This window comes from Halobacillus sp. HZG1 (assembly GCF_035818575.1).
Classification (GTDB): Bacteria; Bacillota; Bacilli; order Bacillales; family Halobacillaceae; genus Halobacillus; species Halobacillus litoralis.
In genome coordinates this window covers 1-45,623 of the sequence record NZ_JAYLVQ010000011.1, presented here as the reverse complement: position 1 = coordinate 45,623, position 45,623 = coordinate 1, and the positions used below count along the sequence as shown (strand labels likewise).

General features: G+C 43.3%; 46 protein-coding genes and 2 tRNA genes. 28 read left to right on the top strand and 20 right to left on the bottom strand.

The window, feature by feature from the left end:
- Window positions 1-554 precede the first annotated feature (554 nt).
- Window positions 555-1,334, top strand: a complete 780-nt coding sequence (fabI, locus tag VKA52_RS00945; RefSeq protein ID WP_160912045.1) for an enoyl-ACP reductase FabI — start codon at window positions 555-557, stop codon at window positions 1,332-1,334.
- A gap of 56 nt (window positions 1,335-1,390) precedes the next feature.
- Here the strand turns inward: fabI and VKA52_RS00940 are convergent, their stop codons facing one another.
- On the bottom strand, window positions 1,391-2,401 hold the full coding sequence (locus VKA52_RS00940) for an EAL domain-containing protein (RefSeq protein ID WP_326313873.1): 1,011 nt from the start codon (window positions 2,399-2,401) through the stop codon (window positions 1,391-1,393).
- A 182-nt stretch (window positions 2,402-2,583) separates the two neighbouring features.
- Between VKA52_RS00940 and VKA52_RS00935 the strand changes: the two genes are divergently transcribed.
- Window positions 2,584-3,126 (top strand): CotO family spore coat protein, encoded by a 543-nt coding sequence (locus tag VKA52_RS00935; RefSeq protein WP_326313872.1) that lies wholly within the window; start codon window positions 2,584-2,586, stop codon window positions 3,124-3,126.
- Between the two features lie 45 nt (window positions 3,127-3,171).
- On the opposite strand, the gene VKA52_RS00930 is transcribed toward VKA52_RS00935, so the two are convergent.
- A complete protein-coding gene (locus tag VKA52_RS00930) occupies window positions 3,172-3,669 on the bottom strand; it encodes a CotY/CotZ family spore coat protein (RefSeq protein WP_160912051.1) in 498 nt (165 codons plus the stop codon).
- A 191-nt stretch (window positions 3,670-3,860) separates the two neighbouring features.
- Between VKA52_RS00930 and VKA52_RS00925 the strand changes: the two genes are divergently transcribed.
- The 5 genes from VKA52_RS00925 to VKA52_RS00905 all read left to right on the top strand — a co-directional run bounded on the left by VKA52_RS00925 (window position 3,861) and on the right by VKA52_RS00905 (window position 5,953).
- Entirely contained in the window at window positions 3,861-4,091 is a 231-nt protein-coding gene (locus tag VKA52_RS00925; protein ID WP_160912052.1) for a hypothetical protein, read from the top strand.
- 63 nt (window positions 4,092-4,154) lie between these two features.
- Window positions 4,155-4,484, top strand: coding sequence for a DUF1360 domain-containing protein (locus VKA52_RS00920; protein ID WP_326313871.1), 330 nt, complete (start codon window positions 4,155-4,157; stop codon window positions 4,482-4,484).
- On the top strand, window positions 4,481-4,696 hold the full coding sequence (locus VKA52_RS00915; protein ID WP_160912054.1) for a hypothetical protein: 216 nt from the start codon (window positions 4,481-4,483) through the stop codon (window positions 4,694-4,696). The genes VKA52_RS00920 and VKA52_RS00915 overlap by 4 nt, the downstream gene beginning before the upstream one ends.
- A 35-nt stretch (window positions 4,697-4,731) precedes the next feature.
- Window positions 4,732-5,031 (top strand): hypothetical protein, encoded by a 300-nt coding sequence (locus VKA52_RS00910; RefSeq protein ID WP_160912056.1) that lies wholly within the window; start codon window positions 4,732-4,734, stop codon window positions 5,029-5,031.
- 22 nt (window positions 5,032-5,053) lie between these two features.
- Entirely contained in the window at window positions 5,054-5,953 is a 900-nt protein-coding gene (locus VKA52_RS00905) for an MBL fold metallo-hydrolase (protein WP_160912058.1), read from the top strand.
- Here VKA52_RS00905 and VKA52_RS00900 read toward each other — a convergent pair.
- From VKA52_RS00900 to VKA52_RS00885, 4 genes are all read right to left on the bottom strand, one after another.
- A complete protein-coding gene (locus VKA52_RS00900; protein ID WP_160912060.1) occupies window positions 5,940-6,617 on the bottom strand; it encodes a DUF421 domain-containing protein in 678 nt (225 codons plus the stop codon). The genes VKA52_RS00905 and VKA52_RS00900 overlap by 14 nt on opposite strands.
- Before the next feature lie 107 nt (window positions 6,618-6,724).
- Complete coding sequence (locus VKA52_RS00895) at window positions 6,725-7,138, bottom strand: GNAT family N-acetyltransferase (protein WP_442788799.1); 414 nt, start codon at window positions 7,136-7,138, stop codon at window positions 6,725-6,727.
- A gap of 15 nt (window positions 7,139-7,153) precedes the next feature.
- A complete protein-coding gene (locus VKA52_RS00890; protein ID WP_160912063.1) occupies window positions 7,154-7,669 on the bottom strand; it encodes a 2'-5' RNA ligase family protein in 516 nt (171 codons plus the stop codon).
- A gap of 31 nt (window positions 7,670-7,700) precedes the next feature.
- The gene (locus VKA52_RS00885) at window positions 7,701-8,429 is read right to left on the bottom strand and encodes an alpha/beta hydrolase (protein ID WP_160912065.1); all 729 of its coding nucleotides are present in this window, start codon (window positions 8,427-8,429) and stop codon (window positions 7,701-7,703) included.
- Window positions 8,430-8,967: 538 nt separating this feature from the next.
- Here VKA52_RS00885 and VKA52_RS00880 point away from each other — a divergent pair.
- Window positions 8,968-9,040 (top strand) — tRNA-Val (locus VKA52_RS00880).
- Between the two features lie 129 nt (window positions 9,041-9,169).
- Here VKA52_RS00880 and VKA52_RS00875 read toward each other — a convergent pair.
- Window positions 9,170-10,489 carry a DUF2254 domain-containing protein gene (locus VKA52_RS00875; protein ID WP_326313869.1) on the bottom strand — a complete coding sequence of 440 codons (1,320 nt, stop codon included), beginning with the start codon at window positions 10,487-10,489 and terminating at the stop codon, window positions 9,170-9,172.
- Window positions 10,490-10,661: 172 nt separating this feature from the next.
- On the opposite strand from VKA52_RS00875, the gene VKA52_RS00870 reads away from it, so the two are divergent.
- Window positions 10,662-10,734 (top strand) — tRNA-Val (locus VKA52_RS00870).
- Window positions 10,735-10,872: 138 nt separating this feature from the next.
- On the opposite strand, the gene VKA52_RS00865 is transcribed toward VKA52_RS00870, so the two are convergent.
- Both VKA52_RS00865 and VKA52_RS00860 read right to left on the bottom strand, forming a co-directional pair.
- Window positions 10,873-11,535, bottom strand: a complete 663-nt coding sequence (locus tag VKA52_RS00865; RefSeq protein WP_326313868.1) for a DUF3889 domain-containing protein — start codon at window positions 11,533-11,535, stop codon at window positions 10,873-10,875.
- Between the two features lie 115 nt (window positions 11,536-11,650).
- Window positions 11,651-12,139, bottom strand: coding sequence for a hypothetical protein (locus VKA52_RS00860; RefSeq protein ID WP_326313867.1), 489 nt, complete (start codon window positions 12,137-12,139; stop codon window positions 11,651-11,653).
- A 220-nt stretch (window positions 12,140-12,359) separates the two neighbouring features.
- Here VKA52_RS00860 and VKA52_RS00855 point away from each other — a divergent pair, with 220 nt between their 5' ends.
- Together VKA52_RS00855 and VKA52_RS00850 are read left to right on the top strand one after the other, a co-directional pair.
- On the top strand, window positions 12,360-13,727 hold the full coding sequence (locus VKA52_RS00855) for an alkaline phosphatase (RefSeq protein WP_326313876.1): 1,368 nt from the start codon (window positions 12,360-12,362) through the stop codon (window positions 13,725-13,727).
- Between the two features lie 55 nt (window positions 13,728-13,782).
- On the top strand, window positions 13,783-14,463 hold the full coding sequence (locus tag VKA52_RS00850) for a hypothetical protein (RefSeq protein WP_326313866.1): 681 nt from the start codon (window positions 13,783-13,785) through the stop codon (window positions 14,461-14,463).
- Window positions 14,464-14,534: 71 nt separating this feature from the next.
- Here the strand turns inward: VKA52_RS00850 and VKA52_RS00845 are convergent, their stop codons facing one another.
- On the bottom strand, window positions 14,535-15,398 hold the full coding sequence (locus VKA52_RS00845; protein ID WP_442788797.1) for an SDR family oxidoreductase: 864 nt from the start codon (window positions 15,396-15,398) through the stop codon (window positions 14,535-14,537).
- Between the two features lie 225 nt (window positions 15,399-15,623).
- On the opposite strand from VKA52_RS00845, the gene VKA52_RS00840 reads away from it, so the two are divergent.
- From VKA52_RS00840 to VKA52_RS00790, 11 genes are all read left to right on the top strand, one after another.
- A complete protein-coding gene (locus VKA52_RS00840) occupies window positions 15,624-17,096 on the top strand; it encodes a CoA-acylating methylmalonate-semialdehyde dehydrogenase (RefSeq protein ID WP_326313864.1) in 1,473 nt (490 codons plus the stop codon).
- A 288-nt stretch (window positions 17,097-17,384) separates the two neighbouring features.
- On the top strand, window positions 17,385-18,275 hold the full coding sequence (locus VKA52_RS00835; RefSeq protein ID WP_160912079.1) for a nitrilase-related carbon-nitrogen hydrolase: 891 nt from the start codon (window positions 17,385-17,387) through the stop codon (window positions 18,273-18,275).
- Between the two features lie 130 nt (window positions 18,276-18,405).
- On the top strand, window positions 18,406-19,815 hold the full coding sequence (locus VKA52_RS00830) for an NAD(P)-dependent oxidoreductase (protein ID WP_326313863.1): 1,410 nt from the start codon (window positions 18,406-18,408) through the stop codon (window positions 19,813-19,815).
- Window positions 19,803-21,089: an NAD-dependent dihydropyrimidine dehydrogenase subunit PreA gene (gene preA, locus VKA52_RS00825; RefSeq protein WP_160912082.1), complete on the top strand. Its 1,287-nt coding sequence runs from the start codon at window positions 19,803-19,805 to the stop codon at window positions 21,087-21,089. The genes VKA52_RS00830 and preA overlap by 13 nt, the downstream gene beginning before the upstream one ends.
- A 19-nt stretch (window positions 21,090-21,108) precedes the next feature.
- Entirely contained in the window at window positions 21,109-22,524 is a 1,416-nt protein-coding gene (gene hydA, locus VKA52_RS00820) for a dihydropyrimidinase (RefSeq protein WP_326313862.1), read from the top strand.
- Window positions 22,525-22,617: 93 nt separating this feature from the next.
- Window positions 22,618-24,111 (top strand): NCS1 family transporter, encoded by a 1,494-nt coding sequence (locus VKA52_RS00815; RefSeq protein ID WP_160912086.1) that lies wholly within the window; start codon window positions 22,618-22,620, stop codon window positions 24,109-24,111.
- 15 nt (window positions 24,112-24,126) lie between these two features.
- Window positions 24,127-24,363, top strand: a complete 237-nt coding sequence (locus VKA52_RS00810; protein WP_160912088.1) for a hypothetical protein — start codon at window positions 24,127-24,129, stop codon at window positions 24,361-24,363.
- Window positions 24,364-25,092: 729 nt separating this feature from the next.
- Window positions 25,093-26,679 (top strand): PucR family transcriptional regulator, encoded by a 1,587-nt coding sequence (locus VKA52_RS00805; protein ID WP_160912090.1) that lies wholly within the window; start codon window positions 25,093-25,095, stop codon window positions 26,677-26,679.
- 274 nt (window positions 26,680-26,953) lie between these two features.
- On the top strand, window positions 26,954-28,294 hold the full coding sequence (locus VKA52_RS00800) for an aspartate aminotransferase family protein (RefSeq protein WP_326313861.1): 1,341 nt from the start codon (window positions 26,954-26,956) through the stop codon (window positions 28,292-28,294).
- Window positions 28,295-28,315: 21 nt separating this feature from the next.
- Complete coding sequence (ald, locus tag VKA52_RS00795; protein ID WP_326313860.1) at window positions 28,316-29,449, top strand: alanine dehydrogenase; 1,134 nt, start codon at window positions 28,316-28,318, stop codon at window positions 29,447-29,449.
- Window positions 29,450-29,569: 120 nt separating this feature from the next.
- Window positions 29,570-29,824, top strand: coding sequence for a phage holin family protein (locus VKA52_RS00790; RefSeq protein WP_160912096.1), 255 nt, complete (start codon window positions 29,570-29,572; stop codon window positions 29,822-29,824).
- A gap of 26 nt (window positions 29,825-29,850) precedes the next feature.
- Here the strand turns inward: VKA52_RS00790 and VKA52_RS00785 are convergent, their stop codons facing one another.
- The 3 genes from VKA52_RS00785 to VKA52_RS00775 all read right to left on the bottom strand — a co-directional run bounded on the left by VKA52_RS00785 (window position 29,851) and on the right by VKA52_RS00775 (window position 31,519).
- The gene (locus VKA52_RS00785; protein ID WP_326313859.1) at window positions 29,851-30,663 is read right to left on the bottom strand and encodes an undecaprenyl-diphosphate phosphatase; all 813 of its coding nucleotides are present in this window, start codon (window positions 30,661-30,663) and stop codon (window positions 29,851-29,853) included.
- On the bottom strand, window positions 30,654-31,271 hold the full coding sequence (locus VKA52_RS00780) for a DedA family protein (RefSeq protein ID WP_326313858.1): 618 nt from the start codon (window positions 31,269-31,271) through the stop codon (window positions 30,654-30,656). Before VKA52_RS00780 ends, VKA52_RS00785 begins: the two co-directional genes overlap by 10 nt.
- Before the next feature lie 65 nt (window positions 31,272-31,336).
- On the bottom strand, window positions 31,337-31,519 hold the full coding sequence (locus tag VKA52_RS00775; protein WP_326313857.1) for a hypothetical protein: 183 nt from the start codon (window positions 31,517-31,519) through the stop codon (window positions 31,337-31,339).
- A 262-nt stretch (window positions 31,520-31,781) separates the two neighbouring features.
- Between VKA52_RS00775 and ccmA the strand changes: the two genes are divergently transcribed.
- The 3 genes from ccmA to VKA52_RS00760 are packed head-to-tail and all read left to right on the top strand — an operon-like array spanning window position 31,782 to window position 34,195.
- Entirely contained in the window at window positions 31,782-32,495 is a 714-nt protein-coding gene (ccmA, locus tag VKA52_RS00770; protein ID WP_326313875.1) for a heme ABC exporter ATP-binding protein CcmA, read from the top strand.
- On the top strand, window positions 32,492-33,502 hold the full coding sequence (locus tag VKA52_RS00765) for an ABC transporter permease (protein WP_326313856.1): 1,011 nt from the start codon (window positions 32,492-32,494) through the stop codon (window positions 33,500-33,502). Before ccmA ends, VKA52_RS00765 begins: the two co-directional genes overlap by 4 nt.
- A gap of 33 nt (window positions 33,503-33,535) precedes the next feature.
- Window positions 33,536-34,195, top strand: coding sequence for a TetR/AcrR family transcriptional regulator (locus VKA52_RS00760; protein ID WP_326313855.1), 660 nt, complete (start codon window positions 33,536-33,538; stop codon window positions 34,193-34,195).
- A gap of 252 nt (window positions 34,196-34,447) precedes the next feature.
- Here VKA52_RS00760 and VKA52_RS00755 read toward each other — a convergent pair whose 3' ends face one another.
- Entirely contained in the window at window positions 34,448-34,876 is a 429-nt protein-coding gene (locus VKA52_RS00755) for an excalibur calcium-binding domain-containing protein (RefSeq protein ID WP_326313854.1), read from the bottom strand.
- Between the two features lie 213 nt (window positions 34,877-35,089).
- Window positions 35,090-36,175, bottom strand: coding sequence for a 23S rRNA (adenine(2503)-C(2))-methyltransferase RlmN (rlmN, locus tag VKA52_RS00750; RefSeq protein ID WP_326313853.1), 1,086 nt, complete (start codon window positions 36,173-36,175; stop codon window positions 35,090-35,092).
- Window positions 36,176-36,484: 309 nt separating this feature from the next.
- Here rlmN and VKA52_RS00745 point away from each other — a divergent pair, with 309 nt between their 5' ends.
- Window positions 36,485-36,964, top strand: coding sequence for a site-2 protease family protein (locus tag VKA52_RS00745; RefSeq protein ID WP_326313852.1), 480 nt, complete (start codon window positions 36,485-36,487; stop codon window positions 36,962-36,964).
- A gap of 43 nt (window positions 36,965-37,007) precedes the next feature.
- Here the strand turns inward: VKA52_RS00745 and VKA52_RS00740 are convergent, their stop codons facing one another.
- Together VKA52_RS00740 and VKA52_RS00735 are read right to left on the bottom strand one after the other, a co-directional pair.
- A complete protein-coding gene (locus VKA52_RS00740; protein WP_326313851.1) occupies window positions 37,008-37,226 on the bottom strand; it encodes a hypothetical protein in 219 nt (72 codons plus the stop codon).
- Between the two features lie 268 nt (window positions 37,227-37,494).
- Window positions 37,495-39,177 carry a serine hydrolase gene (locus VKA52_RS00735; RefSeq protein WP_442788793.1) on the bottom strand — a complete coding sequence of 561 codons (1,683 nt, stop codon included), beginning with the start codon at window positions 39,175-39,177 and terminating at the stop codon, window positions 37,495-37,497.
- Window positions 39,178-39,714: 537 nt separating this feature from the next.
- Here VKA52_RS00735 and VKA52_RS00730 point away from each other — a divergent pair.
- Window positions 39,715-40,623, top strand: a complete 909-nt coding sequence (locus VKA52_RS00730) for an EamA family transporter (protein ID WP_326313850.1) — start codon at window positions 39,715-39,717, stop codon at window positions 40,621-40,623.
- A 15-nt stretch (window positions 40,624-40,638) separates the two neighbouring features.
- Here VKA52_RS00730 and VKA52_RS00725 read toward each other — a convergent pair whose 3' ends face one another.
- From VKA52_RS00725 to VKA52_RS00715, 3 genes are all read right to left on the bottom strand, one after another.
- On the bottom strand, window positions 40,639-42,609 hold the full coding sequence (locus tag VKA52_RS00725; protein WP_160912116.1) for a TRAP transporter permease: 1,971 nt from the start codon (window positions 42,607-42,609) through the stop codon (window positions 40,639-40,641).
- Window positions 42,610-42,672: 63 nt separating this feature from the next.
- On the bottom strand, window positions 42,673-43,686 hold the full coding sequence (locus VKA52_RS00720) for a TAXI family TRAP transporter solute-binding subunit (RefSeq protein ID WP_326313849.1): 1,014 nt from the start codon (window positions 43,684-43,686) through the stop codon (window positions 42,673-42,675).
- Between the two features lie 241 nt (window positions 43,687-43,927).
- Complete coding sequence (locus VKA52_RS00715) at window positions 43,928-44,782, bottom strand: thermonuclease family protein (RefSeq protein ID WP_326313848.1); 855 nt, start codon at window positions 44,780-44,782, stop codon at window positions 43,928-43,930.
- A gap of 291 nt (window positions 44,783-45,073) precedes the next feature.
- On the opposite strand from VKA52_RS00715, the gene VKA52_RS00710 reads away from it, so the two are divergent.
- The gene (locus tag VKA52_RS00710; protein ID WP_160912123.1) at window positions 45,074-45,313 is read left to right on the top strand and encodes an indolepyruvate ferredoxin oxidoreductase subunit alpha; all 240 of its coding nucleotides are present in this window, start codon (window positions 45,074-45,076) and stop codon (window positions 45,311-45,313) included.
- Window positions 45,314-45,623 lie beyond the last annotated feature (310 nt).

Below are 45,623 nucleotides of genomic sequence, written 5' to 3'. Positions count from 1 at the left end.
GCTTCCCAACCACCCCATTTCATATGAGGGAGAAACGAACCCCCTATACCGAGATGGAGTGTCCCCCACTCTCCCATCTAGAGTGGGGATAAGCTTCTGTATCAAGGTTTCACTTTCTGAATGCCCACTGGGCAGAATTAATATTATCCTTTCCCAAAACCATACAAGCTGAGTTTTAAGTAGTGGTTTCGAGAACCTTCCTTGGTTAAGGGGCGGAGGGGAATGGCGAGACTCCTGCGGGAAAAGAGTGCTAGGTGAGACCCCGCAAGGCGTCAGCCTGAGGAGGCTCATCGCGCTCCCGCGGAAAGCGAGTTATTCCCCGTAGTCCAATCCACTCAACAAACGTCTCGAAACTGAGTCTTCAAGAAACCTGCCAGTTTATTGAATAACATCATTTGTGTTCCTGTTTTTGGATAGGGAGTGGGCTTATGTGAGTGGAAATAGGGAATGGATAAAGGGAGGTTTGTTTTTCGAAAGTTTATGGTTTAAAATAGGAGCAGGTACTAATAACAAATACTAATTCTTATACTACTACCTCAAGGAGGGTGTTCAATATGAACTTTTCACTAGAAGGACGCACGTATGTCGTCATGGGAGTGGCGAACAAACGAAGCATTGCCTGGGGAATTGCCCGCTCGCTTCACTCTGCTGGAGCACGTTTAATTTTTACAGTTGCATCAGAGCGTTTCAAAAAGTCGGTCCAGGATCTTGCTGACACTTTGGAAGGTGGCGAGGAGTCACTCGTCTATGAATGCGATGTAACAGACGATGAAGCGATCATCCAGACGTTTGAACAGATCAGCAAAGATGTAGGGACGATTCACGGCCTTGCGCACTGTATCGCATTCGCGAATCGTGAAGAATTAAAAGATGAGTTCTTAAACACAAGCCGGGACGGTTTTCTTACTGCCCACAACATCAGTTCTTACTCTCTCACTGCCGTCGCTCGTGCGGCTCAACCGTTAATGGCGGATGGAGGAAGTATCGTAACCCTTACTTATCTTGGTGGAGAACAAGTTGTGAAAAACTATAACGTCATGGGTGTAGCGAAAGCGAGCCTGGATGCCAGCGTCAAATACTTAGCGAACGACCTCGGTAAACATAACATTCGGGTGAATGCTATTTCCGCCGGTCCAATCCGTACCCTTTCCGCTAAGGGAGTCGGAGATTTCAATCAAATTCTTAAAGTGATTGAGGAACGGGCACCATTGGGACGTCCTGTTACCCAAGAAGAAGTCGGTGACACCGGTTATTATTTAATGAGTGATTTATCCCGAGGTGTGACCGGAGAAGTAATTCACGTAGATTCCGGATTCAGCATTGTAGCCTATTGATTCAATTCCAAAACCCCGTTTCTACCTAGTGTAGAAACGGGGTTTTTTTATGAGAATCAGAATCGAAGATGCGGCCATATCTTTCCTTCCATTTTATTATCACAGGAGGCAACCAACCGCACCACTTCCGTTATGGGAAGCACTTTATTTCCATTAGATCCTTGGATGAGGGCGAAGTGGTTATCATAATTTCCATGATAAGAAGAGATCCATGTCAATATCTCAGAGTATGTAGTCCACTTATCAATTTTCAAAGGAAACTTTTTACTGTTTCTTTCTTGCTTCAATTGTTCAGAAATGGATCTTGGCAACGGGGGAGGGGGATAACCTGGCTTTGCAAAATAATATCCTTGCATATAAGAGATTCCCATTTGAATTAAACGAAGACATTCGCCTTCTCTTTCCACTCCTTCTGCGATAATCCCTGCGCCTAACTTCTTTCCGATGTGTTGTAATGCCTCCACCATGTATTGTTTTTCCCGAAATTGATCGATATCGGTAATTAGAGACCGGTCAATTTTTAAATAATCCGGTTTTAATTCAGATATCATTTGCAGTGAGGAATACCCTGCACCCACGTCATCAATCGCTATTTTAAATCCTTGTTTCCTATAATGTTCAAGAAGCTTTCGGAAGCCTTGAAAATCAGAAATGGCGGAGTGTTCCGTAACTTCAAAAACGATCTGGTCTGCGGTGACCCCTGTATTTTTTAATACGGTATGTGTGAAACCTGGAGTGAAAGACTGGTCATGAATGACATTCGGAGTTAAATTCACCCACAATTGCTGTTCCTCATGCAGATGGTGGGCAATTGAATCGATGGCAAGCTCTCGTGTATGTTTTTCGAGTTGAAATAATCGGTTCGTTTGATCGGCAAACTGGAAAAGTTCGACGGGGTTTTTAAAGGAAGCGTTCGGAGGGAATCTTGTCAGCGCTTCGTAACCGATCACACATTCTTTATGTATATCGACGAGGGGTTGATAATGCATGAAAAGCTTGTCTTCCTTCATATATGTAGCAAATACATCTTCTGATGACATATGCTCTCGATGTTGAGCAAGGCTCATGAAAACACTCCTAATCTGTGGTCTACATTTACTTTATCAATCGTAAGATAAAACAATAATAGGGTTCTGTTAAATTAGTGTGAAATTTTGAGAGGTTTTGTCAAATGAGGACAGAAGTGAACATGGTCTGCAACTTGGGCATATATATACAATGATGAACGAATGGAAAAGGAGAGATCTTGATGGCAGAAGAAAAGAGACTTGCTAAGCAGCCGATGCTTTATATTGTCCAGCCTAAAGGCTTAAAACCAGCGGAAGTTCCGATGCAAACAAGCTTTCGAAGCCAACGGCCTTCTAAAACAGAAGAGAAGACAGAGCAGCCGCAGGCAGAAGCTCCATCGACTGAGCATGAAATACGGATGCGCAGACAGAACTCCCCCCACCGTCAAGAGCTGGCCAAATTGAACAGATCCGATGAGTTGGAGACAAGTGGTAAAGAAAAGGGAGGTGACCCTTCCTCTGTAAGTACAGAAGAAAAGGATGCACCTCGCGACCGCAGGCAGCGCTTCCATGACATGACGCTTGAGGAAAAAGTTTTATATTTCTTCAATCTTTCCCCTCACGTACCGAAAATGAAGTGTGAAGTTTCTACAGAGGATGAAAGCTACCGAGGGTATATTACGGACTATGTAGATGGAGTCGTGCATATGAAGGTTTTCCAACGCCCATTTCAGCGGGAGGTAGTGTTTGAAGAAATTAAAGATATTAGGCTTCTAGGGTTTTAATGAATGATAAAAAACCGCGCATTTGTGCGCGGTTTTTTGTGAATCTTAAAGAGTTGCTGCTGCCGGTAGACATGTTACGTGGCAGAAGCAATTCAAGTCTACTGTGATACAGATTCCTGAAGCACGAAGGTTTCTGCAGCTTTGGTCAGCTGGTGATTTTGGATCGAAACCTCTGTGATGTCTGGATCCTTCCACGTCGTCATCGTCGTCATCATGCCAGCGGTCAGCAAAAAGAAGTTCAAGGATGGCGCAACCATCGTCATCTACAGATTTAACCCTGAAGAAGAAGCTTCCTTTCACTTCACAGTCGTCGCCACTTCGTTTTGAACCGTACCCTTTAAAAGGTGTGCATCCATCTTTGCAGTAAAGAATGACAGGAACCGTATCAAACCCGGAACCTCCACCAGTGTCACCTAAAAGGTCTGCGATTGAACGCTCACAGCTTGTTGTGCAATCGTGCATGACGTCATTCTGTGCATCGACGATATCTTTAAGAATATCAATCACACATGAACCTGAATCGTATTTTTTTCCACAGCTCATTTTCTAATTTCCCCTTTCCATACGCATTGACGTATTGTCTTTACTAGAATATGAATTGTGTCCGTGTCGGTGTGGGCATTTGTCTCTTTTCTCTTCATCCGGACTTTTTTTGTCTTTCATGGGCAGGAGACTATACCCAACAGGGGCAAACGCCATAGAGTAGAAGTGAATTCGAATAAGGAGTGAATGGAATGTCTGATAAAAAGAAGGTCATCCATGTGAAAGACCTTGTCATTAAAGCGGATAATGTCGTCATCGAGCCTCAGCGTCATGACCGTCATGACCGTGACGACCGTGTCGATCCATTTTTCGGCGGACCGAAACGACGTAGAGAAGAAGATGTAAGAGATGAAAGCAGTTCAAGTAAACGTCGCCATGAAGATGAATCTTCCGACCGCCGTGGGGGATTCCGTTGGTTCTAAGTAAATAAAGAATGGGCCACTACAAGGAACGTAGTGGCTTTTTCTTCATGGGAGAGAGGGAAAATGATGTTAAGTGTGATGGAAATCGTATTGCTGGCACTGGCCACTTTTCGTCTGACACGTCTCATTGTCAGAGATTACATCATGGAATGGGTACGCCGACCTTTTATGGACGTGAAGGTCATCCAGAATGAGCACGGCATTGAAGAAGAATGGGTGGAACCAAAAGGATTTGTCGGTGAAGGACTCAGTTGTCAATGGTGTGTGGGTGTGTGGTCTGCTTTCATAATGCTTTTCTTCTATATAATAATTCCGTATGGAGAGTGGCTGGTGCTATTACTCGCTCTGGCTGGTTTGCAATCCATCATTTATACGTGGGTCGACCGACAGTGACGGATAAAAAAGAAAAGTCTTTGTTTGAAGTATTAAAGGAAATTGATATGGAAACGTCGAAAATGAATGGAATCATTAAACATCCTGAAAAGAAATTCAACGGATGGGAAAAGGACTTTCAGGCTTGGGATCGTCGCTTCTCGAAGCGGATGACGGATATGGAAAAGTTTCTAAACAAACAAATGGGAAAGATGGAACGTTTCTTTGAGTAGGAAAAAAGGTATAGATAATCAAAGGAGGCGTCGGGATGGGATATATTCTGCCTGTCAATCACTATCAGTACCAGGATTATCAAATCAGAACGACCCAGCATGAGCGCTCACCTTTTGTCCTTGAAAGAATTCTCAAAGCCACGTTGGATAACAAGATGAAACACAATCAAACTCGTGAACAGGACCCTTTGGGTAACCAGCGGAGGAGTTCAATCCACATACCCGCGAATACCCATGCAGTAAACGGCTTTTACCCTTCATTTCAGAGAAGTGGGACAGAGAAGATTCTTTCTCGTATGACAGGAAAAGGGCGTCACTTTAGCGAAACTGTATGAAAAAGCTAAAGGAGTCGTGGTTATGTCTTTTCAGCAGTTGAATGAATGGTGTTATTATTATCAGAGTTCCGTTAATATTGGATACGTACATGATGGGGAGGATGGGTTACTCATCGATGCAGGAATCGATGCTTCATCCGTGAAAAAGGTGCTCAAGGAACTTGAGAAAAGGAATCTTCCTTTGACGCACCTTTTTATTACCCATGCCCACGCAGATCATTATGGAGGAGCCCGCTTTGTTCAGGAAAATTATAATGTACATACCGTCGCTCCTGTATTTGAAGAAGCTATTTTAAGAAATCCAAGCATGGAACCTCTTTATTTATTCGGAGGGAATGACCCGCTTCCGGAGTTACATAATAAATTTTTGGAAGGTCCGGCGGTTCGGGTGGATGAAGTCGTGGGGGAAGGGAAAGTAGGGTTTGGTTCGCTAACAGCGGAAGCTTACCATCTTCCTGGTCATAGTTATCATCAGTTGGCCTTAAAAGTCCATGAAATTCTCTATGCGGCTGACTGCTATTTTAGTGTAGATACGCTGAAGAAGCACAAAATTCCTTTTTTGACGGATGTCAGTTTGACACTGGACAGTTTAGACCGTGTCTCTCAAATTCCATGCAGTGGGGCGGTTCCTGGTCATGGGAAGTTTGAAGCCAATCCTATGCTGACGATACAAAACAACATGGATTACCATGAACAGCTGTCTGCCTGGCTGCATCAATACCTTGCTGAAGAGGGACTGGTTGCACACGAAGTCATCGTCAGGGCGATGTGTAACCAATACAATGTCGAAGCCCAGGGTTTATCCCAATGGCTGTTATTCAGAACGGCGGTCACTGCCTATTTGATTGGATTAAAAAAAGCGGGCCTCGTAGAGGACCGCATCATGAACAATACGTGGAGTTTTTCTATCACAGACCAATAACGTATAAATCCGGCTCGCCTTCTTTGTGTTCCGCGTACATGATTTCAGCAGGATCGTTGAAGTTCTGTGCTCTCAGTTGATCTTTCAGCCACTTCTCATCCAAACCTGCTTCTTTGAGATTATCCCATACGACTTCTCCATCACTAATGATCGTACGAGGGAGAGGAACGGGTTGAGGGGCTAAGTTCATATCATCACGAGTGACATTTTGGTACTGGGATGATTTCAACACAGAAATTGTACCATCTGTTTCAAGGACAGCATATTGAACTTCCTGTATAGAAAAAACATCCTTAGAGCGCAGCAAATGCTGGAGTTGATTAAGGTCCAGCTTATTCTTCTTCAACTGATCACGATCGATTTTTCCTTTATATATGACGAGGGAAGGGCTTCCTTCCAATATCTTACGTGTTCCTTTGAATTTTTGGGTGATCACTTCCGTGGTTAAGATGAGAATAGTCCACAACAGGATGGCAAAGCCGACATCAAGAATTCCGACTTCTTCATCGTATAAAGCATTACCGACCAGTTCTCCAAGGACGAGAGCAGAAATGAAGTCAAATGCCGTAATTTGGGTGATCTGTGTTTTTCCAAGCAATTTTGTCATAATAAATAGTGCAGTAAAACCAAAAAGTGTTTCCAAAGTAATTTGTAAGTATTCCATACTTCTCACGACCCTTATCTGTAGCCTATACGCATCATTTTAGACAAAAGGGTCTGAGGATAAACGAAAAAAACTCCGGAATCCCGGAGTTTTTTTCGTTTATCATTTTATAATTTTTTCACCATCGTTACGTGAGGGATGCCGGCATCCATGAATGTGTCTGAAATGGTCACATATCCAAGAGATTCATAGAATGACTCTGCTTGCGTTTGAGCGTTCAATTTGGCTTTATCATAAGCATAATCACGGATGACTTCTTCCATAGAAGCAATCATTTGTTTACCTAACGATCGGCCCCGGTAATCCTTTAGGACACAAATTCGTTCAAGTTTTCCAAACCCATGAACAAAACGTAGTCGTGATGCAGAGACCGGCTGTTTTCCCTCATACCCTACAAAATGGATGGCGGAATCATCAAACTCATCGATTTCTATTTCCAAAGGAACCTGTTGTTCCTCTACAAAGACAACGCGTCTCACATAGAAAGCGTCGTCTTTCTGTTGTTTATTCTTAACTTTCATGATATCCAAGGAGCATCACCCTTTGCCGAGACGGAAGGTTTCGTACACACTCCATGCTCCGTTTTCGAGTTGATAAAGCAACTGGAAGCGGTCCACTTTATCATTCAAGTCGAACTTCAGCATGCGCAGGCTGCCATATACATCAGAAAACTCTTCATCCGAAAGTTTTTGTGCAATTGTAATATGTGGGACAAACGCGAAATCTTTTTCCTCGGGAAGTTCACCAGCGTGCAATTTGTCATTCAGTTCAAAGATCTCATCGGACGGTTCAATTTTTAAGTAAATCGTATTTGTAACGGGAGAGAAAGAGCTCACCTTGTACACGCCATACGAAAAAGGCTGTGTGTTTTTAGCAATTTCACTCAATTCAGGAATGATTCTATTTTCAATTTCTTCTTCTTCTGCTTCAAAAGCTTCTTTCATCGTGATATGTGGGGGAATCAATGCATAGTGGGGATCGTACCGCTTGCGGTATGAATTCGCCACATCCTGTACTTTTTTTGATGGAAAAACTGCTATTCCGTATCTCATTGGACTAACCCTCCTGTTTCCTTCTATATCGCTATTCCTTACCAAACATCTTCAATAAAGCACGTTCAAAATCCTTCTGCCAAGTGCCCCAAGTATGGTCACCGTCTAATTCATGATACGTGTAGGCGAGTGGCTGGCGATTTAAAAAATCGCGCAGTTCACGGTTAGGTACAAGAAAATTCTTTCTTGCTCCTTCAGTCGTTTCAACATCTGTTTCATCCAACCCAATGGTATGATAAATGGTCAAGGAAGAAAAGTCTTTGGTGGATTGCACGACCTCTTTTACATGTTCATCGACATAAGGACTCTGCATGATGACATTACCGAATATGTTCGGGAACTTCACCGCTGTCATCAACGCGAGCGTTCCTGCTAAAGAGTCACCGACAAGCGTGCGTCCTCTGCCCATGCAGTAACCAGGCAATTCTTCATCTAAGAAAGGGACAACTTCGCGAATGAGAAAATTCACGTAATCGCTTTGTTTCTTTCCGTCTGGATGGTATTTGTCCTGGCGGTCATATTTGTCATTATAATGGATACCGATGAAAATAGTGTTCTCAATTTCTTGTTCTTTATGGAGCTTGTCACTCAATGTGGCCGCGCGTCCCATCGAGTAATAATCGTTTCCATCCTGCATGATACAGAAATGGTATTTGTATAATGGAGAGAAATTCTTCGGGGTGTACACCCTTAGTGTCATTGTCTCCTCTAAGTATTGACTATCTATGGTATATTCTGTCATGGATCCGTCTCTACCCATTTTCCGACCACCTCCTTACAGCATGGAAAGTTCCTTTAGGCATTCCCATAAAATTTTTCGTATAAACGTTCCACTATTCATTTTATCATATAATTGTCGAAAAAGTTGAAAAGATGATAGTTGGATTTTCAGGTAAAATGTTCTTATGTAATTTAATCATGTTTCGTTAACTAGAAGGTTTGTGGAAAACTGGATTTCGAGACTTTTACGGGTGTTAGGGACTCCGGAAAACGGTGCGCTTTCCATGGACGAGTGATGAGCCTCCTCGAGCTATGTATTAACCCCTTATCAATGGCCAGGAACCATTCATTATTTAAACGAGACATGGATTCCTTTGAGGATCCGGGGGAAGCGCTCCTGCGGAAAGCGATTCATTCTATCGATCCCCATCCGCCCAACAACATCGTCTCTAAACGGATTCTTCCACAATCCGGAGCTTCAGTGAAGGAATGGGCCTGCTATTTAGCACGAGCTAGTTGACATGGTTCGCATTTCGTAGTATATTATTTCTTGTCAGCAAGTTAAACTTCTTACATACGATTCCGTAGCTCAGCTGGGAGAGCGCCACCTTGACAGGGTGGAGGTCGTTGGTTCGAGCCCAATCGGAATCACTAATAAAAAAGAGAGCATTCATATGAATGCTCTCTTTTTTTGTGCCTTTTAAAATGATGGAGATTAAAGTGGAAACGAATTAGTCTATGGGTTACTGTCAGGCTCGGGACGTCCCGAGCCTTGTTTAACTATGACTTTTGTAAACGGAAGTTTTTATTACAGGCTTCTGCTAATTTTTCCACTTCATGATTAAACCTCTTGAAGTCGAGGTTATCCAATTCCTCTACTTTTACAGCATTGATAATTGTTTTTCCGAAGATCCAAACATCCTCCTGAATGGCCTGATCGTGCATGGCGGCGATTTTGTACAAAGATTCGACGACACTATTCATAACAGATATGTCATGATAGCCATATATTTTGATTTGGTAGAAACTCTTATACAAATACTCTTCAAAGGATTTCGGTTGTGCTATTAAGCGAAGTTTCTCATCACTATCAATGTAGTAGCGGATCGGCTCATAAACAGAGGCGAGCTCTATAAGAAGAGAACCAATACGGTTTATGCAGTTGGTCGCTGTATGAGGATCGTTCAGACTTGGAGAGATGGCTCTGACTGCAATCTCCACAAGTTTTTGGATAGAGAACTCGACATCCTGTGTATCAATCCGCTCATTGCCGATTAAGACATAGGCTGCGCATGACCCAGGGTTTTCAAGATCTCGATCTGAATCTTTCCAATAATAAAAAAGGGGCATTCCTTTTTGGATATAGTCTCCCATTAAAAAGCTTGTTTCGAGAATGAGAGAGTGGTTTTTGGCCCACTTAATAAGGGCGCCGTACTGAACATTCTGAATATAACCTGATTTCTCAGCCGGAATCACTTGGGCTTTTGATTGGTCCAGCGCTTTTAGTTCGTTGTCATCCCATTCGGTGGCTGTATGATAATTTTTTTCTTCAAATGTTTTTTCAATAAGGGCAGAGGTGCTTTTTCTTATGGAGCCAATTAAGTTATTCACTTTTAGGAACCGAGAAGAATGGTGAATGAACAATATAAAAAACGCTAAACAAATAATAGAGACGATAACCGTAAAGAGGGGACTGACCAAACCTAGGCCCGGTTCTTTTCCCAATAGAAACAGGTTGATGAGAGAAAAAATAAAGCCAAAAGAAAAGACACCTAACACATGTTGAGTGACACGACTCTTCATGAAGTCTTGTAAGGTGCGTGGTGAAAACTGAGTAGTGTACGTTGTCAGTACCACCATGATGGTCGAAAAACTAATCGTGGTCATCGTTAAGATAGAGGTCACCATCGAACCATATAACGTTTGGGCAACCGATGACTTCGTCAAAAAGAGAGAAGGGATGTTGTTCTTATATTCTGAAATGATCCATTGATCAATCAGAGCGGTTATCGCCACAGCAATGATTGAAAGGATACTGTATATCGTAGGGAGAAACCAAAAACTGTCTCTAATATTTATCCAAACCTTACCTTTGTTCATTGAAAAACCTACTTCCTCGTATAGTGTATGTTTCTTAGTATGACCGAATTTAGCCGGGATAAAAAGATGCATTTACGTAAACTTAAAAAACTCTTAAAATTTTATTGACACTTTATTTGTTCCGTAGTATATTATTATTTGTCAGCAAAACAGCCGACAAATTTCTACATACGATTCCGTAGCTCAGCTGGGAGAGCGCCACCTTGACAGGGTGGAGGTCGTTGGTTCGAGCCCAATCGGAATCATCCATACTAAGTGCCGGAATGGCGTAGTTTCTCATCCAGGGAGAGGCTGCGTCATTTCTTTTTTTTAGGATGAAATATCTCTTTACTCTCAAAAGAAAAGAGACAGATCTGTACTGTCTCTGAAATACTTCAAAACTTTTATACTTCCTTGAAGTTGATTGATATGATTCGGTCTGTCGATGGGTTATAGATGACCGTCCCTTCGATACTCATTGTTTCCTGAGGGGATTCCATAACAAACTTGTAAACTTCCTTCACGTTACCGTTCTGCTGGGTTTGGCTCACTTTACTGTAATCGGTAGCATTGTAATTCGGGTAGGCCGATTGAGCAATCTCTAAAAGATATTTGCCCCATTTTTCTTCTTCTAATTGAGGGTTCGGTGTGATTTCTACATTGATGACACCAAGCTCTACACCTGCACCTAGGGCTTCAAAGGCTTTTCTGTGAAGGTTGATTTTATTTTCCGGGTAGTTAGGGACCTGGTCTACCACCGTGACTAACACGACTCTTTGATTGGTGACATTCTTCACTTTGATTGTCTGGCCGCATTGGTAAGGTGAATTCTGACCGACAGCCGCTGTCATGTATCGGTTATTCGACCATGGAATGCCACATTTGGTTACTTCTCCGCCTTCTGTCCAGCTAGCCTGGCCGCGCACCGGTTGTCTTACACTATAGCCATAGGAGTATGCTGGGTTTCTGTAGGCTTGAGGATAGGCATAGCGAGAATAAGCCTGATAGGGATTTGCCCCATAAGGATAGCCATAACCATATGGGCCATGATTAAAATTGGCGTACATTCATTTTCCCCCTGTCATTACTTTAGATCCTCAATAGCCTATGTCATTTTTGGTTTTTGTGTGAACATTCAATATGTACTCCGGTTTTCCGTTGAAACAACATATGTAAAGCAGGTTAATCTATGAGTACTACCCAGTGATCATCTTTTAATGCAGCAGGTGGATATTTAAAGATGCTCTTATATACAGCCTTCATTTCATCGTACAGTTTTTTTGAATGGATGGTCCTTAAGTACTTGTTTGGATTGGCTTCAAATGATTGAAGCTTATCTAAATCAAGTCCTATCTTATAGGAGTAGAAGCGTTCAGGAGATCGCAGAAAAGATTTTTCTGTTGGCTCCGCATCACCCTGGGCAAGAGGTTTTTTGCTGTGAACCCTTATTCTTCTTGACGTCTTGTTATCCTCCTCAAGTTCCTCACAAACGTCGTAAAATTTCATGAAGGGTGCTGCCGAATCGCGATCGATATAACTGGTACGAAAACTGAACTCTACAGCTCCATGCTCACCAGATACGACACAAAAAGCCAGATATGTAACCTGATCTTTGATTCCTTGATCAATTTCTTCCTTGTTACTAAAGCAGTGACAAAAGCTTTTCCTCATGATTACACACCCTCTTTAATAGATTTTGACCTATTATATCACGCCTAACCTATCATTCGGTGATAATTAACTTCCAAACCATGTACCTATTCCAATTGTCTTAATTTGTTAATTAACTCTAGATTTACAGTTTTTTAACCATTGTTTCATATTCTCCAAGTAATATGCGTATTGCATCGACATATAACGAGGAGGAATACATTTGTTTAGTAAAAAGTATATGAAAAAATTATTGCCTGTGGCTCTATCCACATCTTTGATTCTTGGAGGGGCTGCTTTTACCTTTAACGATGAAGTTCTTGCAAAACCTAATAAAGATAAAGGAAAGGTAGAGAATATTATTTTTCTAATTGGGGATGGTATGGGGCCTAACTACACATCCGCTTACCGTTACTTCAAGGATGATCCTGCTACTCCTTATACAGAAAACACGGCATTTGATGAACATTTAATTGGTATGCAGGAGACTTATTCCTGGGATCCGGAAGAGAGTATTACAGATTCCGCTGCTGCTGCAACTTCAATGGCAGCCGGAATTAAAACTTACAACAATGCAATCGCGGTGGACATGCAGAAGAATGAAGTGAAAACTGCTCTTGAACTGGCGAAGGAAAAAGGAAAAGCAACAGGTCTTGTAGCTACATCTCAAGTCAATCATGCTACACCTGCATCATTCGGTGCTCACGATGAATCCCGCCATAATTATAATGATATCGCCGATGATTACTTTGATGAAAAAGTGAATGGTGAACATAAAATTGATGTATTGCTTGGGGGAGGTACTTCTTATTTCGAAAGGGAGGACCGCGATCTGACCAATGACTTCCAGAAAGATGGATACAGCTACGTGGAATCTCGTGAGGAACTAATGGAAGATTCCAATGAACAAATCGTCGGTTTGTTTGCACCTAAAGGGATGGACAAAATGATCGACCGTTCTTCAGATGCTCCTTCTTTGGAGGAAATGACTTCTACCGCCCTGGAAAGGCTGAGTAAAGACAAAGATGGGTTCTTCCTCATGGTTGAAGGCAGTCAGATTGACTGGGCTGGTCATGATAATGATGTAGTAGCGGCTATGAGTGATATGCAGGATTTTGAAGCTGCCTACGAAGAAGCTATTGAGTTTGCAAAGAACAATAAGAATACTTTGGTTGTTACGACAGCTGACCACTCAACAGGCGGAATGACCATGGGTCGTGATGGAGAATATCAGTGGAATCCTGAACCTTTAAAAGCTGCAGAACGTACACCTGACTTTATGGCTTCTGAGATTGCAGAAGGTGCTGGGGTTGAGGAAACGTTAGAGCAGTATATCGATCTTGAATTAACAGACGATGAAGTCCAATCCGTCAAAGATGCAGCAGAAAATGGATCAGTCACGGAGATTGATAATGCCATTGAGCACATTTTTGATATTCGCTCCGGTACCGGTTGGACTACTGGCGGCCACACAGGAGAAGATGTAATTGTTTACGGCTTTGGACCTCAGTCTCAACAATTCGCAGGATTGCATGATAACCATGAAGTTGGACAAAAGGTCATGAACTTGATTGAGAATGGAAAGATGAAAAAGCAGGCACATAAATAAAAGAAAAAGCTTCCCTTCCAAAGGGAGGCTTTTTTAGAAAAAGGAGAGAAACCCGTTGAAACATTTGTTGCTATTATTGAGTTTAACTATTTCCATTATCCTCACTGGTTGTTCAAACCAGGTGGCTGGAGAAGGGAATGAGTCGGAGAATCAAGCTCCATTATTTGAAATCCCGGAACAAACGAAGTATAAAAATAATCCCCAAGCCCCTGATGATCAGGGGCTAAAGGAAGTAGGGGACCAGGCGGAGGATATGGATGGGCAGATAGCCCTTAAATCTATTAAAGAGATGGAGAAGTATGTAGAAGTGGGAGCGGTCCAAATGGTGGTAAAGGATGTGAAAGTGCTAAATTACTCTCCATCGCCTGACTTGGTGGATTATTTCCATGCCTTTACTCACAATGAAACCAATTTTAATTATATAAAGTTCACCGTCGCTATAAAGAATACGGGAGATCAGAAAGTGAATGTAGCGCCCGTGGAAGTCTTGAAGACGAATACCGGGGAGAAGCTGGGATTCAATGACGACTTTTATTTGGAAAAGCTGAAAGGAGAGTACGAACCGGGTGAAACACGAGTAGGGCAAATGGGATTCGTCCTCGAACAGGATTGGGAAGAATTAGAGACTGTGATCATAGAGACCAGTGATGTTTTGGATGACGAAGGTAATACTGTGGCAGAGGGAGAAAAAATAGAAGTAGAATGGGAAAAAACATTTAAGTTTGGCAAACAATAGAATAGAAGAAACAAGCGGTCCTCCATCTTCTTAAGGTGGAGGGGCCGCTTATTTTTGTTGTTCATCATAGGTTACCCATTTACCGGTATGCCACCATTCACGTGGATCATTTGACCTGTCACGTAACTGGAATCATTGCTTGCTAAATAGACATAAGCAGGAGCGAGCTCATACGGTTGTCCTGGGCGGCCCATGGGGTTTGTGGAACCGAATTCCGCCACTTTTTGTTTATCAAAACTGGCAGGGATTAATGGTGTCCAAATAGGTCCAGGGGCGACGCCGTTCACACGGATGCCTTTACTTACTAATGACTTGGCTAGAGAACGCGTAAATGTCGTAATGGCTCCCTTGGTTGAAGAGTAATCAATCAATTGTTCATTGCCTTCATAGGCAGTAACTGATGATGTGTTAATGATCGTGCTTCCTTTTTGTAAGTGAGGGAGAACAGCTTTAGCCATATAGACATAGGAGAAGAAATTCACGCGAAAGGTCTTTTCAAGCTGCTGATTCGTAATAGCCATGAGGTCTTTTTGTGGTAATTGCATCGCTGCATTGTTTACAAGCACATCAATCTTTCTGAAGTCTGATTTGATCCGTTGGACGGTTTCCTCACAGAACGCTGCACTTCCAATATCTCCATTATATAGGTGACACGTGCGACCTTCCGATTCAATCAGCTGTTTGGTTTTATCAGCATCTTCCTGTTCGTTGAGGTATAACACAGCAACATCTGCGCCTTCCTTAGCGAAATAAAGGCTTACTGCCCGTCCAATTCCACTATCTCCTCCAGTAATCACCGCCACTTTTCCTTTTAATTTTCCACTTCCTTTATAGTTTGGATCCACATATTCCGGATGCGGCTTCATTTCATGTTCAAAACCTGGCTGCCGATCCTGATGCTGCTTAGGCTGAATTTCCTTCTTTTGCTTGCTCATCATACTCCTCCTGTATGTAAAATACTGGATGACCTGGTCACCCAATATTAGGATGCCCAGGTCATCCAGTTTTACCTAAATCGTAAATATCCCTTACCAAAAGGTCATTGTGTCAAAATGGGAGGTTTTTGATTTGACACTTCGTCCATTGATGTAGGAATTTTCTGAATTTATAATATATTTGAAGGGTGTAAAGGAACAGAATCTACGAGTAGAGGTGAAAAAATGGAGACAACTTTCTCGAAAAAGAACCAGGTAACGATTCAGAACTTCATTGGTGGCGAGTGGGTTTCGTCGGAAAGCGGGCAAGTGGAGGACGTACCCAATCCTGCAACAGGAGAGATCATTGCCCAAGTTCCCATTTCATCAAAAGAGGATGTAGATAAAGCGGTCCAATCAGCAAGAGAGGCATTCAAGACTTGGAAAAAGGTGCCGGTTCCGAAGCGGGCCAGAGTGATGTTCAAGTACCATCAGTTGTTGGTAGAAAATCGTGAAGAGCTTGCGAAAGCCCTCACACAGGAAAATGGAAAGACCATGAAAGATGCGACAGGGGAAGTGCAGCGAGGCATTGAATGTGTCGAATTCGCAGCCGGCGCCCCAAGTCTTATGATGGGCGACGTTCTTCCTGATATTGCGGAAGGCATTGACTCTGGAATGTATCGCTATCCCGTTGGGATTGTGGGTGGAATCACACCATTTAACTTCCCGATGATGGTGCCATTGTGGATGTTCCCACTCGCGATCGTGTGTGGAAATACATTTGTATTGAAGCCATCCGAACGTACTCCGATTCTTGCAAAAATGCTTGTAAAGCTCATTCATGAAGCGGGTCTTCCAAAGGGCGTTCTCAACGTTGTGAATGGTGCGCATGACGTCGTGAACGGATTGCTTGAGCATGACGAAGTCGACGCGATTTCCTTCGTCGGTTCCCAGCCTGTAGCCGAATATGTGTACAAAACAGCGGCCAACCACGGCAAGCGTGTTCAAGCACTAGCTGGAGCGAAAAACCACTCTATTGTTCTTCCGGACTGTAACTTAGATAAGTCGGTAGAAGGGATCATTAATGCCGCTTTCGGAAGCGCGGGCGAGCGTTGCATGGCTTGTTCTGTAGTTGTAGCCGTCGGCGATGTAGCTGATGATCTTGTCGCTAAATTAAAAGAAGCCGCTGATCAATTGAATGTAGGAAATGGGTTAGATGAGGAAACAAACCTCGGACCGTTGATCCGTGACTCCCACCGCGAGCGTGTTCTAAGCTATATCGAAGCCGGGGAGCAGGATAATGCGAAGCTTGTCCGTGATGGTCGAGTAGAACTTCGAGAGAATGAGTCCGGCTATTTCCTTGGTGCAACGATTTTTGACTACGTCACTGATGAGATGAAGATCTGGAAAGATGAGATTTTTGCTCCTGTTCTTAGTATTGTTCGTGCTGATACACTTGATGAAGCGATCGAAACGTCCAACAAATCTGAGTTCGCTAACGGTGCTGTTATTTACACATCAAGCGGAAAAGCTGTACAACAATTCAGAGAAGAGATGGATGCCGGAATGCTTGGTGTCAATGTCAACGTTCCTGCCCCAATGGCGTTCTTCCCGTTCTCTGGAAATAAAAAGTCCTTCTATGGCGATCTCCATGCCAATGGTAAGGATGGGTTGAATTTCTATACGAAGCGTAAAATGCTGACTCAACGCTGGTACTGATGATCTGGTGCGCGGACTTTTTTGAACATTCCGCGCACCTTCCACTTAACATCCACAAATTTCCTGCCAATCTTACAAAAAATCTAAACAAAGCATGCAACATTTAACATTATGTATAATGGAATTTTTCAATTTTTCATGTAAAGTGAAAATAGTTATTTAAAAATTCAGTAAATAAAGAAAATTCAATTATAGGAGGTGAGTCTGAATTTAAGAAATCACAATCTTGGGGGATTTGATTTCAAGATGAATGGACAACAAAACAGGATTACATAAGGAGGAATTATAGTGTCTGATAAAGTCCAAATAGGTTTGATCCAGGCATCTCATGATGTGGATGGAAGTGAGCCTGTAGAAGTTCACAAACAACATTCCATAGAGAAGCATATCAAACTAGTGAAAGAAGCAGCGGAAAAAGGGGCGCAGATCATCTGTCTTCAGGAAATCTTCTATGGTCCATATTTTTGCTCGGAGCAAAACCCGAAGTGGTACGATTCCGCGGAAGAAATTCCAAATGGTCCAACGACGATACGTTTCCAGGAGCTTGCGAAGGAGTTAGGCGTTGTCATTGTTCTTCCTATCTATGAAAAAGAGGGGATTTCAACGTACTACAATACAGCTGCGGTCATCGATGCGGATGGATCTTATTTAGGAAAATACCGTAAGCACCATATTCCACAAGTAGCTGTAGGGGACAAAGGGCACGGATTTTGGGAGAAATATTACTTCAAGCCAGGAAACCTTGGCTATCCTGTATTCGACACGGCCTTTGCCAAAGTTGGAGTCTATATCTGTTATGACCGCCACTTCCCAGAGGGGGCTCGATTACTAGGATTAAACGGAGCTGAAGTAGTCTTTAACCCATCAGCGACTGTAGCCGGACTTTCTGAATACTTATGGAAGCTTGAGCAGCCTGCTCATGCGGTAGCCAATGGGTATTACCTTGGTGCCATCAACCGTGTCGGTTATGAAGGACCGTGGAATATGGGTGAATTTTATGGACAGTCTTATCTTGTCGACCCGCGCGGAAACTTCGTTGAAACGGCCAGCCGTGATCAAGATGAAGTCCTTATTGCAGAAATGGACAAGAAGTTTATCCGTGAAGTACGTGATACATGGCAGTTCTATCGCGACCGTCGTCCGGAAACTTACGAAAACATGGTTGAGCTTCTCCCTTAAAACCTATCCATCAGACACAAAGTAGAAGTTCTGCATAGAGCAAAAGAAAATGAACCATTTTCTCTATGTGGAACTTTTTTATTAAGAGGCCTATCCAAAAGCCTCTCTTTTATTAAAGGAGGGAAACATCTTGACCCAGTTAAAGAGCAAAGGAATTTCATTAGAAAATCTGAAGGTGAACTTCGAGGAAGTCCATGACGGACTGAATGCTCAGGAAGCGATGGAAGAATCGAACCGATGTCTATATTGTTACGACGCACCTTGTATCCAGGCTTGTCCGACAGGGATCGATATCCCGAAATTCATTAAAAAGATTGCCTCTGGCAACTTAAAAGGATCGGCGACAACCATCATGTCTTCCAACCCTGTCGGAGCGACCTGCGCCCGTGTTTGTCCGACGGAAGAGTTATGCGAAGGCGCTTGTGTATTGAACCATTCCACTGAACCGATTTTAATTGGAGATTTACAACGATTTGCGACAGACTGGGCGATCAAAAACGAACAATTATTGTTCAAGCCTGGCAAGAAGAACGGGAAAAAAGTTGCGGTTGTGGGAGGAGGCCCTGCGGGGTTAGCGGCAGCCAGAGAACTTGCCAGGTTTGGTTATGACGTGACAATTTTTGAAGCCGAAGCTGAAGCAGGCGGTCTTGACACCTACGGAATTGTTTCTTTCCGGCTTCCACAAGATATATCCCGCTGGGAAGTCGACCAAGTCGAGAAGCTTGATGTCGAAATCCGCACCAATACTCGTGTAGGCACAGATGTTGCTTTTGAAGAGCTGACCAATGATTATGATTCGATCGTTTTGACAATCGGAATGGGAAATGTTCCGATGCTCGGTATTGATGGAGAGGATCTGGAGGGTGTGCACGACGCGATAGATTTCGTGAAAAGTACGAAATCGGGTCCAATCACCGACGAGCTCCTTGGGAAAAATGTCGTCGTTGTCGGAGCTGGTAACACAGCTATTGATGCAGCGACCTGCGCCGCTCGAAAAGGTGCTGGCGATGTAAAGATCGTCTACCGCCGGACGAGGAATGAAATGACCGCATATGAGTTCGAATATGATTTTGCCAAGCAGGACGATGTCGAATTCAACTGGCTCACTCAACCTGTTGAAATTATCGGCGATGAAAACGGAAAAGTCACACACCTGAAATGTGTGAAGATGGCCCTGGGTGAACCGGATGCAGATGGGAGACGACGACCTTCTCCTGTTGAAAACTCTGAATTTGTCATGAAAGTGGATGCTGTTATCAAAGCGATTGGTCAAAGCCGTTATACCGATCTTATTGAAGGGTTCGGGCTGGATCATGAAGGTGGCGTGGTCACAGTAAATCCAGAAACAATGCAGACATCGAACCCGAAAGTTTTTTCAGCGGGTGATGTCATCTTTGCCAAAGGGCAGGGAGAAGCGATGGTGGTAACCGCCGCTCAACAAGGAAAAGAAGCAGCGATGGCGATTCACAAACAACTGGCACCTGAACCGACGAACGCCTATAAATCTTTCAACAAGGAGGAACATACATGGCTGACTTAAGTTTGAATCTTGCAGGAATTAAATCACCGAATCCATACTGGCTCGCGTCTGCGCCTCCCACAAACTCAGGCTATCAGGTCCAGCGCGCCTTTGAAGCAGGGTGGGGTGGTGCTGTTTGGAAAACGTTAGGTGAACCGATCTTGAACGTATCCTCCCGTTTTGCTGCCGTAGGGTTTAACGGAAAACAGGTGGCTGGTTTCAATAATATCGAGCTGATTACAGACCGTCCATTAGAAGTGAACTTGAAAGAAATTTACGAAACGAAAAAAAGGTTCCCGGATCATGCGATCATTGCTTCATTGATGGTGGAACCGACACAGGAGAAATGGCATGAAATTGTCAAACGTGTCGAAGATGTCGGCGTGGATGGATTGGAGTTGAACTTCGGGTGTCCACACGGGATGGCGGAGCGCGGCATGGGTGCAGCGTCCGGGCAGGTTCCTGAACTCGTTGAAAAGCAGACAATGTGGGCGAAAGAAGTCGCGCAAACGCCTGTCATCGTAAAGCTTACCCCGAACATTACAGATATTACTTTTACAGCGGAAGCAGCCGTTAATGGCGGCGCGGATGCGGTCAGTATGATTAACACAATCAACAGTCTAGCTGGGGTCGATATCGATTCATGGGATACGATTCCGAACGTAGCTGGAAAAGGAGCCCACGGAGGATATTGTGGTCCTGCCGTTAAGCCGATTGCATTAAACATGGTAGCTGAATGTGCTCGTCATCCGAAAATCAATGTTCCAATTTCCGGAATGGGCGGCGTATCGAGCTGGAGAGAAGCGGTCGAGTTCATGCTGATGGGCGCAACAGGTGTCCAGGTCTGTACAGCTGCGATGCATCACGGTTTCAGCATCATTGAGGATATGGTCGATGGGCTCGACAATTATCTCGATGAAAAAGGCATTGATTCCGTCATGGATCTTGTCGGGAAGTCAGTTGAGAAGTACAGCGACTGGGGCAATTTGGATCTTAATCATCAGGTCGTTGCACAAATCAATAACGATGTGTGCATCAACTGTAATAAGTGCCACATTGCTTGTGAGGACACGTCCCACCAGTGTATCGATATGTTAAAAGATGCTGATGGGAATGACATTTTGAAAGTGCGTGAAGAGGATTGTGTCGGCTGTAACCTCTGCAGCATTGTTTGTCCTGTTGATGGCGCGATAGACATGGTCGAGTATGCGAACGGCAAGCCACCGATGACATGGAATGAAAGACAAGCAGCCATCGGTGCCGCCTCTTCATGTGATGTGAATTTAATAAAATAAAACATAACGGAGGGATAAGATGAAGAAAATCATCAAAAATGGAACGATTGTGACAGCTGCTGATACGTATAAAGCAGATATTCTTATCGAAAATGAAAAGATTGCCTTAATCGGTCAAGATTTGAACGATTCAGCCGCGGAAGTAGTAGATGCGGATGGAAACTACATATTCCCTGGTGGAATAGATCCGCATACGCACCTTGAAATGCCATTTGGAGGAACAGTCAGTAAGGATGATTTTGAAACGGGTACTATTGCGGCTGCGCACGGGGGCACGACCACAGTCATCGACTTCTGTCTGACAGACAAAGGAAAACCTCTACAAAATTCTATTGATCAGTGGCACGCGAAATCAAAGGATAAATCTGTCATCGATTACAGTTTCCATTTAATGATTGGTGAAATGAACGATGATGTTCTCGAGCAGCTCCCAAGTGTCATAGAAGATGAAGGGATTACCTCATTCAAGGTTTTCATGGCCTATAAAAACGTGTTCCAGGCGGATGATGGCACCCTTTTCCGTACATTAGAACAAGCAAAAAAACTAGGCGCCTTAGTCATGGTCCATGCTGAAAACGGTGATGTGATTGATCATTTGGTCAATAAGGCATTGGAAGCAGGGCAAACCGACCCGATTTATCATGCACTGACTCGTCCGCCGGAAGTGGAAGGGGAAGCGACAGGACGTGCTGCAGAATTAACGGGTCTCGCTGACTCCCAACTCTATGTGGTTCACGTCACGTGCGAAGAAGCGGTGGAGGCCATCGCGAAAGCACGTAAAAAAGGGTATAACGTTATGGGTGAAACGTGCCCGCAATACCTGGTCCTCGATCAAAGTTACTTAGAAAAACCGGATTTCGAAGGCGCGAAGTATGTATGGTCTCCGCCTCTTCGTGAAAAGCACCACCAGGAAGTGTTATGGAAGGCGCTTAAAACAGGAGATCTGCAAACGCTTGGTTCCGACCAGTGCTCCTTCGACTTTAAGGGTCAGAAAGACTTAGGAAAAGGCGACTTCACAAAGATTCCGAACGGTGGACCGATCATTGAGGATCGTGTCAGCATCCTTTTCTCTGAAGGGGTGAAAAAAGGAAGAATTTCTCTAAACGAGTTTGTAGACATTACGTCAACGAAAATTGCAAAGACATTCGGTCTTTTCCCACAAAAAGGTACGATTTCAGTCGGTGCAGATGCGGACATCGTCATTTTCGATCCGAATGTGGAACGCACAATCTCTGTAGAAACGAGTCACATGGCTGCGGATTACAATCCTTTTGAAGGAATGAAAGTGACTGGGCAGCCGGTCAGTGTCCTGTCCCGTGGTGACTATGTCATTAAGAACAAAGAATTTGTAGGGAAACTAGGGAAAGGAAATTACTTGAAACGTTCCCGTTACGGGGAACTGACATCCTCCAAAGAAGAACTTTATCAGAAGTAACCTGTCCGATTGCCATGAATTGTAGGCTGCCTCGCTTCAATGAAAGCCAGGCAGCCTTTTAAAAAACAGGTATAGGTAGGAGGAGTCCAAAACATGGACAAAAAGACAAATCATTTAATGTCCCCTGATTTAATGCCCATTCCTCACAACGAGAAAAAAATCAGCACTCTTGGTTTTTCGTTTATGTGGGTCGGGATGGCTGTTGTACTGGCAGCTTTTGCTATAGGCGGAGCAGGTGTACAGGAAATATCTTTGATCTGGGTCGTGCTTGGTACATTGTTGGGAACGATTTTAATCGGTCTTGCCATTTCAGTAACGGCTGATATTGGTATTGAACACGGGATATCTTTCCCTGTTTACATGAGAGCCCCTTTTGGGACGATAGGTACCCATTTTCCATCTATCGTTCGTGGAGTGGCTGCATCCATGTGGTTCGGGATTAATACGTTCTTCGGTTCAACAGCTATCAATGGAATTTTAAACATTTTATTCGGTTTTGATAATTGGTTTGTTTGTTATATTCTTTTTGCTTTATTCCAATTATTCAACACGGCATTAGGAATCAAAGCGGTAGAAAAGTTCGCCGACCTCGCTGCCCCGATCATCATTTTGATTGGAGTATGGATGTATTTTACTCTTGCAGGAACAGCTTCTGAACAGGGAAAAGACATATGGAGCTGGGTGGAAAGCCCTGTAACCGGAGGAGCAGCTTTTACAGCTTTTGTGGTCGTCGTTGTTGGGAATATGGGCTATTGGTCAACACTCGCCGCTGATATAGCTTCCATCTCCCGTTTTATAAAAGCACCGAAACTGGAACGTAACTGGGTGAAAAGAAACAAAGGGGCTCTCGTAGGAAGCCTTGTAGCCCTGCCTTTGACACAAACATTCATCGTGGTTCTAGGTGCCGTCTCCTACATTGCTGTCTCCAACTTTGACCCTGTCGTCGCTTTACAGGAATCAGCCAGTGGACTTGTCTTAGGTATCCTTCTGTTAATGATCGTTCTTGCCCAGTGGTCGACAAACGTATCAGCAAACATCGTACCTGCGGCTACCATCTTTTCAAATGTCGGTGGACCGAAGCTGCCATTCTGGGCCGGCGTTTTCATTGCTGGTCTTGTAGGAACAGTCATTCAGCCCTGGAGTATTTTCAATTTATTGATTCCGGTATTATTAATAGCCGCAGCCATTCTCTCTGTTATCGTAGGCATCATTTTTGCCGATTATTATTTATTGAGAAAACGAAGAATGAACGTCTATGATTTGTATAAACAAGGGGGGCAATTCCGTTACGATGGAGGTGTCAACTGGGCCGGTATCATTTCATGGGTCATTGGAAGTGCTTTTGCGTACACTTTCTCCACATATTCTTTCTTCGTCGGATTTGGCGTAGGTGCCCTGTGTTATTACTTATTAGCCAAGCATTGGTATTTCAAAAAGCATCCCCAGGCAGAAATCGATAACCCAAGCGACGACGAATACCTTGGCATAACCGTCGGTCGTGACTGGGTAATCGGTGAGAAATTCGTAGAAGAAAAGCTGGGGCGTAAGACAGGAACAGAAGGATCCACACAAAAAATGGATGCATAACAAGGAGGAATTCAAATGTCTGACCATCGCGAGTTTGAAGCAGAACGCGAAAAGATCGACTTTTTATTGGAGCAGGGCTATGTCATTAGTGGAGTCACTGAAAATTTAAGTGGGGCATTCGTCGAGTTTCAATATAAAGGAAACGAATCTGATAAAAGTGAGAAAGAACGGCTGCACATCCTCCACCCGGATACGAGGAAGTATTTCTCTACCATTCTCGTTCAGCAACAGAAAAAACAAAGTGTTAAATAGAAAAAGAGGATTGGCTCCCTGCCAATCCTCTTTTTCTATTTCATCTACATCTTCCGTATAAGCTCCAGATTGTGGAAGGCTCGGCTTCGAGACTTTTGTTGAGTGGATGGGGCTGCGGGGGATGACTCGCTTTCCGCGGGAGCGCGGTGAGCCTCCTCGGACTGCGTCCAGTGGGGTCTCACCAAGCACTTTTTTCCTCCTAGTTATCCGGTTCCGGCGCCTGCACACTTAAGGTAGGAGTCTCGCCATCCCCCTCCGCCCCTTTGCTATATCAGTGTCTCGAAACCACTTCCTGAATAATCAGCTATTCTGTGTGAAGAGACCATAAGGATCATACTCCCAATCCGAGTTACTTGAACCCTGAAAGCTTGATACAAAGCGTTTTTCACCTATACCAAGTAGGATAGTGGGAGACCTTCCTACTTGGTATAAGGGTTCGTTAGCCCCTTCACCGAATGGGGTGGTTGGGAAGCTGAAAGACTTCCGTGGGAGAAAGGAGCTCGGGGCTCCCCCACAGGAAAGCAAGTAGCTTCCCAGCCACCCCTGAGGCTCAACCCGGGCAACGAACCCTGGAAAGTCTCGAAAATGAATCTTCCACCATCCTGCCAGTTTGTTGAAGATCAGGCACGTGTTAGATTCACTAGGACTATTAAACTTTTTTGTAAGAAAATCTCACAATCTATTAGATTTTTCTGAAAAATTGTTGTACTTTAAAAGAGGGGTCATTCAATGAACGAACACATGTCGATTGAAAACATCCTGAAAAGGGACCATTTCGCTTCTGCTGAAGTTATTGCTGGTCATAAGGGCATCGACCGGCTGGTCAAATGGGTTCACGTTTATGAGATGATCGAAGTGAGAAAGAACCTGAAAGGTGGAGAGCTTGTCCTTTCAACAGGATTTGGTTGGAAGGATGATGATGAGCTTTTTCTCCACTTATTAAAACAATTGATAGAAAAAGAAGTAGCCGGAATTTGTATCGAAATCGGGAGTTTCGTTGATTACATAAGCCAGGAAGCAATCGATTTTGCCGAAGCCAACGATTTTCCGATCATCTTATTCCGGGAAGAGGTTTCTTTTGTGGAAATCACCCAGGATATTCATGCGGATCTCATCAATCAGCAATATGAGTTTATCACGAATTTAGAAGATTATTCGCAGCGTCTGAACAAACGATTATTATCCATTGATAATTACTTTGAGATTCTAAAAAACTTGCAGCAATATGTGAATTGCCAACTCGTCTATATTGCCAAAGATCATACGGTCGTTACGATCCCGACCTTGAGAGAGAAAGAACGCGAGCAAGTATTGATGGAGCTGAGCAAGCCTGACATCGGATCGAGAAGGGTTTTAAAACAACCAGTGCAAGTATTCGATCGGGAATTTGCGAATATTTACTTATTGTCCAACCGTAGAGAGTTCGGTGAATTCGAATCTTTATTATTAGATAGGACGGGGACTGCGCTTGCACAATACTTGTTAAGGGAACTTTATACTGAAGAAAAAAGAAAAGCAAAAGAAACGGAATGGCTGACGGAATGGTTGCAGGGAGAGCATGAGGAAGAGGAGATTCGTGATCGGCTCGCTGTGTACAAATTGGATAAAACCGTTAAAGGAGCCATTGTTCTAACCATTAAGTTAAATATGGTGGATAGACAGAAATCGAACCCTGATGTGACATATATGAATATGCTCATTCACAATATCTTTGATCAAAACGGCTATTATGTTTTTCCGGTGGAGAAGAGACATCAGCTCACTTTTATTCTGTTGAATAGAAAAGAAGCAGAAGATTGGAAGGAAAGGATCAGACGCGGGGTTGTAAGGCTGCAGAAGATTAGTCTATTGAATGACTCTAGTATCTCATCTTTTCAAATTGCCGGGGGGAAATACGTCAAAGAACTTTCCAAGCTTCATGAAAGCTTTCAAACCGCCCAGGAGACTTTAACTTTACAGGAGAAGCTTCCGGAAAGTCAGTCCAAATTCTTTTATGATGACTTACACATGTACAGATTGATTTCCCTTGTCCATCAGCACAGTAACCTCGATGGATTGGTGGAGGAGTACTTAGAACCGATTATCAAGTATGATGAAAAGAATAACACGAACCTCCTTGAGACATTAAGGGTCTATTTGGCGTGCAATGGATCTAAAAAAGAAACCGCTTCCAAAGTATTTGTAGTGCGTCAAACGTTATATCATCGCCTTGAGAAGTTAGAAAAACTGCTGGGACCTGACTTTATGGAATGTGAAAAAAGGCAGGTCATCGAATTTGCACTTCTCGCTCATGAATATCAAAGAGCCGTAACCTAACCACCACCCTTAACACTTATTCTTTTCTTCTGAATAAGTGTTTTTTCACCCCTCTTTTCCTACTAAGGCTTCCTCTAGTTGAAGACTGTCTCACCGTTTCCCTCCGCCCCTTTACCTTATAAGTGTCTCGAAACTGAGTCTTCAACAATAAGTTCTCTTGTCATTATGTGAAAGTGGGGAGTTGACTGTTTGACACTATGTCTAATGAAAGTGCATCTCAGATGTTAGATAATTAAGATAATTCTAACAAAAGAACATTGAGGAGGAATCTCCGTTGACTAAAGCTGATGTGAAAAGCGAAATGCTTTCAAAAGACGAGAAATATGTATGGCACTCCATGAAACCTTATAATCCTGATGCAACAATGGTAGCAAAAAGTGCAAAAGGTTCCTGGATCACTGATATAGACGGGATCCGGTTCTTAGATGCCATGTCAGGCTTATGGTGTGTGAACGTAGGATATGGACGAGAAGAACTTGCGAAAGCAGCTTACGAACAGATCAAGGATCTTTCTTATATGCCACTTACACAAAGTCATGAAGCAGCGATTCAGTTGGGAGAAAAAATCAATCAGCTGCTGGGGGATGATTATGTTGTCTTCTTCTCAAACAGTGGATCGGAAGCAAATGAAGCTGCATTTAAAATGGTTCGTCAGTATCATCAGCAAAAAGGAGACCATTACCGCACGAAATTCATTTCAAGGTATCGAGCTTATCATGGAAACTCCACTAGTGCGTTAGCAGCAACGGGTCAAGCACAGCGGAAGTACAAATATGAGCCTCTTGGACCCGGTTTTCTACACGTGTCTCCACCTGATGAATATCGGAATGATCATAGTGAAAAAGATCGGTGGGGAGCAAAGGAAATTGATGATGTGATGACATGGGAATATAGTGAATCGATTGCCGGGGTGATTATGGAGCCGATCATAACTGGGGGTGGAGTGATTGTCCCACCGGAACAGTATATGAAAGAGGTTCAATCCATTTGTGAAAAACATGGGGCCCTCATGATTGTGGATGAAGTGATTTGTGGGTTCGGCCGTACAGGTAAGCCGTTCGGTTTTATGAACTATGGGGTGAAGCCCGATATCATTACGATGGCGAAAGGAATTACGAGTGCCTATCTTCCTCTTTCAGCAACGGCCGTCAAACGGGAAGTGTATGAAGCATTTTGTGGAGATGATACGTATGACTTTTTCCGTCACATTAATACCTTCGGTGGTCACCCGGCAGCGTGCGCCGTTGCACTTAAAAATATTGAAATAATGGAAAGAGAAAACTTGTTTGAGCGTTCGCGCGATTTGGGAGAATCTGCAATCAATGATTTGCACAACCGTCTTCAGAACCATAACCATGTGGGTAATGTGAGAGGGAAGGGCTTGCTCATTGGAATTGAGATGGTGGAGAGCAAAGAAACGAAGGAACCACTGGCCGTGGAGAAAGTGAATCAAATCATCGCTTATTGTAAAAATAAGGGTATTCTGATTGGGAAAAATGGGATGACAGTGGCTGGATTCAACAATGTTATAACTCTATCTCCTCCATTATCTATTGAAGAAGAGGATTTGACTTATTTGCTTGATAACGTGGTAGAAGCGATTCATTCGATATGACCTTGATGGGAGGTTCCTAACATGCAGATAGGGATACCGAAAGAAATTAAAAATAATGAAAACCGCGTAGCAATCACTCCAGCTGGTGCGGTTAACTTAATCAGCGAAGGGCACGAAGTTTTTCTGGAGTCCAATGCTGGGGAGCGTTCTGGTTTTTCTAATCAGCACTATGAAGAAGTTGGAGTGAAAATTGTAGGTACAGCGGCAGAAGCATGGAGTAAGCAAATGGTCCTGAAGGTCAAAGAGCCGCTTGCAGAAGAGTACCGATATTTTTATGAGGGATTGATTTTGTTTACGTATTTGCACCTTGCTGCCGATGAAGAATTGACAAAGGCATTGGCAGAGAAAAAAGTGGTCGCTATTGCTTATGAGACCGTTCAGTCTGAAAATGGATTCCTCCCCTTGCTCACACCGATGAGTGAAGTGGCTGGAAGGATGGCCACTCAAAAAGGTGCACAGTATTTAGAGCGTACCCATGGTGGAAAAGGCATTCTTCTTGGCGGTGTTCCCGGGGTGAAACGAGGGAAAGTAACCATTATTGGTGGCGGAGTTGTAGGGACAAACGCTGCAAAAATTGCGATCGGGCTGGGGGCAGACGTGACGATGATCGATCTAAGCCCAGACCGGCTAAGGCAGCTGGATGATATATTCGGATCTTCGATCAACACACTTATGTCGAACCCTTTGAACTTGAGTGAAGCTGTCAGAGAATCCGATTTAGTGATCGGAGCTGTCTTGATTCCAGGGGCAAAAGCGCCAAAACTTGTGACAGAGGATATGGTGAAGTCGATGAGTCGGGGAAGTGTGATTGTAGATGTTGCTGTGGACCAGGGGGGGATTGTCGAAACGGTTGATCACGTCACGACTCATGATGATCCAATTTATGTGAAACATGGAGTTGTCCATTATGCAGTTGGTAATATGCCAGGAGCTGTTCCGCAAACATCAACCCTCGCACTGACGAATGTCACGGTTCCTTATGCTATCCAGATCGCGAACAAAGGGTTTCAAAAAGCATGCATGGAAAACGGCGCCTTACTGAAAGGAGTCAATGTTGTCAATGGAAGTGTAACTTATCGTGAAGTGGCAGAAGCTCATGGGCTGGACTATATGGAAGTGGAGAAAGCACTTGGACCGAAGTCATTTGTTTCATGAAGAATAGCGTCTCGCCAAAATGTTAGGCGGGACGTTATTTTTTTTGCAGAAAGTACTTCAATCTTCTTATCATGAATAACATGGAATAAGCCCTTATTCTATATTAAAGGAGATCATCCCATGGATTTCATGATTGACTTCACCCCATATGCGGGACTTGCTGTGTTGTTATATGCAGTGAGGCAGACTAAACGCGTGCCAAACCGGTACATCCCCATCATAGCTGTTGTCCTGGGAGTTGCTTTTTCCTATTGGCAGCAGGGCATCTCTCCTTCAGCAACGGTGGAAGGATTGAAGTATGCATTGCTTGGCATCGGAACCGTGGCAGGAGTTAAGTATTTTTTAGAGAAAAATGAAGATGGGAAAAAGGACTGAGTACTTGTAGCTCAGTCCTTTTTGTCTTAAAAATATAGAAAACAGATCACAACAATTAATAGAAAACGGTAGATTGCGAATGGGGTTAATTTTACATGGTTGATCATTTTTAGAAAGAAACGAATAGATAAGAGAGCAAAAAGAAAAGCGCTCAGGAAGCCGATTAAAAAATAAGGAACAGCTGACCATTGGAAATAGGCAAGGTTATTAAAAATGGAAAGCACACTTGCTCCGAGCATGATTGGCACAGCCATGATGAAGGTGAAATCTGCTGCAGCTTTATGGCTCAATCCCATTAACACACCTGCTGATATCGTAGCACCAGATCGTGAGAAGCCAGGCCACAGGGAGAAACATTGAACAATTCCAATGGTGAAAGCTTGGGTATAACTGATTTGATCGACAGTTTCTTTCCCTTCCTTTGGTTGGTGCAGATCAGCAGCAATCATGAACACAGAACCAGCCCCCAATCCAACTAAAACGGTTTCGATACTGAATAAATGTTCATCAATGAACCCTTCGAAAAGGAAACCTAAAATTGCAGCAGGAAGGAGGCCTAAAATGATATGGGACCATGATAAATGACCGTTTTTACGTTGCTTTGAGGAGGTGAAAAGTTTTTTGAATCGAGCACGAAAAATGACCACGACGGCAAAAATAGATCCCAGCTGGATGAACACTTTAAATGTATTTGCAACATAGTCACCTAGAAACAAGTCTGTCTTCAGCCACATTTCATCAACCAGAATCATATGCCCCGTTGACGAGACGGGCGCAAACTCTGTCAAACCTTCCACCATTCCAAGGATGATGACTTTAATAAACTCTATCATCTCCATAAACGGACACCTTTTCCTTTACGCATCCACCAAATGGTAAGGAAAGCGACTGCAGTGATGATGCCATACGTCCATATGGAGTACACCTTCATATAGTGCATAATATCACGCCACGAATCTTCAAGAACGACCCCAGTGTAGATTAGAGCTGTATTCCAAATCAAACTGCCCGAAAAGGTAAGGAAAAGAAAAGGGATTAGGGAGAAACGTGCCATTCCAGCAGGGAACGAAATAAAACTTCTGACAAGTGGAAGCATACGGCAGAAAAAGACTGCCCAATATCCATAATTCTCAAACCATTGGAATGTTTTGTTTACATCTTTTTTCGTGAGTCGCAGATATTTTCCGTAACGATCCACCCATTCTTCCAGTTTGTGTTTACTGATGGACATCCCGATTCCATATAAAAGAAGAGAACCGGTCAAAGAACCTGAAGTCGCATAAATGACGACAGCCGTCACCGTTAAATCCGTCCTAACTGACATGAACCCACTGAGTGGCAGAATAACTTCTGATGGAATAGGTGGAAAGAGGTTTTCGATCGCCATCAATGCGTAAACCCCCAGATACCCGAACTGTTCCATCATCCAAATGATCCATTCTTCCATGAACTTCTCCTCCAAAAGATGATCGATGTATTGTATCGGACAAGCTCACAAAATAGAACCTGAAATCAATTTGTGAATATATCTTTAAGTGCATCAGTATTCAACATACTCCAACTGAATTCAATGGAATAGGTGTCCCAGTCAGCACCTGACAGCCATCCTGCCAAAAAAATGACACCAAAAAATGACGCGAGCGTTATTCCTGAAAACAGATAGTACAGGGTCTGGCGATCATCATTTTGTTTCATCGTTATACCCCTTTCATTATTTGCGAACGCATATTCCCTTCATGATTGAGAATATTATAGCAGTTGAAAATGCGGATAGATATATAATATTTAATTTTGATTGAACAGAATAAACCGTTTTAAAAAGTACTTTCCTTCGTTGAAACAGATGCTTTCTGAAGAGTAAATGCCAGGAATTGTATCAATCATCTTTACATCCAAGTGCATCTGTGTATAATTGAAGTGAGTAATCACTCACACAGGAGGGGTCGAATTGAATTCCATGGTTGAAATGCAAAATGTCATCCATCGTTATAGTAAAAACACCATTATTGACAAGGTGAATCTTTCCATTCAAAGCGGAGAAATTTTTGGGTTACTGGGCCCTTCGGGAGCAGGGAAGACTACACTAGTCAAGTTGATAGCAGGAATATTAAAACCTACAGAAGGAACCATTTCACTTAAAGGGACAGCATTACGTCATCTTGCGCAGATGAAGAATTATGGATTCATGGCGCAATCGGATGCTTTATATCAAGAATTGACAGCATGGGAGAATCTTGATTTTTTCGCCTCCATTTATAACCTATCCAGAAAGAGAAGTAAGGAAAGAATCAGAGATGTACTAGAAATGGTTGACTTGTCCTCTTTCAAAGATCAACCCGTCGAAACATTTTCCGGAGGTATGAAAAGGCGGTTGTCCTTAGCGGCAGCTCTTGTTCATGAACCTGAACTGATCATTCTTGATGAGCCCACTGTCGGAATAGATCCTGTTCTGCGACGTTCCATTTGGGAAGAACTCTATGAGTTAAAGGAAAAAGGAGTGACGATTATCGTAACCACGCATGTCATGGACGAGGCGGAAAAGTGTGATCGTCTGGCTCTGATTAAAAGTGGTAAAGTCATTGCCCTTGATACTCCGCAGAAATTAAAGGAAAAGGTGAATGTAACATCTATGGAAGAAGTGTTTCTGCATTATGGAGGTGAAACAAAATGAATATCTTCCATGTAATGAAAAGAATCCTTCTCCAGTTTAGACGAGATAAAAGAAGCGTTGCCCTTATGGTGGTGGCACCACTCCTTGTTTTGTCACTTATGTGGATGGTCCTGGATCATGATGATTCCAAACTGGAACTAGGAGCCGTAGACGTTCCAGAAACCATGCTTGAACAATTGTCGTCTGACACTCTTGATATTGAAACGCTGTCTTCTTCTAAAGCAGAAGAAAAGCTGGAAGAAGGGACATTGGACGCGGTATTATATTTTGAGAATAAGGAAATATCACTGCTTCTTGAGGGAAGTAACCCAAATGCTGCAGGCGCCATACAAAAAGAATTGCAATCCCTACGGGAGGATCAGCAAAACATGGTGGACGTAGAGTATTACCATGGGTCAGAGGATCTGGGGTTGTTTGATTATGTAGGACCTGTCCTCATCGGTTTTTTTGTCTTTTTCTTCGTATTTATCGTAGGCGGTGTTTCTTTTTTAAGAGAACGCACACAGGGCACATTGGAAAGGTTGTTGGCTACACCAATCAGACGGTCTGAAATCGTGTTCGGTTATCTCGCAGGATTTGGGTTGTTCACTATTGTTCAGTCCCTCATCATCGCGTCGTTTTCCATTTACATCCTGGGGGTCTTTATGGACGGTAATTTCCTATATGTGCTCATCGTCACCATATTACTTGCTTTAGCTGCTTTAAGCCTGGGTACATTGGTCTCGGCATTTGCTAAGAATGAGTTTCAGATGATTCAGTTCATTCCTATAATTATTGTTCCTCAAGTGTTCTTTTCCGGTCTTTTCCCGACAGAAGGCCTTGGAACATGGGTACAGATAATTGGTGATATAATGCCTTTGACGCATGGTGCCGAAGCTATGAGAGGGATTATGCTGCGTGATACTTCTTTTGCGGATATCCAATGGGAAATTTACATTCTGCTTGGATTTACCGCTCTGTTCACGACATTAAATATATTCGCATTGAAGAAGCATCGCCGTTTATAATGGTACAAGGAAAGCCTTAGGAGGATTGCTTGTATGACTGATTTTAAGAAATTGGTGGAGACATTGGATCAGACTACAGAGGAAGATCGGAAGTTAACACCAAAACAGGAACAAATATTAAAAGCAGCCGTAGAGATTTTCGCTGAGAAGGGGTACGCATCTTCTTCCACAAGTGAAATTGCGGCCAGAGCGAATGTTGCAGAAGGCACGATTTTTCGTCATTATAAGACGAAGAAAGAACTCTTGATTTCAATTGTGACACCATTTATGACAAAGTTTACACTCCCATTTTTTGCTTCTCACTTTGCCAATAAAGTGTTTGAAGAGCCTCCCGAGGAGTTAGAAGGGTTATTGAGAACGCTGTTGAAGAATCGGTTTGAATTTGCCAGGGAAAACGCTCCGCTTTTGCGAATTGTGATTCAGGAAATGGCTTTTCATCCTGAGCTTCAGGAAAGGTTTCAAGATGTGTTCCTTGAAGAAATCTTTCCGAAATTCGAAAACGCTTTGAACCAATTGAAAGGAAAAGGGAAGCTTGTAGAAATCCCTAATACTTCCATCATACGTATGATCATATCCACCGTCATGGGTTTTTTGGTTACGCGTTTTATTATTGCGCCTGATCTGAATTGGGATGACGAAAATGAAATCGATTATACCATCGATTTCATCATGCACGGTTTGGCAAAGAGCTGAAAAAAGGTCTATCCTATAATAGGATAGACCTTCTTCTGGTTTTGTTCATTTTCACAGCAGCGAATGGGTTGATTGTTTCACGTTCAAATTATTGCTCCTTGACTTTACCTGATTTCTGGAGTGCTTGCCATTTGCTTGGGTATCTTAAGATCTTAAGGTGGATTTTTGTTTTTTATTGTCAGGATAAAAAAATACAGTAAAAGAAAAGCGAACCATAATGGTCCGCTGAATTAGGGGGATGGTTAAAGGCATTTAATTTTCCCTACGTACAAACAACAGTCCACCACTCAATAGAAACAGCCCCATCCCGAGTAATGCATATGTAGCATACGGTGTTGCAGTTTCAGGGAGCTCACCGCCTTCTTCCTCTGAGGATTCCTCCTGAGTCCCGTTTTCTTCAGAATCTTCCATGGCTTCATCTTCTGATGCTTCTGAATCACCAGAGTCGTCAGCTGAAGAGCTGCCACCTAAACTTTCACATGGGACGCCATCTTTATCTCGGTCCAGTCTATCCGGATCGTTGTTTTCATCGTAACCATTTTCTTCCCAATATTTTTCTGCTTCTGCTGTCGTGTCAAAATCGCTGCAGTCCTTGTCTCCATCATGACTGTCCGCACTTACGAACCCTGCGCTGCCAAAAGTCAAAGTCAAAACAAACAAAAAAATCAAGAATCTTTTCATTACGTGAAAACCCCTTTTTGATAGATTCCCATCACCCCTTGGATATTTTGTATATCATTCTATTGCCTATATTTTTACAAATAAAACCATATTTTGAGTATTTGTTGAATTTTATTCAATATAAAATGATAATAGGTTCTCTTAATGTGAAGGGGCGACTGTCTGAATAAACATATAGGCTTAAAAAAAGCATGGGGCCTGAGCCCCATGCTTTTAGTTCATTGGCATTTTTTTCTTTTTGCGTGCTTTTTCTTTTTCGATCTGCTTACTGCGCAGCTGTCCGCAGGCGGCATCGATATCAGTTCCATGTTCCGTACGCACCCCGCATTTAATTCCGCGGTCCATCAACGTTTGATAGAACGTAAGAATCGCTTCTTTTTCACTTCGCTCATAAGGGTTGTCCGCGACCGGGTTATATGGAATCAAGTTGACGTAGGATAAATGACGTTTATCCTTCAACAAGTCAGCAAGCTCTTCCGCTTCTTTCTTATGGTCATTGACGTCCTTGAGTAGAATGTACTCGAAGGTAATCCGTCTGTTTGTTTTTTCGAGATAGTAATCAATCGCCGGCATCAATTTTTCGAGTGGGTAGGCACGGTTGATTTTCATAATCTGTGTACGCAGTTCATTATTTGGTGCATGAATGGAAAGGGCCAGATTAATCTGGATACCTTCATCTGCGAACTCATACATTTTAGGTGCAATTCCACTTGTGGAGACGGTGATATGACGTGCTCCAATGGAAAGGCCTTTTTGATCGTTTACGACCTTCAAGAAGTCAATCAAGTTGTCATAGTTGTCGAACGGTTCACCAATTCCCATAACCACAATGTGGCTGACGCGTTCATCGTTACCCTGTTGATCCAAGTGCTGTTGGACCTGCATGATCTGTTCAACAATTTCACCACTGGAGAGGTCCCGGTTCTTACGAAGAATTCCACTTGCACAGAAGGAGCACCCGATGTTACAGCCTACCTGTGTGGTTACGCATACGGACAGTCCATAGTTGAAACGCATCAGAACAGTTTCAATGACGTTACCATCATCCAATTTGAATAGGAACTTGACGGTACCATCCTTTGATTCTTGTTTTATTTCTTCAGAAAGTGTCTCAATCGTAAAATGTTCATTGAGAACATCAATACAAGATTGATTCACGTTTTTCATTTGTGAAAAATCAGTCACACGCTTTTGGTAGAGCCAGTCCCATACTTGCTTGGAACGGAACTTTTTCTCACCATGATCTATAAGCCAATCAGTCAGTTGGTCAAACGTCAATCCGTAAATGGATCGTTTCATAAATACGCTCCTCTTTAAAAAAAATCGCTATTCCCATCATACTCGAAATGGGCAACTTAAACAACAGGATGAGGAATGTTGAAATTTTGCAAACATTTGCAGGCAGGGATTGTTCTGAGTGAAGAAATGTAAAGAGAAAGAGGTTACTTCAACAGTTCTATGAGCAATGACCGTAAATCAAAACCTATGATGTCCATTGTCCCCTTACTGAGGCTATGGAAGCAATTTTCTGCAATTGCGTTATCTTTTTAAAATAAAGGGAAGGTGTTTTTTCAGAACTTCAATTCACACCATAACGGAGGAACGCTTATGTTTACTTTGAATGATATTCCTATGTTTATCATAAATTTCTTTCTGATTCTACCTCTTGTCACACTCGTTCATGAAACAGGTCATGTCCTAGTCGCTCGTTTATTTGGAGGGAAGATACGTTACTGTATCGGTACGGGGAAATTATTGTTCCATGTGGGTCCTTTGGAAGTGAGACGTATGTACTTTATGGAGGGCTGGTGTCAGTATGAGAAGCTTTCCTACAATAAGACATGGGCGCATGTGTCTATCTATCTTGCTGGAAGTATCTTTAATTTGGCCATCATTCTGATGTTGAATGTACTGATCACCCAGGATGTTCTTCCTGTTGATTTGTTCTTCTACCAGTATTCCTATTTCTCTGTATACTTCATCTTCTTTTCACTATTTCCTTATCGAAATGGGGATGGCAAGCCGAGCGACGGCATGGCCATCTATGATGTCATTCGTTATGGAAAAGCTGAAGATCCGATTGATTAATAGAAAGAGGGGAAAGCCATGCAGGCTTTCCCCTTATCTATGATCACTCGTCTTCAATATCCAGAAGCATGGTACGATTGTGGAAAGCTCCACGCTCTTTTCTGCGATGTTGGCGAATGTGTTCAAGTTCTTCGAAGGTGGCCCCATGTGTATAAGATAAGGCATGGATAACTTCCAGAAGGTCAGCAAGTTTGGTCAATGATTCTTCGTTTTCAACCGTGTGGAAATATTCTTCAACTTCATTTTTTAATTTGTTTTTCAATGAATCATCATACTCCTTTTTATTAAGAGTTCGAGTACGGATATTTTTCCCCGAATCTCTCAGTAAGTTAGGAATGTGATCTCGAACTAGTTTGTTGTGCTCTGTCAATGTTCCACTCTCCTTTCGGCTATACCCATCCTTAACCGTTTCCGGGAGAAAGAAAACAATAAAATGTTCATACCGTTTTATATAGTTGGTGATATAGGTTATCTTTTGAAAATTATAATGCAGACAAGTGGGAGGGCACTTGTCTGCATTTTTTCAATCATTAATAGGGTCGTTTTTTCCATGAATCACTTTTTACCTCTATTGCTTTTCCGTTTATTTCTAGATCGTCAATGTACCAGCCGCGGTTGTTAACACTTCCATCGGTTTCATAGATGAAGCGGATATGTGTAGTATCGGATGGTAGTTCAACATTTTGTGAGACCCATCCATTACTGTCGCCTGTAAATCGATCCAGTGTTGTCCAGGTCTTCCCATCGTTTGATACTTCTAATGTACCGAAGTCATACCCACTTTCAATTTCAAACCATGTACGGAAGGAAAGGGAAGCCGTTCCGCTGAGATTCACTTTTGCGAGCAGCTGTTTCTTCGCTTGGTCTCCGTAACCTGCAAACCATGGATTCGCTTTTTTATCCACTTCAATTGGAATAGCATCCGCTACTTTTCGTGCAAACCCTCTTCGCGCCCCATTCGTAGAAACTGTGTCCCTTGTAGGATGGACACGATTCGTTAATAATATAGCGATTGTTTCATTTGCAGGGTTGACCACGATGGAGGTTCCTGTGTACCCCGTATGTCCATATGTGCTTGGACTCGAGAGAGCATCCATATACCACCCTTGTTGGAGTTCCCACCCTAACCCGTGGTCATCACCTGGAAATTGGGGGATACGATTTTCAGTAAGCAGCTTAACGGTTTCAGGCTTAAGAATCTCGGTGTTTCCATAAGTACCTTCATTTAAAAACATATGCGCGAGTTTGGCTAAATCATTGGCCGTGGAAAAAACTCCTGCATGACCAGCTACACCATCCAGTGACCAGGCGCTTTCATCATGCACTTCTCCCCACACAAGCCCCCGATTCGTCCATGGTTGGTCTTCCGTTGCAGCAATACGGGATTTTAATTTCTCATCTGGATTATACATCGTATCTTCCATTTTTAATGGTGTGGTAATATATTTTTCTACAAATTCATCTAATCGCATATGAGAGAGGCGTTCGACGAGAGCTCCTAATGTAATCATATTTAAGTCGCTGTAAGTATAGGTTGATCCAGGCTCATTAGAGAGGGGATATTGTAAGACATGTTGTAAACGGTCGTTTCTGTCACCTTCTACTTTATAAAGGGGAATCCAGGGTTTGAAGCCTGAGGTATGTGTCAGAAGCTGTTCAATCGTTACGCTCTCCTTACCATTTTCGGCAAATTCAGGGAGGTACTTTGCGACTGGGTCGCTTAGTTCGAACGCGTCTTGTTCATATAAAATCATAGCGGCGGTGGATGTGAAAATTTTGCTGATGGAAGCGAGATCAAAGATGGTATCTTTCGTCATTGGGACGGGGTCCTCCGACTGAGTGAATTCATCGTCTTCATACTTCATCGCGTACCCGTAGGCTTCTTCTTTAACGATATGCCCTCTCCTTGCAACAAGAGCTACGGCTCCGGGCATCACGTTGTCTTCTATAGCAGAGAGTAGAAGAGGATCAATTTCTTGTAAAGGCTCTTTTCTCATGCCAGCTCCTCGAACGGATCCTGGATGCAGGATGGGTGAGGAAGGCCCTGGTTGATCCCAGGAAAATGCAGGATGGACAGTGCTTGAGTTTGTATGGACATTTGTTTTTACTCCTTTCTCTATATTCGGACCAGGTCCTGCGAGAATCGTATTCGGGATTAACAGGGTGGCTCCCAGAGTCGTTATTAACAGAGGGGATACTTTTTTCTTTTTCAATTCAAAACCTCCTTTTTCAGATAATTCAATCATAAGGTTTCGGATTCTAGTTGTCTATACCACTTATGGTAAAATGGTAAATTATACCGAAAAGGGTAAGAATGACATGGGCTGAAGGGATTGGGAAGGACCTTTCGTTGATCAAACGCAATAATAATCCTTCGAGACTTTCATCAGCTATGAGAGACAATTCCGGACTTTCACTCCCTTTTCTTCCTATATGGGGAGGTTCATTTGATTTTGGGTCCATTTACCCTAAATGTCGCTGGGGAGTTTCACCTTTCTAAAACTGAGGTATGTATTTATATATTCAAATAAAGGAGGAATGAAAATGAAACTGATTCGCTCGGTAATCCATACTATCGTAGATATTCTCTTATTCATTCCACGTACGATAGGAAGATTGATTAAGAGAATCGTATAATTCCTAAACATAGAAAAGGGCCGCTCTTTTAGAGAGGGGCCTTTTTTAATGGAAATGAAGGTTGATATGGGGGGCGAAAGTAGAGGCTGCCGTATAAAGGGGGAAGGGAACAAATGAAAGGGAAAGGGATTACTCTGGTTCTCATAGGGGCTGCCAGCTTTGGGTTCACCCCGATTTTTGTGAAAACAGGTTTTTCTTTCGGCTACACACTTGGTGAACTGAATATTGTCCAAATGTTGATTGCCTTTGTATTTTTGTGGGGAATCAGCCTATTTAAAAAGATTTCATGGAGAGGGACAAGCAGAGGCGATCTGTTCAAAATTATGTTGACAGGCACATCCGTTGGTTTGACCAGTATCTTCTATTATGGTGCTATGCAGTATTTGCCAGCATCTATTGCTATCATTCTACTTTTCCAGTTCGTGTGGATTGGAATGATTTACGAATGGATCTTTACAAAAGTTATCCCTACCTCAATCAATTTTCTTTCATTGGTGGTCACACTCTTAGGGGTTGTTTGTGCATCAGGTGTAGTCGGAGGCGGTTTCTTTGAGCTTCCAATGGCTGGGCTTCTGCTTGGGCTGCTTTCAGGCTTTTCTTATGCGGGGTTTGTTTTTTTCAGCGGGCAGGTGGCGACAAAGACCGACCCTATTGTAAGAAGCGCCCTGATGGTAACTGGATCGTTGGTTCTTGTGCTGATTGTATTTGTACAAGACCTACCCACACTGCCGTTATTCGATATGCAATTATGGAGCATCGGTGCAGGAGTGGCTTTCGTAGGAGCAGTCATCCCGCCATTATTTTTTGCTCAGGGTGCTCCGTTGATTTCTGGGAGACTTGCCAATGTCTTAAGTTCTATTGAACTTCCAGTTGCCATCATTTCAGCCATGATCATCCTATCAGAATCTGTATCTTTGGTTCAGTGGGCGGGGGTGGGTTTAATCATAGCTGCCATTTTCCTTAATGAGCTAGGGGGATTATGGTTGAAAAGGAAATCGGCAGAAAAAAGCCAGACCTTATAAAGGCCTGGCTTTCAATCATACGACAGCTTTTTGTTTTGATGAATCTTCTTTTTTGTTCTTTACATATTGGAAAGCAGAAACGGCTCCAAAAATTCCTAAACCAATGAGAGATATGATTAGGTTCGGATACACGAGCATGAGTCCACAAAAGACAAGGGCTATTCGTTCGATCCACGTGACTTTTGTTGCGAAATACCCGATCAGTGCAGAGCTGATGGCTGCCATGCCTAATAAGGCTGTAAGGACACTGATGGTTAAGTTGAATGCGTTGACGTCTCCTTGCAGCAATAAAATTGGATTGGTAACGAACACATAAGGAATGATAAAAGCGGCAATCGCAAGTTTCACGGCGGTTACACCAGCTTTCATCGGATTGGCTCCGGCAATACCCGCTCCGGCATAAGCTGCGAGACAAACGGGAGGAGTGATATCTGCGACGATCCCGAAATAGAAGACAAACATGTGAACGGCAATGACTGGCACATCAAACGCTAACAAAGCTGGCGCTGCCATTGTAGCAGTTACGACATAGTTTGCTGTCGTAGGTAGACCCATTCCCAGAATAATACAGGCAATCATGGTAAAGAACATGACAAGGAAAAACTGCCCTTGAGCAAGATCAATGATACCTCCTGCGATTTTAGGTCCGAGACCGGTAGTCGTTACGGTTCCTGCTATGATTCCTGCAGTCGCACAGGCAGCAATGACGGGAAGGGCGACACGGGCTCCTTCTTCAAGCAATTTAATGATCCCTTTCCAGGACATGCGTGTTTCTTTACGGAAAAAGCTGATAACAAAAGCCGTGACGATTGCAAATAAAGCGGCATAAGTAGGTGTGCGTCCGGCAAGTAGGAATCCGATAATGATGACGAGCGGAAGAAATAAGTCCAGACGTTTGACCAGCTTATTTGTTTTAGGAAGTTCTTCTTTTGAAAGTCCGCGGATGTTTTGTTTTCTTGCCTCAAAGTGTGTACCTAAAAAGACCCCTGAAAAATACAAAAGAGCGGGTACAATCGCAATGACGATGATTTCGTTATAAGGGATCCCCGTGTAAGACGCCATGATGAATGCGGCAGCACCCATGATCGGCGGCATAAGCTGTCCACCGGTGGAGGCAGAAGCTTCTGATGCTGCGGCGAAGTGAGGTTTGAACCCTGCATTTTTCATCATCGGAATCGTAAATGATCCAGAGCCCACGGTATTAGCGACTGAGCTTCCACTTACCATTCCTTGAAGCCCACTTGCTGCGACAGCAGCTTTGGCTGTTCCGCCCGTATATTTTCCTGTTAAGCGGAGGGCAAGATCATTGAAAAACTGACCAATGTTCGTTTTGACGAGAATGACTCCGAAAAAAAGGAAGAGAAAAATATAGGTCGACGATATTTGAATGGGAATACCGAATATAGCACTGGAACTGAAAAACATTTTCGTTGCGAGCGTAGGCCAGTCATTGCCTGCGTGACCAATGATAGGAATGAAATTTCCAAACATCCCATAGAGCAGGGCGACAATCGCAATGATGACAATGGGAAGGCCGACGACTCGCCTTGTCGCTTCAAGCAACAAAAGAATGCCGGCTGTTGCAACAAATTGATCCATATAGGTGAATCCGAAGATAATCGCATCGTTAATGAGACGGTCATAATTTTGAATGATATAAAAATTCGCATAAAGAGCGATGGCAGCAAAAATAAGATCATACCATGGAATGCCTCGTCTGCCCGTTAAAGAAGATTTAATCGGATAGAGGAGGTAGACTAAGCAGAGAGCGGCACCCAGGTGTATGGCACCCTGTATAAGTGAAACATAGGCTCCACGGTAAGCGGTGTAAAGCTGAAAAATAGTCAGCGCACTCCCAAGGATCAAAGTCACCCAGCCCCAGGGTCCGAGGTTTGTACGGAATGTGCTCTCTTTGTCGTATTTTTTCATCATTTCCTGTTTGTCTACTTCTTTGTTATCTTTTTTCGTCACGCCTCTTACCTCCATTCTTTTCTAAATCAACGTTATAAAGAACCGGACAAAAACAATGTCCGGTTCCGCTTGCTTCCTTTATTCTAGAATGCCTGCTTCTTTGAAATATTTCTCTGATCCAGGGTGAAGGGGAAGTTCTTGAGCACCTGTCAAAGCACTATCCTGCGTGATCAGCTTCGCTTGAGCGATTGACATATCACCCGCATTTTCATAAAGTGTTTTCGTCATTTCATAAGCTAGATCTTCACTGACCTGACTTGTTGAACCAAGAAGAAGCGCTAATGCAGTAATGGTTTCCACAGGCTCTTCCTGCCACTCATACGTACCAGGTTCGACTGTATAAGCTTCGTACTGACTATTGGAAGTCACTTCTTCTAAAGCATCGCCTTCAATGTTCAGAAACTTAACTTCTCCTGTAGCCGCTTCTAATTCATCTGTCGTTGAGGAAGGGACTCCTACAACGGCGAAAGAGGCGTCAATTGTATTATTTTGAAGTTTACTCTTCGCATCTCCAAAACCTTCTTCAAACGCTTCATAGTCTCCTTCTTCGATGCCGTATGCGGAAAGAACCATCTCAGCCGCTTCACGAGTTGCCCCGCCTGGAGGTCCGACAGCTACTTTTTTTCCTTTTAAATCTTCAATGGACTCAATACCTGTAGAATCCAATGTGACCACTTGTAGTGCCTCAGGATACAGGGAACCGATGACGCCGACATTACCGACATCTTTACCTTCAAATTCACCCATTCCTTCAACCGCATTGATCATGGTCGTATTCTGAGCAATCCCCAGTTGGAAGTCCCCTGATTGGATTTTGGCGATGTTTTCGACAGAAGCTCCAGATTCAACGGAACTAACGTCAAAACCCTCCATATCAATATTGTCTGCAAAGAGGTTTGCCATTTCTCCTCCAAGCGGATAGTAGACTCCACCGACACTACCTGTTCCCATTGTCAGGTTTGTCATTTCTTCGCCACCATCACTTCCGCCGTCATCTCCTGAGGAACCGCTTGTCCCACTTTCACCACAAGCGCTCAAGAAAAGGCTTACAGTGAAGAGGAGAATGAACATTAGCCATGAATACTTTTTCATTTGAAGACCCCCTATTATGAAATTAGATTGATTTAAAAGGTTATTTTTACCCCATTTAAATCAAAAAGTTCCTTATATTTACATGATTTTACCTTGTTTATGGATGAATTACAATAATATTACAAAAATTGAGACAATTGAAACCCAGTAAAGATTAAAAGAAAAGGAGCTCCCCTTAAGGGCTCCTTTTAATGAACCAAGATGAGAGAAGCCCTTATTTGGCATCCTCCTTTGGCTTCCTTTATAAACTTTCACAAACAACCCCATCCTGATCGTTCCCATCTAAGCGATGGGGGTCTTGAGCAGGTCCTCCAGCAGCTTCATAAAAGGCTTGTGCTGCTTTTTGTGATGAGAAGTCACTACAGTCCCGATCTGGTCCGTGAGGGTCATAGGGGAGATTTCCCTCATAGGAGGAGGCTGGCAACTCCTCAGAACTAAAGGATTCTCTTTCGCTAAATCCTTCGTTCGTAACGTAACCGTCGATGCTCCAAATTCCTTTCTCTTGTTGTTTGGCACGCGTCTCTGCTTTTTTCATAGATGCTGAATGAACGTATGGTGGATCATATTCATAAGCATATCGAGCAAGTCCTTTTTCTAGCAATTGCTGGTTGAAATTCTCACCATTCACCCAAATATAACCAAGAAGCCGTTCATAATGATCGCGCTTCGGTCCGTCATATTCGAAACGTACTTCTTTCCCCGACAGCTTTTCTTTTGCAAATTCACTTGCCTCAGGTCCAAACCGCTGGACAGGCTTGTCTGGATGAACGGTTTCGGGCGTGTCGACAAGTAACAAACGAACACGCTCCTCTTTGCCATTCATCATAATGTCGATGGTGTCTCCGTCTACTACATTCGTAACGGTTCCCCCGACATCTCCGGGTAGGTTTTCTTCTTCTGCGGAAGCGTTAGATCCCTTTTCTGTAGGTGCATCATCATCTTTTTCTATGGAAGCACCCTCTACAGAATCTTGGGAGTGTTCGTTTTGACTTTCAGAGATTTCTTCAGGCTTGGTGTCGGTACAACCGGTAAGTATGGAAATAGAGAGGACCAACAAAACGATAAGACCACGAAAAGGCTGTATCCATGAACACATGGATATCCCTCCTTCCTTTTCAATTAAAAGAGCTGAGACAGGATGGATTCATAAACGACGAGTGAAACATACATTCGTAAATCAGACTTCTTGCGTTTTCATCACCGCCCAGGCCTTTCAACTGTTTTTATTCTACTAGCCTCTACTTCCTTTGACAAAGGTACAAAGGAGTGCCTTTTTCCTATCCTTCGACCTGTCCGTTGAGATATGATGAAAATGTAGGACAAAGATTGACAAAACCACTTACTTTTCGAGAAACTAGATATATTAAGGAAATAGGGAGAGATACATATGGCATTTGTCATTACACAACCGTGCCAGGGCGAACAAGCCGGTGAATGCGTTGACGTTTGTCCTGTTGATTGTATTGAAAAAGGGGAAGACCAGTACTACATCAACCCTGATATTTGTATAGACTGCGGTGCGTGTGTATCGGTGTGTCCGGTAGATGCGATTGTTGAAGAGTATGAGCTCACGCCCGAGGAAGAGCCGTTTCTGGAAAAAGCGGAAAAGTTCTTCGGCAACATATAAAGAAAAAAGCCCTCTCATGGGCTTTTTTTTTGCTCTATTATTCGGTGCTATAGAATCTCTAAAAATAACTGATTCAACTATATGGCAGGATTGTTGAAGACGCAGCTTCGAGACTTTCCAGGGTTCGTTGCCCGGGTTGAGCGTCAGGGGTGGCTGGGAAGCTACTCGCTTTCCTGTGGGGGAGTGGCGAGCTTCCTCGGGCTACGCCCTGCGGGATCTCGCCGATCTCCTTTCTCCCACGGGAGTCTCGCAGCTTCCCAACCACCCCATCAGATGAAGGGGCTAACGAACCCCTTTCCCAAGTAGGATG

Bases quoted from the DNA above. Each gene is read 5' to 3' on its own strand.
- VKA52_RS00840 (WP_326313864.1), top strand. From the start codon at position 15,624: ATGGAGACAACTTTCTCGAAAAAGAACCAGGTAACGATTCAGAACTTC.
- VKA52_RS00730 (WP_326313850.1), top strand. From the start codon at position 39,715: ATGAAAGGGAAAGGGATTACTCTGGTTCTCATAGGGGCTGCCAGCTTT.
- VKA52_RS00715 (WP_326313848.1), bottom strand. From the start codon at position 44,782: ATGTGTTCATGGATACAGCCTTTTCGTGGTCTTATCGTTTTGTTGGTC.
- VKA52_RS00810 (WP_160912088.1), top strand. From the start codon at position 24,127: ATGTCTGACCATCGCGAGTTTGAAGCAGAACGCGAAAAGATCGACTTT.
- VKA52_RS00900 (WP_160912060.1), bottom strand. From the start codon at position 6,617: ATGGAATACTTACAAATTACTTTGGAAACACTTTTTGGTTTTACTGCA.
- VKA52_RS00930 (WP_160912051.1), bottom strand. From the start codon at position 3,669: ATGAGCTGTGGAAAAAAATACGATTCAGGTTCATGTGTGATTGATATT.
- VKA52_RS00865 (WP_326313868.1), bottom strand. From the start codon at position 11,535: ATGTACGCCAATTTTAATCATGGCCCATATGGTTATGGCTATCCTTAT.
- VKA52_RS00940 (WP_326313873.1), bottom strand. From the start codon at position 2,401: ATGAGCCTTGCTCAACATCGAGAGCATATGTCATCAGAAGATGTATTT.
- VKA52_RS00885 (WP_160912065.1), bottom strand. From the start codon at position 8,429: ATGGGTAGAGACGGATCCATGACAGAATATACCATAGATAGTCAATAC.
- VKA52_RS00780 (WP_326313858.1), bottom strand. From the start codon at position 31,271: ATGGAAGAATGGATCATTTGGATGATGGAACAGTTCGGGTATCTGGGG.
- VKA52_RS00710 (WP_160912123.1), top strand. From the start codon at position 45,074: ATGGCATTTGTCATTACACAACCGTGCCAGGGCGAACAAGCCGGTGAA.
- VKA52_RS00890 (WP_160912063.1), bottom strand. From the start codon at position 7,669: ATGAGATACGGAATAGCAGTTTTTCCATCAAAAAAAGTACAGGATGTG.
- VKA52_RS00860 (WP_326313867.1), bottom strand. From the start codon at position 12,139: ATGAGGAAAAGCTTTTGTCACTGCTTTAGTAACAAGGAAGAAATTGAT.
- VKA52_RS00760 (WP_326313855.1), top strand. From the start codon at position 33,536: ATGACTGATTTTAAGAAATTGGTGGAGACATTGGATCAGACTACAGAG.
- VKA52_RS00905 (WP_160912058.1), top strand. From the start codon at position 5,054: ATGTCTTTTCAGCAGTTGAATGAATGGTGTTATTATTATCAGAGTTCC.
- rlmN (WP_326313853.1), bottom strand. From the start codon at position 36,175: ATGAAACGATCCATTTACGGATTGACGTTTGACCAACTGACTGATTGG.
- VKA52_RS00765 (WP_326313856.1), top strand. From the start codon at position 32,492: ATGAATATCTTCCATGTAATGAAAAGAATCCTTCTCCAGTTTAGACGA.
- VKA52_RS00745 (WP_326313852.1), top strand. From the start codon at position 36,485: ATGTTTACTTTGAATGATATTCCTATGTTTATCATAAATTTCTTTCTG.
- VKA52_RS00785 (WP_326313859.1), bottom strand. From the start codon at position 30,663: ATGGAGATGATAGAGTTTATTAAAGTCATCATCCTTGGAATGGTGGAA.
- VKA52_RS00815 (WP_160912086.1), top strand. From the start codon at position 22,618: ATGGACAAAAAGACAAATCATTTAATGTCCCCTGATTTAATGCCCATT.
- preA (WP_160912082.1), top strand. From the start codon at position 19,803: ATGGCTGACTTAAGTTTGAATCTTGCAGGAATTAAATCACCGAATCCA.
- VKA52_RS00805 (WP_160912090.1), top strand. From the start codon at position 25,093: ATGAACGAACACATGTCGATTGAAAACATCCTGAAAAGGGACCATTTC.
- fabI (WP_160912045.1), top strand. From the start codon at position 555: ATGAACTTTTCACTAGAAGGACGCACGTATGTCGTCATGGGAGTGGCG.
- VKA52_RS00755 (WP_326313854.1), bottom strand. From the start codon at position 34,876: ATGAAAAGATTCTTGATTTTTTTGTTTGTTTTGACTTTGACTTTTGGC.
- VKA52_RS00875 (WP_326313869.1), bottom strand. From the start codon at position 10,489: ATGAACAAAGGTAAGGTTTGGATAAATATTAGAGACAGTTTTTGGTTT.
- VKA52_RS00725 (WP_160912116.1), bottom strand. From the start codon at position 42,609: ATGGAGGTAAGAGGCGTGACGAAAAAAGATAACAAAGAAGTAGACAAA.
- ccmA (WP_326313875.1), top strand. From the start codon at position 31,782: ATGGTTGAAATGCAAAATGTCATCCATCGTTATAGTAAAAACACCATT.
- VKA52_RS00920 (WP_326313871.1), top strand. From the start codon at position 4,155: ATGATGTTAAGTGTGATGGAAATCGTATTGCTGGCACTGGCCACTTTT.
- VKA52_RS00845 (WP_442788797.1), bottom strand. From the start codon at position 15,398: ATGAGCAAGCAAAAGAAGGAAATTCAGCCTAAGCAGCATCAGGATCGG.
- VKA52_RS00895 (WP_442788799.1), bottom strand. From the start codon at position 7,138: ATGAAAGTTAAGAATAAACAACAGAAAGACGACGCTTTCTATGTGAGA.
- VKA52_RS00925 (WP_160912052.1), top strand. From the start codon at position 3,861: ATGTCTGATAAAAAGAAGGTCATCCATGTGAAAGACCTTGTCATTAAA.
- VKA52_RS00935 (WP_326313872.1), top strand. From the start codon at position 2,584: ATGGCAGAAGAAAAGAGACTTGCTAAGCAGCCGATGCTTTATATTGTC.
- hydA (WP_326313862.1), top strand. From the start codon at position 21,109: ATGAAGAAAATCATCAAAAATGGAACGATTGTGACAGCTGCTGATACG.
- ald (WP_326313860.1), top strand. From the start codon at position 28,316: ATGCAGATAGGGATACCGAAAGAAATTAAAAATAATGAAAACCGCGTA.
- VKA52_RS00775 (WP_326313857.1), bottom strand. From the start codon at position 31,519: ATGAAACAAAATGATGATCGCCAGACCCTGTACTATCTGTTTTCAGGA.
- VKA52_RS00720 (WP_326313849.1), bottom strand. From the start codon at position 43,686: ATGAAAAAGTATTCATGGCTAATGTTCATTCTCCTCTTCACTGTAAGC.
- VKA52_RS00855 (WP_326313876.1), top strand. From the start codon at position 12,360: ATGAAAAAATTATTGCCTGTGGCTCTATCCACATCTTTGATTCTTGGA.
- VKA52_RS00790 (WP_160912096.1), top strand. From the start codon at position 29,570: ATGGATTTCATGATTGACTTCACCCCATATGCGGGACTTGCTGTGTTG.
- VKA52_RS00910 (WP_160912056.1), top strand. From the start codon at position 4,732: ATGGGATATATTCTGCCTGTCAATCACTATCAGTACCAGGATTATCAA.